Source organism: Massilia sp. Dwa41.01b (genome assembly GCF_014171775.1).
Classification (GTDB): domain Bacteria; phylum Pseudomonadota; class Gammaproteobacteria; order Burkholderiales; family Burkholderiaceae_D; genus Telluria.
In genome coordinates, this window is the sequence record NZ_CP050454.1 from 3301459 (window position 1) to 3356459 (window position 55001).

Consider the following 55001-nt stretch of genomic DNA (forward strand, 5'->3'; position numbering starts at 1 on the left):
GACTTGCACGTGCACTGTTTTGGCACCTGCACTCCGCATCAGCAAATTCCTACAAAGTCCTACAACGGGGGATAAGTCAGCAGATCCGGTTGTCGGGCGCCGCAACCGCATGGCCTTGCGCGGCGCTTGTCTGCGCGCCACTCACTTCCACGCATTGCGGGCCCGGTCGCGTACCAGCATGCGCACGCTGTCGGGCATCGGCAGTGTCGACTTCGCCGTCTCCGCCGTGATCCAGACGCATTCTTCGAAATGCTTGAGCATGGCCGGCGTCACGAAGCGGGTGCGCGCCGCGTACACGTGGCGGTCGCCCATCTGCGCCTGCTGCTTGATGAAGAAGCGGTTCGGCACCACCAGGTGCAGGTGCTCCTTGGCGCGCGTCATCGCCACATACAGCAGGCGCCGTTCCTCCTCGATCTCTTCCGCACTGCCGGTGCTCATGTCGGACGGAATGCAGCCGTCGACCACGTTAAGCACGTGCACCGACTTCCACTCCTGCCCCTTGGCCGAGTGGATCGTCGACAGGATCACGTAGTCCTCATCGAGCAGTGGCGGACCGGCGCGGTCGCTGGTTGCTTCCGGCGGGTCCAGCGTGATCTCGGCGAGGAAGGTTTCGCGGGTGCCGTAGCCGCCGGCAAGCTGCACCAGCTGCTCGAGGTCGGCCGCGCGCACCGGGCGTCGTCGTGCAGGCGCTCCAGGTGCGGGGTGTACCACTCTTTGGCGAGCTCGAGGTCGGCTGGCCAGCGCAGCCCCGGCGTACGCAGGCGCCGGTACAGGGTCACGAAGGCATCCCAGTCGCCGCGGCATTTCGCCGGCACCTCGAAAGCGGCGACGGCGTCCGCCGCTTCCGGCGCCTCGGCCACCGCGTCGAGCAGGCGCGTGGCGGTAGCCGGGCCGATGCCGGGGATGAGCTGGGCGACCCGGAAACCGGCCATGCGCCCGTTCGGATTCTGGGCAAAGCGCAGCAGGGCCAGCAGGTCCTTGATGTGCGAGGCTTCCAGGAATTTCAGGCCGCCAAACTTCACGAACGGGATATTCCGGCGCATCAGTTCGAGTTCCAGCGCCGCGCTGTGGCTGGCCGCGCGGAACAGCACGGCCTGGTTCGTCAGCTTGATGCCCGCGTCGCGGTGCTCGAGAATGCGCTTGCAGACCCAGCGCGCCTGCTCGGCTTCGTCTGGAATGAGTACCAGTTGCGGCAGGTTGCTGGCCGCCTTGTCGGTCCAGAGCGTCTTCGCATGGCGTTCCAGCGCCGCCGCGATCACGGCGTTCGAGGCGTCCAGGATGGGTTGCGTCGAGCGGTAGTTGCGCTCGAGCGTGATCACCTGCGCGCTCTGGCTGAACTGCCCGGGAAAATCGAGGATGTTGCGCACGGTGGCGCCGCGGAAGGAATAGATCGACTGGGCATCGTCGCCCACCACCATCACGCCCTCCCCGCCCGGCTTCATGCCGGTGATGATGGCCGCCTGCAGGCGGTTGGTGTCCTGGTATTCGTCGACCAGCACATGGTCGAACAGGGCGCCGAGTTCTGGCCCCAGTTCCGGATCGGCCGCCATCTCGGCCCAGAACAGCAGCAGGTCGTCGTAGTCGAGCACGTTCTGTTCCTGCTTGGCGTCGACATAGGCGCCGAACAGGCGTTTCAGTTCCGGTTCCCACTCGCTGCACCAGGGGAAGGTACTCTGCAGCACGACGTCGAGCGGTTCGCGCGCATTGACCACCCGCGAATAGATCGACAGGCAGGTGCCTTTCAGGGGAAAGCGCTTCTGGGTCCCGGTCAGGCCGATCTCGTGGCGCACCAGGCCCATCAGGTCTTCGGAATCGCCGCGGTCGTGGATCGTGAACGATTCGTCCAGGCCGATGCGGCCGGCATACTCGCGCAGCAGGCGTGCGCCGATGCTGTGGAAGGTGCCGGCCCAGGGCAGGCTGATGCTGCCGTCGCTCCTCGCCTTCATGACGCGTGCCAGCACATTGCCCGCGCGCCGCGTCATCTCGCCGGCGGCGCGCCGCGAAAGGTCAGCAGCAGGATGCGCTGCGGGTCGGCGCCGCTCATGATCAGGCGCGCGACCCGGTGCGCCAGCGTGTTCGTCTTGCCCGAACCGGCTCCGGCCACCACCAGCAAGGGACGGCTGGCGGCGGCCCCGATGTCATGCTCGACAGCGGCGCGCTGCTCGCGGTTCAGGCTGGCAAAAGGGTCGTCGCCGACAGCGGCGGGTTCGGGAAGGACGGCAGAGGACATGGATGCATGACAGTTGGGAAACCACGCAACTGTACATTTGTCCAGTGGAGGTCGGCAAGTGCATTTTACGACGATGGCCTTGCGCAATGTCGTGCAAACCACGCAGGGTGCATGAGCGCAGTTAAAGCGAAGTCGGACGCTTCTGCGCTAAGTCTTCGGAATTAAAGAACTTTTCCAGATATCCACAAAGTCTGTGAATAACTTTGTGGACAAGGCGGGACTTGACAGCCCGGAAGCGCGGCCGGATGCGGCTTTCAACAATTTGCCCAATCCGCGTGCAGAGCGCAAAACGCGAAAAATCAAGGACTTGCAGGTAGTTGTCCAGAAAGGTGGTGCAAGGCCGTGATGATAAAAAAAAGAAACATTTGTGTATAACCGCAGGACCCTACGTGACATAAAAATGTCTGTTTGATATCAGATTCTAGTTTCTTGGGGAAACTTTGTAGAACCGGACGGCCTTGGCGGGGGGCCGCGGCCCGCGGCACGCTGGTGCCCGGGCTCCGGCATCACGCGCGTGTCACGCCGGTACCGGCGCCGGCCATGCACGGATACGCGGCTGCCGGCATCGTGGAGCAACCCGGCCGAGCCGGCCCAGCGTGGCGCCGCGCGCCTGCGCCGCGCACTAGAATGGTCCCGTTGTCGACCCTACCTGCGAGGCACCCATGTCCACGACTCCCGAACCAGACCTGAACCCCGGCGACGAAGCCGCTCCCGGCACGCCCGGCGCCGGCGAAGACGTCTGCGAAGCCTGCGCCGGCAGCGGCAAGCTCGGCGACGGCAAATCCTGCCCCATGTGCGGCGGCAGCGGGCGCGTGATGCGCGGTATCGGCGGCGGTTGACCGCCATGGTTTGCACGGCGGGCAGGCGGGTCGCCTGATGCCGCACCCCCTCGCCCACCCGCGCCCGGCCTCGCTGTCCGCGCTGTTCCTCGCCTTCACGCTGCTGGCCCTGCAAGGGTTCGGCGGGGTGCTGGCGGTCGTCCAGCGCGAGCTCGTCGAGCGGCGCGGCTGGCTCAGCCGGGAAGAATTCGTCGAGGATTGGGCCGTGGCGCAGATCATGCCGTGGCCGAACGTCGTCAACCTGTCGATGATGATCGGCGCCCGCTACTTCGGGCTGCGCGGCGCCCTCGTCGCATTGGCCGGCATGCTGGCGCTGCCGCTGCTGGTCGTGCTCCTGCTTGCCACCTTGCATGCACGTTTTGCCGGCAATCCCCAAGTAGCCGGCGCCCTGCGCGGCATGGCCGCCGTCTCGGCCGGCCTGATCGCGGCTGCCGGCCTCAAGCTGTCGCTGGCGCTGAAGCGCAATCCCCTGCCGCTGCCCTGGTGCGTGCTGCTCTGCGCGCTCGGCTTCATGCTGGTGGCACTGCTGAAACTCCCGCTCGTGCTGGTCCTGCTTGGCCTGGGCGGACCTGGCTGCGTACTGGCCTGGCGTCGCCTGGCCTGACGAACTGCCCATGGACACGACGCTGCACATCACCCTGAGCTGGCACGACTGGCTGAACCTGTTCTTCCACTACCTGCTGCTGTCGATGATGTCGCTTGGCGGCGCCATCTCGACGACCGCCGACATGCACCGTTTCCTGGTCGAGCAGCAAGGCTGGCTGACCCAGGCCCAGTTCAACGATGCGATCGCCATTGCCCAGGCGGCGCCGGGACCCAACGTGCTCTTCGTCGCCCTGATGGGCTGGCAGGTGGGAATGAACGCAGGCAGCCTTGCCGCCGCGTGGCTGGGCGTGGCCACAACCATGACGGGCATCCTGCTGCCTTCCACCATCTTCACCTACCAGGTGGCGCAGTGGGGCCACCGCAACCGCGAGCTGCGCGCCGTGCGCGCCTTCAAGGGGGGCATGGCCCCGGTCGTCATCGCGCTGCTGCTGTCGACCGCATGGATTCTCGCCACCGCCGGCGGCGCGGACAGCAACTGGCGGCTCTGGCTGCTTGCCCTGGGCAGCTGCCTGGTCATCTGGCGCACGCGCCTGCACCTGCTGTGGATACTTGCCGCGGGCGCACTGCTGGGCGCGCTCGGGATCGTCTAGCCTGCGCTGCGCGGTGCATGCCGAACTGGCATACTCCCGCAATCGACCACGACGGATCTTCCCATGCCACAGCTTCTCAGCGAACATGCCTGCTTCGGCGGATTGCAGCGCTTCTACCAGCACGATTCCAGCGCCATCGGCCTGCCGATGCGTTTTTCAATCTACCTGCCACCCGGCGCCGAGGGCCGCCCGCTGCCCGTGCTGTTCTATCTTGCCGGCCTGACCTGCACCGAAGAGACCTTCGCCATCAAGGCCGGCGCCCAGCGCGTGGCCGCCGAGGAGGGCCTCATCCTGGTCGCGCCGGACACCAGCCCGCGCGGCGCGCAGGTCCCGGGCGAGGCCGACAGCTGGGACTTCGGCGTGGGGGCCGGCTTCTATATCGACGCCAGCCAGGCGCCGTGGTCGCGCCACTACCGCATGGACAGCTACATTCTCGAACTGCGCGAACTGGTGCTGCGCGAATTCGGTGCCGACCCGGCCCGTTGCGGCATCTTTGGCCATTCGATGGGCGGACATGGGGCGCTGACGATGGCGCTGAAGCATCCCGAGCTGTTCCGCTCGGTGTCGGCCTTTGCGCCGATCGCCGCGCCGAGCCGCTGCCCCCGGGGCGAGAAGGCCTTCACGGGCTACCTTGGGAGGACCGCGCCGCCTGGCGGGCGCACGATGCGACCGAACTGGTGGCAAGCGGCCCGGTGCGCTTCCCCGGCGGCATCCTCGTTGACCGGGCATGGCCGACAAGTTCCTGCCAGAGCAGCTCCATCCGGACGCCTTCGAAGCGGCCTGCCGCGCCGCCGGCCAGCCGCTGACCCTGCGCCGCCACCCCGGCTACGACCACGGCTACTACTTCATCGCCAGTTTCGTCGAAGACCACCTGCGCTTCCACCGCCGCCAGCTCGGCTGAGCACACGGCGGCTGCGCCGGGCGCCAACCAGTCCCGGCGCAGCCGGCTGCCAGGTCACAGCTTGACCACGCTCGTGGCAAGCGGTTCCCGGTTGCCGCACCCTTCCTGCCCCTGCGCAAAGCTGCCTCCGCACGAGGGCAGCCCCCTTCCGCCCGCCTTGAAATCGCCGCCGCCCTGCCCTATAAATGAAGGGCGGCAGCCCGCCGCACACCATCCCAAACGTTCATTGCGAGGAAAGGAGGCCGATCATGAATCTCGTCAGGAGAGCGGGTACGCCACTGCCCGCATATCGTCCCGGTTCGTTCAAGGACGGCTTCGCCCGCCTCGTCGACAACATGTTCCAGGACTTCTTCGCGCCCCTGGCGCAAGGCGGCAATGCCATGGATGGCAGCACCGGCATGCCGCGCCTGGACATGACCGAAAGCGAACAGGCCTACGACATCCAGGCCGAGATGCCGGGTGTGGACAAGGAAGACCTGAAGGTCGCGATCGACGGCACGCGCGTCACCATCGAGGGAGAATGCCGCAAAGCAAACGAGCGGCGCGAGGGCGAAAACGTGGTGTATTCTGAACGCTCGGCACGCAAGTACGTGCGCAGCTTCACGCTGCCGACCGAGATCGACGATACCGCCGCGCAGGCCAGGCTGGAGAACGGCGTCCTGCACCTGACCCTGCCTAAAAAACAGGGCAAGGGGGCACGGCGGCTGGAGATCCACTAAGGTCAGGCGCGTGACGCCAGGCGCTGGCGGGCGCGACGCCATGCGCCGATGGGCGCGCCGCTGGGGGCTGACGGGCGCGCCGATGGAGGCGCCATCGGCGCCACGGTCAATGCCGGCCACGGCCGGACGGAGCATGCGATGGCGGACCTTCCACGCTTCAGGAACCGCGCGCAGGCCGGCAAGCAGCTCGCCGGCGCGCTCGCGGCCGAGGTGCGCGGCTGCGACGCCATCGTCCTGGCCCTGCCCCGTGGCGGCGTGCCAGTCGGCTTCGCCGTCGCCATGACGCTCGGCCTCGCGCTCGACATCCTGATCGTGCGCAAGCTGGGGCTGCCCGCCCAGCCCGAGTTTGCCATCGGCGCCGTCGGCAGCGGCGGCGTGCGGGTGCTCCAGCCGGGCGTGCCCGGATTGATGGGCGTCACGCAGGACGAGGTCGAGGCGATCGCCGCGCGCGAATTGGCCGAGATCGGGCGGCGCGCCCGTCTCTACCGCGGCGAGCGACCCGAACCCGACCTGGCCGGGCGCACGGTGCTGCTGGTCGACGATGGCATCGCCACCGGCTCGACCATGCTGGCGGCGGTCGAGGTGGCGCGGCGCCGTCGCGCCGCACGCGTGCTCGTGGCGGCGCCTGTCGCGCCGCCCGCCACGCTGGCCAGTTTGCGGGCACACGCCGATGGGGTGGCCTGCCTGCTGGCACCGCCGCGCTTCTTCGCGGTCGGGCAATGGTACGAACGGTTCGACCAGACGAGCGACGAGGAAGTGCAGGATCTGCTGGCGATGGCCTGGCGCAGCCGGGCCACGGGCCAGATTGAAACGCAACCTAACCGAGAGGAACGAACATGAGCATGAACACGCGACATCCGACCACCACCGAAACCAATATCGAAGCGTCCGACCTGGTCAAGCTGCTCGGTGGCGCCGCCGCCGGCGCCCTCCTGATGTACATGCTCGACCCGGACCGCGGCGGTGCCCGCCGTGCCAGCTCGACGGCAGCGATCCGCAACGCGGGTTCGCGCACCGGCAGTGTGCTGGGCAATGCCGTCCATGGCATTGGCGAGCGCATCGGCCTGGCCGCGCGCGAAGCGGGCGACACCGCGAGCGACCTGTTGGGCAGCGCCGGCAGCACCGCGCGCGACTACATGGACGAAGCCGGTACGCGCACCAGCCGCATGCTGGAATCGGCCAAGCCGAACGGCTCGGCACGCCGCACCCTTGACGACACGATGGATTCCGCCTCGCGCATGGCCGGCTCGGCCGCCGACAGTGCCGACGCCGCCGCTTCCCGCCTGGGCCGCCTGGCCAGCCAGGCCGCCGGCAGCGTGATGGGCGCCCTCAACGTGCACGGCCGCGACGACCTCTCTTCCCTGCTGCGCAACCCGGCGGTGGTCGGCGGCGGCCTGCTCGGCCTGTTCGGGCTGATGCGCCGTTCGCCGGTAGCCGCGGCGCTGGGCCTGGCCGGCTTGGCGCTGGCCGCGCGCAGCGGCGGCGGCCAGGGCCTGTCGAACCTGCTGGGCCTGGGGGCGGCCGCGGCCAGAGCATCGAGCTCGAAAAATCGATCCGCATCGACGCCTCGCCTGACGAGGTGTACGAACTGTGGAGCAACTACGAAAACTTCCCGCGCTTCATGTCGCACGTCGTCGAAGTGCGCGACATCGGCCGCCGCCGCTCGCACTGGGTGGTGCAGGGCCCGGCTGGCACCCAGTTCGAATTCGACTCCGTGCTGACCGAGCAGTCGAAGAACCGCCGCCTGGCCTGGCGCAGCGAACCGGGTGCCCAGATCCCGAACGCCGGCTCGGTCGAGTTCGAACCCTACCGCGGCGGCACCCGCGTCACCGTGCGCCTGTCGTACACGCCGCCGGCCGGCGTGCTCGGCCACGGTCTGGCATCGCTCTGGGCTCGGACCCGAAACGCCAGATGGACGACGACCTGGCGCGCATGAAGCACTTCATCGAGCGCGGCGTGATTCCGCACGATGCTGCCATGCGCGACAAGTCGAGCAGCCGCTTCCTGCACTGAGGCGAGGCGATCCGATGACGAGCGCGATCGACATCAGCGCGGCGGCCCTGGCGGCCGCTGCCCGGCCGCTGACGGGCGGGCCGGGCGACTACGACGCCCTGCTGCAGCTGGTGGGCGATGCCCGCTTCGTCCTCATCGGCGAAGCGACCCACGGCACCCACGAGTTCTACGAGGAACGGGCGCGCATCACCCAGCGCCTGATCCGCGAAAAGGGCTTTACGGCCGTGGCGGTCGAGGCCGACTGGCCGGACGCCTACCGCGTCAACCGCTACGTGCGCGGCCAGGGCCAGGACGGCAGCGCCAACGAGGCCTTGTCCGGCTTCGAGCGCTTCCCGTCCTGGATGTGGCGCAACACCGATGTCGAACGCTTCGTCGACTGGCTGCGCACGCATAACGAGGGTAGCGGAGCCGACGCGCAGGTCGGCTTCTATGGACTCGACCTGTACAGCCTGTTCACCTCGGTGCGGGAAGTGCTGAACTACCTGGAAGAAGTCGACCCGCAAGCGGCGGCCGAAGCACGCCAGCGCTATGCCTGCTTCGACCACTACGGCGAGGACAGCCAGCAGTACGGCTACGCGGCCGGCATCGGGCTGTCCGAGTCCTGCCAGAAAGGTGTGCTGACCCAGCTTGCCCACCTGCAGGCCAGCGCCCTCGACTACATGCAGGCCGACGGCGGATCGAGCGAAGACGCCTTCTTCTACGCCCAGCAGAACGCGCGCCTGGTGAAAAACGCCGAGGAATACTATCGCACCATGTTCCGCGGCCGGGTCTCATCCTGGAACCTGCGCGACAGCCACATGGCGGAAACGCTGGACGCGCTGGCCAAGCACCTGTCGCGCGACGGCACCCCGGCGAAAATCGTCATCTGGGAGCACAACTCCCATATCGGCGATGCCCGCGCCACCTACATGGGCGGCCTCGGGGAATGGAACCTGGGCGAACTGGCGCGCAAGGCCTACCCTGGCGAAACCTGCCTGATCGGGTTCTCGACCTATGACGGCCACGTGACGGCGGCTTCGGAATGGGATGGACCGGCCGAACACAAGCGGGTACGTCCGGCCATGCCCGGCAGCTACGAGGAATTGCTGCACCACGTGGGCCTGCCCCGCTACTACCTGAACCTGCGCGACGACAGCAGCGTGCGCCGCATCATGCTCGAGCGGCGCCTGGAGCGGGCCATCGGCGTGCTCTACCTGCCGCGCAGCGAACGCCAGAGCCATTACTTCGATGCCAAAATGGCCGAGCAGTTCGACGCCATCATCCACATCGACCGCACCGAAGCCCTGGTCCCGCTCGACGCCACGAGCGGCTGGCACTCGGGCGAGCCGCCGGAGACTTACCCGGAAGGCATCTAGCCGATCAGCCGGATTGCCGTCCTGGCCCGTGCAGCTTACGGCGCCGCGGCGGCGTCGAAGACGGCCGGGTCGATTGTCAGGCCGACCTTGACCGATACCGGCTCGGTCACCATCACGCTCTGCAGCTTCTGGACAATGGGGACGCGCGAGTACAGCACCAGCGGCTCGTTCTGCACATCGGTCAGCGTACCCGGCTTCAGGTCCGCAACGCACAAGTCGGTGATCAGCGCTTGCGTGTTCGGCAGCATCGGCATGCATTTGACGGCATGGCCCTTGACCATGCGTGGCTCGGTAAACAAATGCTCCCGCGACTTTTCGGGCGGCAGGTTCCACTCCTGTGGCGGCTCGCTGTAGCGCTTGCCCTGCGCATCTACGCCGGCGTCATACATCTTGCCGTCGCGGATCAACTGGGTATTCGAGGTTTTTTCCAGGTAGGTGCGGCAACTGAATGCCGGTTCGTCGACCTCGGCGTGATAAGTAAAGTGTTCTTCCTTGACGAGGTAAGCCTTGCCGTCGCTGGTGTAGGTCTTGCGCTCGGTGATGTAATCGGCCGGTGGCTGCAGCATCGGCGCCGGCGGCCCCATGCCCTTGGCCTTGCGCACACCAGCGCACATTTCGTAGATTCCCCGATACATCTTGTGGTACTCCGCCACCGATTCCGGGCGCTCCACCGTCACGATCTCGTAGGAGCGGGCACCTGATGAACCTGGCTGTCCAAGCGCGGCGTCCTGCCCATCCGTCCTGGAGCAGGCGCAGAGGCCTGCGCACACGGCGCCTGCGAACAGGACGCCGGAAAATGTCATTCGCATGTCAACCTTGTCGGAAATGCAGTCCTGTTGCGTTCCAGGCGCGCGTGTCCCGCCGCTCCGGGCAGCGTCCTCACCTGGCATGCCGCAGGCACGCTTGGCGGCAGGCGCGACGCGCCCGCTCAAGCCTGGCGCTCGCCGCAGTCGGTACAGAACTTGGTACCGGGCTGCAGCATCGTCGAGCAGGCGCGGCAGGCCACCTGCTGCGCGGTCTTGTGGCCGCACTCCGGGCAGAATTTCGCGCCGTGGGTCTCGGCCCGGCATTGCGAGCAGACCAGCTGCATGTCCGCCGTCACGTCGTGGCGCCCGCCGCGCACCTGGCCTTCGGCAGTCGCCTTTTCCGATGCCGCATGGACCTCGCCCTGGGCGCGCGCCTGGGTGATCTTCACCTGCACGTTCGGTGCGCAGTTGAAGCACAGGCCGTTGGCCGTGTCGAAGCACTGGCTGCAGACATAGTCATGGCAGTTGCCGCAGCGGTTGAAATGGGCCTTGCCGGCAGCCACGGCTTCGGTGAAGGCTTCGTCGCGCGACGAGTGCCAGCCGGCTTCGGCCATGCTGCCGAGCACGCTGCCGGCATTGCCCAGCAAACCGCCGAACATGCTGGCGCCCTTTTGCAGCCAGCCCGAAGCCTGGGCGCTGCGGTAGGGCTTGAAGTGGGTACGCCAGCGATCGCTGCAGCGTTCGCAGTAAAACTCGAACTGGAAACCGGCGTCGACGCCTGTCGAGTTGCTCAGGTCGCGGTAGTTGTTGGCAAACTGCATTTCGGACATAGACGGGCATGGTTGGTTAACACGGAGCAGCGATTATAACTAGTTAGCAAATAAACAGCTTGTGGACCGGTACCTCAGCCGCTCCGGCGTCGCGCCCGCACCACGTTTGCGCTGCATTCGGCGCGTGGCGCATGGGCCGCCGCGGGCCGGCTGGACCAGGGGAGCCGCATCGATGCCGACTTCCAGGCTGTTTCAGGAATTCCTGCAACAATTCCCTAACAATAAAACTTGCCCGGCGCCACCGCTCCGGCGGGCTGTTTTGGTAGGATGCTCGGGTTTATCCTCAGGCAATTCTCGAGCAATTCTCAGGCAAGGAGCAGTAATGAGTCGCACTACGCTGAACATCAATGGCAAGCCGCGCCAGGTCGATGTCGAACCGGATACCCCCCTGCTGTGGGCCCTGCGCGACACACTCGGCCTCGTCGGCAGCAGCAGTACGGCTGCGGCGCCGGCCAGTGCGGCGCCTGCACCGTGCACGTCGACGGCGCACCGGCCCGTTCGTGCCTGCTCCCCGTGTCCAGCCTGGGCAAGGCGAAGATCACGACCATCGAGGGCCTCGACAAGGAGCACCGCCATCCGCTCCAGCTCGCCTGGCAGGAACTGGACGTGCCGCAATGCGGCTACTGCCAGGCCGGCCAGATCATGAGCGCCTGCGCCCTCCTGAAACAGCATCCGAAACCGACCGACGCCCAGATCGACGAGGCCATGGCCGGCAACCTGTGCCGCTGCGCCACCTATACCCGCATTCGCGCCGGCATCCACCGTGCCGCCGAGATCGCTGGCAACGGGAAAGGCAAGAAATGAGCGCTCCCACCTCCCCTTCGCGCCGCGGCTTCCTGCGTGCGGGGGCGCGGCCGGTGCCCTCGTGATCGGCATGCACCCTCCGGCCTGCTGGCCGCACCGACCGCCGGCTCGCCCGCAGCCGGCGCCGATGCTTCCTTCGCACCGAACGTCTTCATCCGCATCGACCGCAAGGGCATCGTCACCCCGGTGTCGAAACAGCCCGAAATCGGCCAGGGCATCAAGACCTCGCTGCCGATGGTGATCGCCGAGGAACTCGAGATCGACTGGCGCGACGTGCGCATCGTCCAGGGCGACCTCGACCCGGCCTACGGCAGCCAGGGCGCCGGCGGCTCGACCTCGACCCCGACCAACTACAACGACTTCCACCGCCTCGGCGCCACCGCGCGAACGATGCTGGTGCAGGCCGCGGCCCAGACCTGGGGCGTGCCCGCGAGCGAATGCAGCGCCGCGCATGGTGCCGTCCTGCACGGCCCGAGCAAGCGCAAGCTCGGCTACGGCGCCCTGGTGCCTGCGGCCAGGGAGCTCGCCTTGCCCGACGCCGCCGCCGTCCAGCTGAAGGATCCGTCCACCTACACCCTGCTGGGAACGCGCATCGGCGGTGTCGACAATGCGGCCATCGTCAGCGGCAAGCCGCTGTTCGGCATCGACGTGCAACTGCCCGGCATGCTGTACGCGGTCTACGCGAAGTGCCCGGTATTCGGCGGCAAGCCGGTGAGCGCCAATCTCGACGCCGTGAAAGCCCTGCCGGGCGTGAAGGACGCCTTCATCGTCGAAGGCACGGCCAACCTGAACGGCCTGCGCCCGGGCGTGGCGATCGTCGCCACCTCGACCCTGGCCGCGTTCAAGGCGCGCCGCGCGCTCGCCGTGCAGTGGGACGAAGGCGCGGGCAGCACCCACAGCTGGGCCGGCTTCACGGCCCAGGCGCAGGCGGCCGCCGGCAAGCCCGGCGCCACGGTCCTGCGCCAGGATGGCGACGTGCAGGCCGCCCTGCAGGGCGCAGCCAGGACGGTCGCGGCCAGCTACAGCTATCCCTTCATCTCGCACGCGAGCATGGAGCCGCAGAACTGCACGGCATGGTTCAAGCCGGGTTCGGCTGGCGAAGCGGGCCAGCTGGAACTGTGGGCGCCGACCCAGAACCCGGGCGCCGGCCAGGCCCTGGTCAGCACGACCTTCGGCATCCCGAAGGACAACATCGTGCTGCACATCATTCGCAGCGGCGGCGGCTTCGGCCGGCGCCTGAGTTCCGACTTCATCGTCGAGGCGGCCGCGATCGCGCAGAAGGTGGGCGCGCCAGTGAAACTCACCTGGACCCGCGAAGACGACCTGCAGCACGACCATTTCCGCGCCGGGGCTTCCACCACCTGCGCGGCGGCCTCGATGCGCAAGGCAAGCTGGTGGCCTGGCACAACCACTTCGTCACCTTCGCCAACCGCGTCGAGCGCGAGGGCAAGAGCATCCTGCAACCGGGCAGCGGCGGCTCGCTGTCGGGCGACGAGTTTCCGGGCCGCTGGCTGGCCAACTGCCTGCTGGAACAGACCGCGCTCGAATGCCGCATCCCGATGGGACCGTGGCGCGCACCGGGCAGCAATGTGTTTTCCTGGGTGTTCCACAGCTTCATCGACGAGCTGGCCCATGCAGGCGGGCGCGATCCGATCGCCTTCCGCCTGGAGCTGCTGGGCGACAAGGATGTGATTCCGGGCACCGGAGAACGTGGACAGCCGTACAGCGTCAGCCGCATGCGCAATGTGCTGAAGGAAGTGGCCGAGCGCTCGGGCTGGGGCAAGCGCAGCTTCAAACGCGGCCAGGGTGCCGGCGTTGCCTTCCACTTCAGCCACCGTGGCTACGTGGCGGAAGTGGCCGAGGTCACGGTGTCGCGCGATGGCAAGCTGACCGTCGACCGTGTCGTGGTGGTGACCGACATCGGCGCCCAGATCGTCAACCTGAGCGGCGCGGAAAACCAGGTGCAGGGTTCGGTGATCGATGGCCTGTCGACCTTGCTATACCCGGAACTGGACATCGAAGGCGGCCGCGTAGTGCAGAGCAACTTCCACGAATACGGCCTGCTGCGCATGCCGGACACGCCGACGCAGATCGACATCCACTTCCTGAAGACCGACTACCCGGTCACGGGACTCGGCGAACCGGTGTTGCCGCCGCTGGCGCCGGCTGTCTGCAACGCGATCTTCGCCGCCACGGGAAAACGCGTGCGCCAGCTGCCGCTCGCCAAAACCGACCTGAGCTGGAGCTGAACGCGCACCCGCGCCTGGCCCGGCCAGGGTAGGCTCAGGTGCTGGCGTGGCCGGGATCGGTCGCGCCCGGCGGATCGCGCGCGACGTCGATGTCGTGGGCGCCGTGGCGTGCGAGGATGGCCGCGGCGCGCTCCGACTGCGCGGCGTCGGCCGCGCCCACCGTCATCACGCAATGCGCGGTGCCGTGGGCGTGGGGCGCGAAGACGTCCTTGTAGTCGGTACCGCCCTTGACGGAGGGCGTGTCGCCCACCAGGAAGTTGCCCTGGCCGGGACCCGCCTCGTCGGAGGTCACGGCGATCTCGATACCGGCGCGGTCGAAACCCTCGGCCAGTAATTCCTTGCGGGCGCTGTCCGCGCCCTCGAACGTGCTGAACACGCGTACGATCTGGTTCATGTCTGCTCCAATGTCACGGTTGATCCCACCGTACCAGAATCGACTGCGGCGCGGCGCCCGCACGCCTGCCCGGTCCGCGCCGGGGCGCTGCTGTGCGCCCGGTGCCGGCCGCTCCCGCTATGCTGGCGGGCACCCCGCCTGCGCCCTTGCCCGTGCCCGCAGCGCCCCCAGCCTGTGGCGCGGCCATGCCCGCCGCATGGAACCTGGCGTGCGCCGCTGCGCGCCCGCGGCAAACTATGTGTATATGCACTTTTGTGACTGGCGAAGGAACCAAAATTTAGTACAATCGGGAAACGTTGAGGAGCGGGGAGACCACGACGGGAAACCCATGCCGGCAGCTTGCCGCCAACGGGTGGACGCTTTACCCACTACACACAAGAAGATGACGAGATCACACCGGACTGCCCCATTCCGGCCCCTGGCAACCACCGACGCGCGCCGAACCGCCCGCTGCGGCTTGCTTGCGGCGCAGCGATGAAACCATCAAGCGGCTTCTTCCGCCTTACCAGCCTGCGCAGCAGGCTGATGCTGCTGGTCGCCCTGGCGATCCTGCCGCTTGCCCTGATGACGATCCTGGGTGGCGTGCGCGAACGCGAACAGGCCATCCGCGCCTCCGAAGACAACCTGCGCCGCCTGACCAGCCTGGCCGCCGCCAACGAGGCGCAATCGGTCGAGCGCGCGCGCCAGATCCTGGTCGACCTGGCCAGCGTGCCCGATTTGCTGGGCCCTGCTCCGCGCTGCAATGCCCTGCTGGCCGACGTCCTCGACCGCAACGAAGGCTATGTCAACTTCGGCCTGATCCAGCTTAACGGCGAGGTCAGCTGCAGCGCCGTGCCGATGCTCCATCCGGTCAACCTGGGCGACCGCGCCCACTTCAAGCGCGCCATCCTCGAGCGCCGCTTCATCGCCGGCGACTACGTGTTCGGCCGCGTGATCCGGCGCCACACGATCAACCTCACCTATCCCGTGATCGACCGCGCCGGCAAGGTCGTGGCGGTGGTGTTCGCGGCCATGGACCTGGCGGGCCTGGACACCTTCGTCGCCGACATCAACCTGCCGCCCGGCTCGGTGCTGGTGACCTCCGACGCCAACGGCACCATCATTTCGCGCCGCCCCGACCCGGAGCGCTGGTTCGGCACCAAGGCCTCGACCACCATGCGCGACGCGATGCGCAGCGCCGGCCGGCGCGCCGTCGTGATCCGCGACGACGACGGCATCGAGCGCCTGCATACCTTTGCCCGCGTGGGGGGCCCGCGCTGTCGGACTACACCGTCACCATCGGCGTGCCGGTCGACAGCGTGACGATCGGCGCGCGCCGCGCCCAGTTCATGTCCCTGATCGGCCTGGCCGCCACCACCATGCTGGCCCTGCTGGCGGCCTGGCTGGCCGGCGACGTGCTGATCGTGCAGCGGGTGAGGAAGCTCATGGACACGGCGCGCCGCATCGCCGCCGGCGAACTCGATGCGCGCTCGGGCATCCCCTACGAACGCGAAGAGATCGGCCGCCTGGCCGAGGCGCTCGACGAGATGGCGGCCACGCTGCAGAAGAAGGAAGCGGCGCGCGGCCTGGCCGAGCGCGAGCTGCGCGCGGCCGACCAGCGCAAGGATGAATTCGGCGATGCTCGCACACGAGCTGCGCAACCCGCTGGCGCCGATCAGCACCGGCGCCCACCTGTTGAAGCTCCTGCACTCGGATAACGCCCAGATCACCCAGACCTGCGCCATCATCGCGCGCCAGGTCGAACACATGACGGGCCTGGTCGACGACCTGCTCGATGTCTCGCGCGTGACCCGCGGCCTGGTCTCGCTGTCGACCGGGGTGCTCGACCTGCGCCGCGTCATCGACGACGCCGCCGAACAGATCCGGCCGCTGATCTCGACGCGCCGCCACACCGTGCTGCTCGACCTGCCGCCGGAGCCGGCCACGGTCAAGGGCGACCACAAGCGCCTGGTGCAGGTGATCGCCAACCTGCTCAACAACGCCAACAAGTACACGCCCGAGGGCGGCCGCATCGAGCTGCGCCTGTTCAGCGAAGGGGGAGAGCATGTGGTGACCGTCACCGACGACGGCATCGGCATGGAGCCGCAGCTGGTGGCGCGCGTGTTCGACCTGTTCACCCAGGCCGAGCGCACCCCCGACCGCTCGCAGGGCGGACTGGGCCTGGGCCTGGCGCTGGCCAAGAGCCTGGTCGAACTGCACGGCGGTAAGGTAGAGGCGACCAGTCCGGCCTGGGCAAGGGCAGCACCTTCACCGTGCGCCTGCCGCGCCACACCCAGAACTGCCTTTGATCGTGGCGCAAACCTCGGGCCACGGCGCCGCCGTCAAACCGCTGAAGGTGCTGCTGGTGGACGACAACCTCGACGCCGCCCATACGCTGCAGCTGTTCCTGCGCGCGGCCGGCCACGAAGTCGAAATCGCCTATTGCGGCGCCGACGCCGTCGACCTGGCCCGGGTGTTCGCCCCCGACGTCTGCCTGCTCGACATCGGCCTGCCCGACTTCGATGGCAACGAGCTGGCACGGCGCCTGCGTCGCCTGCCGCAGGCCACCGGTGCGACCCTGATCGCGATGACCGGCTACGGCCGCCAGCAGGACCGCGACGCCGCCCAGGCGGCAGGCTTCGACCACTACATGGTCAAGCCGGTCAATACCGTGCAGCTGTCGGACCTGCTGGCCGAGGCGGCCGAGGCCCAGCACCCGCGGTAAGGCCCTCCGCGCCCGTCCGCCATCCCCTGGCACATTCCCGTATCATCGCTGCTCGACGATGAGGGAATGAAAATGGATTCGATGGACGTGGTGCTGGCCATGCTGCTGGCCGTGATCGGAAGCGGGTATCTCGTGCGCCTGCTGCCCTTCGGCCTGCCCCTGCCCCTGGTCCAGATCGCGCTCGGCGCCATCATCGCCGGCGTCTTCAAGCACGGCGTCACGCTCGACCCCGAACTCTTCTTCGTGCTCTTCCTGCCACCCCTGCTCTTTCTCGACGGCTGGCGCATCCCCAAGGTGGGCCTGTTCCGCGACAAGGGCACCATCCTTGAACTGGCCCTGGGCCTGGTGGTCTTTACCGTGGTCGGCGCGGGCTTCCTGATCCACTGGCTGGTACCAGGCATGCCGCTCGCCGTTGCCTTCGCCCTGGCCGCCATCGTCGCCCCGACCGATCCGGTGGCCCTGTCCGCGATCACGGCGCGCGTTCCCGTGCCGCGCCGCCTGATGCACATCCTCGAGGGCGAATCCCTGCTCAACGATGCCAGCGGCCTAGTGTGCTTCCGCTTTGCCGTCGCCGCCGCCATGACCGGCAGCTTCTCGCTGGCGACGGCTTCGCTGACCTTCCTGTGGGTGGCGCTGGCCGGGGTGGCGTGCGGGGTCGGCGTCACGCTCGCCATCTCCTTCGCGCAGCGCGTGGCCGCCGGTCGCGTCGGCGAAGAGCCCGGCTCGCCGATCCTGGTGAACCTGCTGATACCCTTCGGCGCCTACCTGGCCGCCGAGCACCTCGAGGCCTCGGGCATCCTGGCGGCGGTGGCGGCCGGCGTCACGATGAGCTATGTCGAACTGTCGGGCCGCGCGCTGGCCACCACCCGCGTGCGCCGCGCCGTGGTCTGGGACACGGTGCAGTTCGCGCTCAACGGCGTGATGTTCGTGCTGCTGGGCGAACAGCTGCCCGAGATCGTCGGGCGCACGCTGGCCGACAGCCGGCTCGACACCGGCGCCACGCCGCTGCAACTGGCGGGGACCGCGCTGGCGATCGCGCTGGCGCTGACGCTCCTGCGCCTGGTCTGGGTGTGGGTATCGCTGCGCCTGACGCTGCGCCATGCGCGCCGCCAGGGGCAGGAAGTCTACAAGCCGGGCTTCCGCCTGGTGCTGGCCACCTCGCTGGCGGGGGTGCGCGGCGCGATCACGATGGCCGGCGTCCTGACCTTGCCCCTGACCCTGCCGGGCGGTGCGCCCTTCCCGGGGCGCGACCTGGCCATCTTCTACGCCAGTTCCGTCATCATCCTGTCGCTGCTGGCGGCCAGCGTGGCGCTGCCGCGCCTGCTGCGTGGCCTGGAGGTGCCGGAAGAAAGCGGCGAGGAAGCCGCGGAAGACCATGCGCGCCACGCGGCCGCCGTCGCCGCGATCGCGGCCGTCGACAAGGCGGCGCACGCCCGTATCGAAGACGAGCTCGACATCGATGCCGACGTCCATGCCAGCGCGGTCGACCATGTCCGCGGCATCTACGAGCATCGACTCGGCGGCGAGGGTGCCTACGACCCTTCGCGTTCGCGCGTGGCCGAGCAGACCGAGCGCGATTACCGGCTGGCGGCGCTGCAGGCCGAGCGCCGCGCGATCCTGGCACTGGTGCATGCGCGCAGCCTGTCGGACGAGACGGCGCGCAAGCTGCTGCGCGAAATCGACCTGGTCGAGGCACGCTACCGGTAGCGAGGGCGGCCGTGGCCGCCCTCGGCTGCAACGTTTGCCCACCGCTTCGGCCCTGTGACGCCGGTCGCCCGGGCGCTCTCGAGCGTTAGCTCGCGAACGGTGTGCGCATGCAGAAGGCGTAACATCGGCGCGGCATGTTCCACTTCCGATCGGCACCCATGACTCTCGATACCCAGCCATCAAGCGATGCGGCGCCGCTCAGCGATCCGCCCGTTGCCGCCAGGGCGGCCGGCCTGCGCTACGTCCACGACGACAAGCCGGGCATCCGCCGCGAGCGCAATGGCGAGGGCTTCCGCTACGTTTCGCCCAAGGACGAGCCCATCGAAGACGAGGCCACGCTGGCGCGCATCAAGTCGCTGGCGATTCCCCCCGCCTGGACGGAAGTGTGGATCTGCCCCCAGGCCAATGGCCACCTCCAGGCTACGGGGCGCGACGCGCGCGGGCGCAAGCAGTACCGCTACCATCCGAAATGGCGCAGCGTGCGCGACGAAGCGAAATACGAACGCATGATCAACTTCGGCAAGGCGCTGCCGGCGATTCGCTCCGAGGTCGACCGCGCCCTGAAACTCCCCGGCCTGCCGCGCGAGAAGATGCTGGCCACCATCGTCTACCTGCTCGAGGCGACGATGATGCGCGTCGGGAACGAGGAATATGCCCGCACCAACAAGTCCTTTGGCCTCACCACGCTGCGCAACCGCCACGTGAAGGTCGACGGCAGCGATGTCGAGTTCCGGTTCCGGGGAAAAAGCGGGGTGTACCACAAGATCCAGGTGCACGACCGCCGCGTGGCCCGCATCATCCGCAGCACGCGCGACCTGCCTGGCCAGGAACTGTTCCAGTACGTGGGCGAAGACGGCGAGACCCACAGCATCGATTCCAGCGACGTCAACGACTACCTGCGTTCGATCACCGGCGAAGACTACACGGCCAAGGACTTCCGCACCTGGTCCGGCACGGTGCTGGCGGCACTGGCCCTGCAGGAATTCGAGAAGTTCGATTCCGAGACCCAGGCCAGGAAGAACATCGTGCGCGCCATCGAATCGGTGGCCGAAAAACTCGGCAACACGCCTTCGGTCTGCCGCAAGTGCTATGTGCACCCGGGCGTGCTCGATGCTTACCTCGACGGCGCCGTGCTCGAGGCCCTGCGCGAACGCACCGAGGAAGAGCTGAGCGAAGACCTGCACGCGCTGCAGCCGGAAGAAGCGGCCGTGCTGGCCATGCTGCAGCAGCGCCTGGCCCACGATGCCGAGCGCGCCGCGGCCAGCAAGGGCAAGGGCCAGCGCAAGGCCGCTTGAGCCACCCCTGCAACAGGAGAACACATGAACGACACCGCCGCAGCTTCCCTTCCCTTGCGCGAAAACGCCTGCACGATCGAGCGCGTGGCCCGATTTGAGCACCAAGTGACCGGCGTTACCGTCAGCGAAGACGGCCGCATCTTCGTCAACTTCCCGCGCTGGACCGAGGACGCGCCGGTGTCGGTGGCCGAGCTGCTGGCCGGCGGCGAAGTCAAACCCTATCCTGACGAGGAATGGAACGCCTGGCGCAATGCGCGCAAGGACGAACTCTCGCCCGGAGAGCATTGGGTATGCGTGCAGAGCGTGGTCGCCGACGGCCGCGGCAGCCTGTGGGTGCTCGACCCGGCGGCGCCGGCGCAGAGCCACGTGGTATCCGGCGGCCCGAAGCTGGTGCAGGTCGACCTGACCAGCGACAAGCCGGTGCGCACGATCGCGTTCGACGAAGACACGGCGCCGCAAGGCTCCTACCTGAACGACGTGCGCTTTTCCCCGGATGGGGCCTGGGCCTACATCACCGATTCTGGCGTGAAAGGCGCGCTCGTCGTCGTGGAACTGGCAAGCGGGCGCGCCGTGCGGGTCCTCGACGGCGACCCGTCGACGCAGATGAAGAAGGGACTGGACGTCAAGGCCGACGGCGCCGTGCTGCGCCGGCCGGACGGGCGCGGCGTGGAGTTTTCCGCCGATGGCATCGAACTGTCCGGCGACGGCGCCTGGCTGTACTGGCAGGCGATCAAGGGCGACATCCTGTACCGCATCGCGACAAGCGTGCTGCAGGGCGCCGGGATGCGCGGCGAGGATGTCGGCGCCAGCGTCGAGGACTATGGCCACAACGGCGTCAACGACGGCCTGTTGATCGCGCGCGGAACCGAGCGCATGCTGCTGACGGCGGTCGAACACGACGCCATCCGGATGCGCGACCTGGCCCGGGGTCCGCAGGCCCCCCTGGTCACGCTGGTGCAGGACGCGCGCCTGCGCTGGCCCGACACCTTCAGCCAGGGACCGGACGGCAGCGTGTATGTGACCACCTCGCATATCCAGGATTCGGCCTTCTTCAAGCCGGACGCGCCGGGCGCCCTGCCGACCGAACTGTGGAAGCTGCGTCCGGCGGAGTAAACCCGGGGAGCCGGCGCCTTTTTGCCGGGCAGGCATGCATATCCAATGATGCTTGCCTTTCCGTCAAGGTCTCGTTATCGTGCAGCTTCCTCCCTGCTGGAGCCGCCCATGCGTCGACCTTTCCCGCTGTCCTCTTCAGCTTGCGCGCTGGGGGCGCCATGAGCCCCGCCATCGAACTGTCCGGCGTCGACAAGCGGCTGGGCGCGCGCGATGTGCTGGGTGGGGTCTCGCTGCAGGTACCGGGCGGCAGCGTCTTCGCCTTCCTCGGCAATAACGGCGCCGGCAAATCGACGACGATCCGCATCCTCACCGGCCTGCTCGATGCCGACCGCGGCGAGGTGCGTGTCCTCGGCCGCGCACTCCCGGACGCGCGCATGGAGGTGCTGCGCGAGGTCGGCTGCCTGGTCGATTCCCCCCGCGCTCTACCCCAACCTGAGCGCCACGGAGCTGCTCGAGATCGGCCGTCGCATCAAGGGTTTGCCGCGCTCGGAAAGCGCACGCGTGCTCGAGCTGGTGGAACTGACGCCGCATGCCCGCGAGCGCATCGCCGGTTTCTCGCTGGGCATGCGCCAGCGCCTCGCCCTGGCGCATGCGATGCTGGGCGGGCCCCGCCTCCTGATCCTGGACGAGCCGGGCAACGGGCTCGACCCGCAAGGCATGCGCGACATCCGTGCCCTGCTGGCCGCCCTGCCGGCGCGTACCGGCTGCACCGTGTTCCTGTCCAGCCACCAGCTCGACGAAGTGGAAAAGATCGCCACCCACGTCGCGGTGCTGCATGGGGGCCGGGTCCTGTGCCGGGGAAGCGGTGCCGCGCCTGCTGGCCAGCCAGCCGGGCAGCCTGGCGCTGGAGGTGGACGACGCCAGGCGTGCCCAGGCCGTGCTGGCAGGCCTGGGCCGGCCGGCTCGCATGCTCGATGGCCGCCGGCTGGAGGTGGCGGCCATCGATGCACAAGGGGGCGCGCCGCTGCATGCGGCCCTGGTGGGTGCCGGCGTGGCGCTCTACCAGTCGGTTCACCGGCGGCCCACGCTGGAACAATGGTTCCTCGAACTCACCACGACGGATGCGAACAAGGAGCGCCATGCTGCTCGCGACACTGTTCCGGCTTGAGGCGATGAAGGCGCGCCGTTCGCTGGCGCTCTTGATGATGCTGGCCTGTCCGCTGATGGTGGTGCTGCTCAACACGGGCATGCTGCTGCGCCAGGTGGGTGCCGATGGTGTGCCGCCGCGCGCCTGGGAAGGCTTCTGGCTGGGCAACCAGGCCCTGTGGTGCTACTTCATGCTGCCGCTCTACCTGGCGCTGTGCACGGCGCTCGTCAACGGTGTCGAGCACCGCCAGCACGGCTGGCGCCTGATGCTGACCCTGCCCGTGGGCGCGCGCCAGCTCTACCTGGCCAAGCTCTTGCTGGCCCTGGTCATGGCCGCCATCGCCCACCTCTGCCTGCTGCTCTTCACCTGGGCGGTGACGATGCTGCCGCTGGGCGCACCCGCACCGCACGGCGCGTTCGGGGCGATGACGATTGCGATGCTGGGGGCGCTGGCGGCCAGCCTGCCCGTCCTGGTGCTGCAGCATACGCTCAGCTGGACCAGCCAGAACATCGTCACGCCGCTCGCGCTGGGCGTGTGCGCGACAATGGGCGTGATCCAGCTCGGCAGCTCCGAGCACTGGCGCCTGTTTCCCGGACCTACCCCTGATGGCAGCCAACGGCAGCGACCCGGCCATGCGCGATGCCGCCCTGCTGCTCGGGCTGGCGGTCGGCGCCGGGTTGCTGGCGCTGGGCTGCTGGTGGGCCGGACGCCGGCGCCAGCCGGCGTGATCGTGGCAGTTAAGCTGACGTCTTCCAGGTTGAACCGCAAAGACCTTGTAGGGTGGGCGGCTCTACCCCGGCAGAGTGTCCACCCGCTGCTTGAATGCCGCCCACGCGTTCAACCACGCCCTGAAACCTCGCGAGGAATCGCCTGCTGGTTGAACGCGTGGGCGGCGCAGACCTTGCCGGTTCGCTGGCTGACAGGGTGGAGCCGCCCACCCTACGGGCCTGTGCATGGTTCGGGAAGAAAATGCGATGTCACATGTGCGTCGGGACGAACAGGAGCGCCTGACAACAGCTTCAGAACAAGGCGCGTCGTCGAAGACAGTACGAGCGTACGGCGAGACGATGCAACCCTGGACTGGAGGTGTTGTCGGGCGCTCCACAGCATGGCTTGAATGACCGGCATGACGCCCTGACCGGGCGCCCCAGCCCTTACTGCACGCGGTAGGTCGCGACTTTCCAGCTGCCGTCCGGCTGGCGCATCGGCACCACCGTCTCGACGACCCCGGCGCGGGTGGCGAAATCGGTCGTGTAGCGGATGATGACGAATTCGCCCGGCGGCGAGCCGGGCGCATCGCGCGTGTAGGCTGCCGCCACGGTCTTGCGCGACTTGACTGCGCCCAGCGGCGCACGCACGGTCCTGCCGACGTCGAGCCAGCCGCTGCGTCCGACTGCCTTTGCAGCAGCGGTGCGCCCTGCTCCCAGGCGGCGCCGGCCTGGCCGGCATCCATCAGCGCCAGCCAGCGTCCGCTGGCCTCGACCGCGGCCTCGATCGCCGCCTTCTGTGCAGGATCGACAGCGGCCGCCTTGGGTGCGATGGTGCCGGCCTTGGGCCGCGGGGCCTGGGTGGAGGCGGTGGCGGTGCCGGCCGGGGTGGCCGCTGGTGCCGCTGGTGCCGCTGGTGCCGCTGGCGGGGTCTGCTGCGCATGGGCCGGCGCGATCGCGGCGGCGCCGGCGGCGGCTATCGCTGGTAGGGTTTTCATGGTGGTACTCCTTCTTCTGTGGGGGGCGGTGGCCGGTCAGTCGGCCGGTCCGGTGGGTTCGGCGTGGTTGAATACCTGGCGCAAATAGGCCAGGAAGGTTTCGTCGTTGCTCATCGACTTGCCGGCGGTGTCGGACAGCTTGGCCACCGGCTGGCCGTTGCAGCGCACCAGCTTCATGACGATGTTCAGCGCCTTGTAGGGCGTGTCGTTGGTGAGCTGGGTGCCGATGCCGAAACCGAGCATCACGCGGTCGGCGAAATGGCGGTACAGGGCCAGCGCCTTGGGCACCGTCAGCGCGTCGGAGAACACGAGGCGCTTGGTGCGCGCATCGATGCGCAGCCTGGCGTAATGCGCCAGCGCCTTCTCGCCCCATTCCGTCGGGTCGCCGGAATCGTGGCGCAAGCCGTCGAAGAGCTTGGCGAAATACAGGTCGAAATCGTTCAGAAAGGCGTCCATGCCGACCACGTCGGTCAAGGCGGTGCCGAGGTCGCCGCGGTACTCCTGCACCCAATCCTCGAGCGCCGCCTTTTGAAAATCGCGCAGGCGCACCCCGAAGGACTGGAAGGCCTGCATGTATTCGTGCGCCATGGTGCCGATCGGTACCAGGTTGTACTTCTTCGCCAGGTAGACGTTGGAGGTGCCCTTGAAGTACTGCGGCAGCTCGCACGCCAGCGTCGACACGACTTCGTCCTGCCACGCGCCCGAGAAGCGCCGGCGCACGCCGAAATCGAAGAATTCGAAGGGATTGGCGCGCGGCGGTTCCTGCTCGAATGCGCGCAGCTGCTCGACCTTCAGCGCCAGCCGTTTGCGCGCTTCTTCGATCGCCGCAGCCTGGTCGAAGCGGCGGAAATACAGCTCGTTGACGATGTAGAGCACGTAGATCTCGAAGCCCATCACGTGCACCACCGGGCCACAGGCGCGGATGCGCAGGTGCGGTCCGTCGGTTTCCACCGTGATGAACTTGCGCTGGAAGCGAAACACCGTGAGGAAGTCCGCGAAGTCGCTCTTGATGAAGCGCAGCTTGCGCAGGTACTCGACTTCGTCCTCGGTGAACATCATCGAGCACAGGTGGTCGAGCTCGCGCTCGACTTCCTCTTTCAGCTCGGCGAGCGGATAGGCGGGCTCGTTGCGGCACTTGAACTCGTACTCGCCATGGGCGTTCGGATGGCGGTGCAGCAGGGCCTGCCACATGGTGAACTTGTAGAGGTCGGTCTCGAGCAGGCTGCGAACGATCGGTTTCATGGCGCGGGTTCCTCCTTCAAGCCGCTTTTTTGCGCTTCTTTGGCGCCAGCATGGTGCCGGTGCAGCCCGGCGTGCCGCAACGGCAGGCGAACAGTTTTTTCAGCGCCGGCGTATGGCGTTCGTCGTAGATCAGCGCGTAGTTGTAGTTCAGCTCCTGGCCCGCCTCGATCGGATGCAGCGCATGGATGTAGACGCGGCCGTCTTCCTCGTAGGCCTCGCAGTTGGGCGAACAGGCATGGTTGATCCAGCGCGCCTCGTTGCCGCGTCGGCCGCCATCGATGACGCGGCCATCGTGCAGGCTGAAGTAGAAAGTATGGTTGATCGGCCCCCCGGCCCTGGCCGCGCGCTCGGTCGCCTCGTCCCAGCTGATGCGTTCGCCCCGGTATTCGATGATGCGCTCGCCTGGCTCGATGTGGCGCCGGGCGAAGACGCCGTTGCCGTGGATCGGGGACTTCTTGACTTCGTAGGCCGGGTCGGCCTTGGCTGCGGATGTGGTGGGCATGTAGGGATTGGGAGGGCGAGGGTAGGATGCGAAATTGAAATCGTTACTATTATGGTACGTTTTTGTGTTGCCTGCCGCACTACAGCACACTTTCGGTGGCAGCCCCTTCCACTTGGCGCGTACACGACCATGCAGGACTCCAATCCTCTTGATCCGAAGGCGCTGACGCATCCGCCACAGTCCGGGGCGTGCAGAACGCCTGCCTGCGGCCGCTGGCGCCCATTCGGCGGTGTCGGACTGATATGATGCATGCTCATGCGTACGACGCCCGGACGGCGCCGCATACCTTATCCATCGGGCCTGGCGGCACTCCCGATGCCTTCCCGCCGCCAACGCGAGAACGAACATGGACACCATCGCTTTGACCTCCGGCGCCAGCCTCGCCATCCTGCCCGTCGCCATTGAGCATGCGGATGGACTGGCGGCGCTGGTGTGCGAGAACGCTGGGCACCTGGGCGAATATTTGCCCGCGGTGGCCGAGCTCGGCTCGCCTGACGCCGCGCGCAGCCATCTCCAGGCTGCCATCGCACGCGCGGCGGCAGGCGCCAGCTTCGAATGGCATCTGTTCCTGAATGATCAGCTGTGCGGCGCCATCCGCCTGAAGAACATCGACAGCGACAACCGCAAGGCGGAGATTGGCTATTTCCTGGGCAGTGCCTTCGGCGGCCAGGGTATCGCCACCCTCGCCGTGCGCGCAGTACTCGGCTATTCATTTGCCTCCCTGGACCTCAACCGCCTCGAATTGCGTTGTGCCGCGGCGAACACGCCCAGCATCCGCGTGGCCGAGCGCTTGGGCTTCACGCTGGAGGGCGTGCTGCGCCAGGATGAGTGGCTGGACGGGGGCTTTGTCGACGTGCATGTCTTTGGGCTGCTGCGTGCCGAGTTCGCGGCTTGATGTGCAACACCGGCATGTTTTTCAGGGGCTTTTGGCCAAGTGAATGTATTCGTGCGCAACTCCATCTGGCGAATCCGGTCACCGGTCTCCACAGTCATTCGCAGTCGGCGAGGAATAATGATCATGGATCCATTCTCGGATTTACCTTACCTGGTTCACACCGGACGTGAACTCGAATTGATGGTCGCGGGCCGCAAACCGCTTGTGGTATTCTGCGACGCTTATCCTGCAGAAGCTTGTGAAGAGATCATTCCAGAGCAGGCATTCGCACCTTACCTGGCGACAGGAAAGCTCGACAAGCGCGAGTTCGTCGAACTCCTCGATCGCCCGGCGCCGGCCAGTTATCGCCAGCTCAAGGGATATCGCTGCGTACTGTATTCGACCCCGGAGGAGAACTGGCGAATCGATGCGTACATCGAGATGAAAGCGCAGGCCAGCCTCCAGGTTGGCGACCGGCCGGCCACGTAGCCGACGCATGGCAATCCGACACAAGGGAGAATGTGATCATTTCCGAAGTCATCGATTTTGTTGGTCATGCTATCGAAGGAATGACCGTATGGCGTTATCTGTTTTCGCCCGCCTACCGCGCCACCGTGCACGAGCGATGGCGTGACGAATCCCGTTTTGACATCGGAATGGAAGTCCTCAACTTCGCTCTGAGTTTCATCTTTGTTAGCCTTCAGTTGCCGACGTCCTCTTCGCGGAACTCGAGACCCGTGCCCGGGGCCGTGTCGCGCGTGGATTCCTCCTTGCGCAGCTCGACGCGGCGGATCTTGCCCGAAATGGTCTTCGGCAGTTCGCGGAACTCGATGCGGCGGATGCGCTTGTAGGGCGCGAGGCGCTCGCGGGCAAAGGCGAAGATTTCGCGCGCCAGTTCGCGGCTCGGTTCGACACCCGGGCGCAGCGTGATGAAAGCCTTCGGGACCGACAGGCGCAGCGGGTCCGGGCTGGGTACGATCGCCGCTTCCATTACCATCTCGTGCTCGACCAGCACGCTCTCGAGCTCGAACGGACTGATGCGGTAGTCGGACGACTTGAAAACATCGTCGTTGCGGCCGACGTAGAAGTAATAGCCGTCCTCGTCGACGGTGGCGGTGTCGCCGGTGTGGTAGAAGCCGGCGCGCATCACGTCCGCCGTTTTTTCCTCGTCGCCCTCGTAGGCCAGCATCAGGCCGAGCGGACGGGGTTCGAGCTTCACCGAGATCTCGCCTTCGCTGGCCGGCTGGTCGTCGCCATCGAGCAGCGTGACCGTATAGCCCGGCAGCGGACGGCCCATCGAGCCGGGTTTCAGGAGCTGGCCCGGCGGATTGCCGATCTGGGCCGTGGTTTCGGACTGGCCGAAACCGTCGCGGATGCGGATGCCCCAGGCGCGTTCGACCTGTTCGATCACTTCGGGGTTGAGCGGCTCGCCAGCGCCCACCAGTTCGCGCAGCGGCGGCTTCCATTGCGACAGGTCTTCCTTGATCAGCATGCGCCAGACCGTCGGCGGCGCGCACAGCGAGGTCACGCCGCAGCGCTGCACGGTTTCCAGCGCCGCCTTGGCGGAAAAGCGCTCGTAGTTGTAGACGAAAATGGTGGCGCCCGCGTTCCAGGGCGCGAAGAAGCAGCTCCAGGCATGCTTGGCCCAGCCGGGCGAGCTGATGTTCCAGTGGACATCGCCCTTTTGCAGGCCGATCCAGTACATGGTCGACAGGTGGCCGACCGGATAGCTCTGCTGGCTGTGCAGCACCAGCTTCGGCTTGGCCGTGGTGCCGGAGGTGAAGTACAGCAGCAGCGGGTCGGTGGCGCGCGACTCGCCTTTCGGGGTGAAAACGCTCAGCACGCTGCGTGCTTTCTCGAAATCGTGCCAGCCCTCGAGCGCGCCGCCGACGGCGATGCGCGTGAAATTGCCCGTCACACCTTCGAACTTGTGCGCCTCCGACACCTGCGCGATCACGTGGCGCACACGTCCGCGGTCCATGCGGTCCTGCAGGTCGGCGGTCGAGACCAGCATGGTGGTGGGCACCAGCACGGCGCCGAGCTTGATCCCGGCCAGCATGATTTCCCACAGCTCGACCCGGTTCGGCAGCATCAGGAGCACGCGGTCGCCGCGCTCGACCCCGCACTGCTGCAGGTACTGGGCTACCTGGTTCGAGCGCGCCGCCATGTCGGCGAACGAGATCTTCTGCTCGCGCCCGTCTTCCTCGACCACCCACAGCGCGGGCGCGTGGTTGTCCTTCGCTTCGACGTCGAAGAAGTCGAGTCCCCAGTTGAAGGCATCGAGCTTCGGTGCCTGGTAGTCGCGGTAGGCGATGTCGTAATCAAGACGGTGCTGCTGCAGGAAGTCGCGCGCCTGCGCGAAACGCTGATACGGGGTCATGGTGTCTCCTGTGCGCTGATGACGGTGGCCAGGCGCGGCGCGCCGATGGCGTGACCGCAGCCCGATCCCTGTGTGTTGTCTGTTTGCGCACATTGTGCCACGGCTTGGCCGTGGCGACGGGCGATTCGCGTGGCGTCTATTGCGGTCCGCCGCTGGCGAGGCTGCAGGTAAAGGCATACGGTGTCGTCGTCGGGATCGCCTTGCCGTTGCGCACATCGATCAGGCCCTTCGTGATCAGGTATTGCCCGTCCGCCCCCGCCCTGCCCAGCACGACGCCAGGCATCCTCGTTTTCACATCCTTGCCCAAGCGGATGCCGGCAGCGGCGAGCGCGTCGGTGAATTCCTCCAGGCGGGCGTTGCAGATTTCGCCCTGGATCACCATCGCGCCGAAGCCGCCCATCATGCTGACGTTCTTCAAGCATGCCTTGCCCAGGGTGACCGGTCCGGACAACCGCAGGCCTTCGTCGCGCGGCAGCTTCCGGGCGGCCCCGTTCAGCCAGTCGGTTGCCGCGCCGCGCCGGCGCCGGCGGCAGCCGTGTCGCAGGAGAGGAGGCGCAGCTTTTCCTCGTCGAGCGAGGCGTGGGCCGCGCTTGCAAACGACAGGCCGCACAAGAGAAGTGGAGCAAAAAGTGCTTCATGGTGTCCTGTAAAACGATGTGATGACCCGATCCCGCACCGGACGCGGGGCGGTCCGCAAGCGCGTCAGGTTGGCCGCCGCAGCGGCACCGCGAACTCTCCCTCGGGCTGCATCATGTCGATCACGCGGCAGTCGCCGCACATGCGCAGGCGGTCGAGGTTGCCGGCAAAGGCGCTATGGCTGGACAGGCGCGAGAGCATGTTCTCGACCATGTGCAGTGTACCGAAGGGTTTGCTGCAGCGGATGCAGTGGAAGGGCTGGGATTCGTTCAGGGTGCGGGTTTCCTTGCGCGCCGCACCAAACACCATGCGCGGCACCAGGGTGATGGCGTTTTCCGGGCAGGTATTCGCGCACAGGCCGCATTGCACGCAGTTCTGCTCGACGAAGCGCAGGCGCGGCAGGTCAGGCGTATCCATCACGGCCGAGGACGGGCAGACGCCGACGCAGGCCATGCACAGGCTGCACGACTGGGTATTCACGGCGATCGCACCGAAAGGCGCGCCGGCGGGCAGCGCCACCGCCTCGACCGCCTGCGGCGCGTGGCGGTACAAATGGTCGAGCGCGTAGTCGAGCGTGTTGCGCTTGTCCCGGGCCAGGTTGAAGGTGGCCATCTCGGCCGGGGCCTGCCCGCGTGGCGCGTGCTGCAAGGCCAGGCCCAGTTCCTCCGGCGTGGCCACTTGCAGGAACTGGAAATGCGGGCCGGCATAGCCAAGGCCTTCCAGCACTGTCTGGGCGACTTCCATCTGGCGCGCAATCGCGCCTGCGTATTGCGGCGCCTCGGCGCCCGTCATCAGGACCGTGACGCCGGCCGCGCCATAGCTGAGTGCCGCCAGCCAGACGTCGATGCCGGTCGAGGCCGTGTGGTGCAGCGCCATCGGAATCACGCGGCCCGGCACGCCATGGGCCGGGTCGCTTTGGACCGCCTCGATCAGCGGCGCGCCGCCTTCGCTGTGCAGCAGCAATACCGGATCCTGGCCGCCCGCATCGACATAGGCGCGCAGCGCCGCCTTGATGCGGCTGCCAGTGTGCGCGGCCGAGGGGAAGTTGTAGCCGAGGGCGCCGGTCGGGCAGACCGTGGTGCAGGCGCCGCAGCCGGCGCACAGATAGGGGTTGACCTTGATGCGGTCGCCGTTGCCGGATATCGCCTTGGCCGAGCAGATCTCGACGCAGGCGTTGCAGCCGACGCGCTCGTTGCGGCTGTGGGCGCACAGCCGCTCCTTGTAGCTGAAATACTTCGGCTTTTCGAAGTCGCCGATCATGTCCAGCAGTTCGCTCGCCGCCGCGCGCCGCGCCGCTTCATCCGGACCCGGGGCGTAATAGCCGTGCGGATGCTGGTGCGACGAAATGAGCGGGCTCGGACAGAGGTCGAGCACGAGGTCGAAGCTGGCCTGCTGGGCCGCCTGGCCGGGGCCTGCCAGCGTGCCTCGAAGGCGCCGAGCCAACCGGCTACGGCAATCGCACGGGCATGCAGCACCGGATAGGCCCGCGCCGCGAGTTCACCCTCGCCATCGAGCAGCACGGCTGTCACCGGCAGGCTGGCCGCCAGCAGGTCGGCCCGGGCAAGGCTTGAACGGCAGTACCGACGACAAGCAGGCGCCCGCTCGACCGGTAAGTGACGGAGGCGGACGCTTCGGCCGGAGCGATGGCGTCGGCGGCGAGGATGGCGGCCGTCTTGGCGAGGGCATTGCGGCGCTCCTGCAGCGGATCGCCGGCCTGCCCATCCGTGAATCGAATGTTCATGCTTGACCTTGGAGATGTTGCGGGTGCGGCCCGGCCGGAATGGCGGCGGCACCGGGCACGGCCGGCGTACCGGTGCTGTGCTCCACCGGAGTGTACGCGTCCACGGCAATTTCCGTCGCCGGGTTGAGCTGCAACGCAGAAACATATTCCACGTGGGTGTGGGCATCCGTCAGGGCGCTCCGGTCGGCGTCGGATGCGGCAACCGGTATGGGAATCGTGGCGCCCGGCGTGGAGGCGGCGTCGCTGTCCGATAGCGCATCGGGAGCGCCGGCGGGTGGCGCGTCAGCGGCGGATACGGCCGGCGTATCCGCCGGGCCAGGAGGCATTGCCATCGGCGCCCCGATGCCCTCCTCCGGTTCGCGCGGATCCGGCATGCGCAGGGCACTGCGCGCATGGTCGAGCGACGCGAGCATGGCTGCCGAGACGGGAGACGGGATGTTGTAGTCGTCCATGTACATGTCGAGCCCGTCCATCACCTTGAAGTGCGGGTCGGCAAACAGCTTTTTGAGCGCCAGGCGCTGCACCGACTTGTCGACGCCCTGGCTGACGAACGCCGAGAAATCGGATTCGGGCGTGAGACGCGCCGCATCTTCCAGCGTGGGGGCGGGAGCGTCGGGCACCGGGGCGCCAGCAACGGCAACAGCTGGCGACGCGGCGTGCGGGATCGGTGGCCGCGTTGCGGCGGGAGCGCGAGCCGACGCCGGCAGGGACGCAGCCGTCCCTGCCGTATCGAGCGTCCGTCCCGGCTCGCCATCATCGCCGCCGGTCGCTTTCAGCCGCGACCAGCGCTTGAAAAATCCTTCCGCGGGCATGGGCGCTCCTATCCGTGCTGGCGGCCGCGGCGCGGCTTGGGCTGGTAGTGCTCGCGCAGGTAGCCGGCCAGCCAGGCATAGATTTCGGCCGGCATGGTGACGCCGTCGGCCGATTCGCCGGAATCGAACATGCGCGTGCCCTCGACATAGCTGACGGACGCGCGCACCGGCATGGCTCGCCCCTCCTCCATCCGCCACAGGACGAACACTTTCGATTCGGGCGCCATGCAGTTCTCGTAATAGCCCTCGTGTTCGTCCGTGTAGAGCTCGAGTTCGAGCCCGGAGACGAGGTAATAGTCGCGCTCCGAACTTTCGCCGAGCACCTGCAGCGGCGCCAGGTTGCCGCGGTCGGGCACGACGCCGACCGCAGCCCAGGCTTCGTCGGCCCAGCGGTGGGCGACGGCGCGGCGCTGCATGATCACCGCGATCGGCATGCTGGCCATCTTCATCGGCTTTTCGCGTTGTCCGCGTTCCCTTTGTCGACCGCCGGCGAGGCGCCCTTCGGCACCGCCTTCGTCGGGCCCTTCTTGACGTCGTCGCTCGGCGCCGCCGTGCCCATCTTTTCGCTCTTGATCGGCACGTTGGCCGCGTTCAGCGCCTCGGGGCTGCGCGGCGCGGCGCCACGGCCGGGCGCCGCTGCCGAGGTTCCAGGCGCGGCACCGGCCGGAGCCGCCGCGCGCACGCCGGCCGAAGGCGGCGTTACGCCAGGGGGCAGCAGGCCGCTCGCCGCCGCAACGCCGGCCGGCGTGCCGGGTGTCGCCACGACCGGCGCCGCGCTGCCGGGTTGCGTCACGGCGTTGGCTGGGACGGCTTGTCCCGGCGCGCCGGACAGCGCGCCCGGAACGCCGGGCGTTGCCACCGCCGGGGCCACGATGGCCACCGGCGCGTTCACCTTCCAGCCCTGGCCAGCTGCGCGGCTGCGCCAGCGCGCACTGACCGCATCCATCGATGCAGCCAGCGCTTCCTTTTCCTTGGCGGCCTGGCATCGGCCTCGGCTTTCTTGGCGGCCGCGGCCTGCTGCTGGGCCGGCGTCAGGGGCGGCTTGGGCAGCGCCGCCGACGCCGGCAGCGTGGCGCCCGGCCCCGGGCCAGGCAGGCCGCCAGCGCACTCAGCGCCAGGTGCGTGCGTTTCATCATTTGTTCCCCATCTTGTCGGAGGCCGCCGGTCCCTGCGGCGCCGCGTTGCTGGCCGATCCGGCGTTCTGGTCCTGGACCGACGGTCCGGCGGGTTTGCCCATGTCGCCCGGCTGGGTCTGGGTACCGGGCATGGCGCCGGACGGCGGCGTTACGCCAGAGTTCGGACCCTGGCCGGTCTCGCGGGTGGTGCCACCGAGTTCAGCGCCTGAAGTCGTGCCGCCCGAGCCTCCGGCGATACCGGGCGTGCCGCCGGCATAGGTCGCGTCGGTGACGGGCTTGGCGCTGCGGGCGATGATCTCGCCGCTGGTGCCGCCACCGGCCGTCACCTGGCCGGGAAACCTGGTCTGGATGACGCCATCGCTGGCCGGCGCCGTGTTGCGGTTGCAACCTGCCCCCAGCAGGAGCGAGGCCAGCGCGCCGGCGATCAGGAAAGGTATTCGTTTCATCGCATCCTCGAAAACAGCGTCAGTGTGCGGGCCCTGGCCGGGGCGCAGGTGGGGGCGTGCGGGGTGCGTCCGCCGGCGCCGCCGCCGCGGTGCAGCACCCGACTTCACCTCGTCGTACCAGAGCGAATGGTGCGCCTTGGCCCAGTTTTCGTCGACAGTGCCGTGCCGCATCGCCTCGTAGGCGCCCGGCGTGCCCCAGGTGCCGATATAGCTGTGGCCCATGGCCGCCACGATGTAGAAGGCGGCGCCGGCAAGGTGGAAGTAGTTCGCCATCTGCAGGATGTAGCGGGTCTGGCCGAAGTTGACGAAGTTCAGCACCAGGCCGGTGATCGACATCACCAGGCCGAGCAGGGTCACGCCCAGCCAGAACCAGGTCTTTTCGCCCGCGTTGAAGTACCCGGCCGGCACGTGCTTGTGCGATACCAGTCCCCCGCCCTGCTTGACCCATTGCCAGTCGTTTCGATTGAAGAAATTACGGCGCAGGAAGGTGATGAACATCAGGATGGAGCACAGGACGAACAAAGGCCCGATGAAGTTGTGCACGTATTTCGAGATATAGGCGACACCCGAGAAAAAGCCATGCCCCATCCAGGGCAGCAGCACCTTCTTGCCGAAGGTAATGATCAGCCCGGAAACGGCCAGCAGGATGAAGCTGATGGCGGTTGCCCAGTGTATCTGGCGGTCCCATTTGCTGAAGCGCTGTAGCTTGCGGCCCGAGGCCGGCACTTCTCGCGCCGGCCCGATCGTGTTGTAGAACAGGACGATCAACAGCGGCACGACGATCAGCAGGGTGCCGGCAATCGAGGCAATCGGGCCGTTGCGCAGCGTGCGCCAGGTATTGCCGCCACGCTGGACGATGACGTTGCCCTCGCTTGCGCCGTACTGGCCGAGGAAATGGCGATCGATGTGGACGCGCCCGGACTGCGACGAGGCCAGGCCAGGCTCGCGTGCGCGCGCGTCGCCCTCGACCTGCAGCATCGTCTGCTCTTCCGCATAGGCCGGCTCGGCGCGTTGATTGGGCACCGCGCCGAAAGCCGCCGGCAGCAGCAAGGCCATCAGCAACGCCAGCATGGCGCGCAGGGCAAACAGGTTCGCTCGCATAGGGGATGGCATGGGCGACTCCTCAGGGGTTGGCGCGGTTGTATTCGTTCTGCTTCTGGTTGCGGTTCTGGATCGTTGCCGACCAGGACAGGCGGTCGTTATGGAAGCGCGCCTGGTAATGGCGGTTGTCTTCCTTGCCGGCGTACTCGCCGCGGATCCATTCCGGATGCTGGTCCACTTCCAGGCAGCCGGCGAGCAGCAGCCCGAGGGCGATGGCGACCATGAGTTTCTTCATTGCGGGAACCTCCCGCCGCCGTTCTGGAAGTCGCCGGAATCCTGATTCTCGCGCGGCAGGTCGCCCTTGGCCTTGATCTCGCCGCCGCGTTTCGGGCGTCCATAGGCGATCTTCCAGCCCCACAGTTCCGGGCCGTAGCCGCGCGTTTCCACGCGCTGGCGGTAGATGTCGGCGATCAGGTCGGCCTCGCCGCCGAGCAGCGCCTTGGTGCCGCACATTTCGGCGCAGGCCGGCAGCTTGCCCTCGGCGATGCGGTTGCGGCCGTACTTCTCGAATTCGGCTTCCGAGGTATCCGGCTCGGGACCGCCGGCGCAGAAGGTGCACTTGTCCATCTTGCCGCGGTGGTTGAACAGGCCGCTGCCGGCAAACTGGGGGGCGCCGAAAGGACAGGCGTAATAGCAGTAGCCGCAGCCGATGCACTGGTCCTTGCTGTGCAGGACGATGCCGTCCTCGGTGTGGTAAATGCAGTTGGTCGGGCACACTGCCAGGCAGGGTGCGTCGGTGCAATGCATGCAGGCCACCGACACCGAGCGTTCGCCCGGCACGCCGTCGTTGATCGTCACCACGCGGCGACGGTTCACGCCCCAGGGCGTTTCGTGTTCGTTCTTGCAGGCGGTAACGCAGCCGTTGCAGTCGATGCAACGCTCGGTATCGCAAATGAATTTCATCCTCGCGGCCATGTCCCGCCTCCTCTGCTCTGCTGCGTTTCTATCGCGCGATACCGATTGCCCGATACCGTTTGCTGTTTGCCTGCCTTGTTACGCGCGTCCTCATGCGCGTACCACCCGGCACATCGATACCTTGGTTTCCTGCATCATCGTCACGGCATCGTAGCCGTAGGTCCAGCCCGTGTTGATGGCTTCGCCTCGTACGGTCGGCGCGCCATCCTCGGGGTAATGCTTTTCCAGGTCTTCGCCCATCCACCAGCCGCCGAAGTGGAACGGCGCCCAGACGAGGCCGATCGGTACCCGTTCGGTCACCATCGCCATCATCTTCAGGCGCGCACCGGTCGGCGTCTCGACCCAGACGTATTCGCCGATCCGGGCGCCGATCTGCACGGCGTCCTTCGGGTTGATCTCGATAAACATGTTCTGTTGCAGCTCGGCCAGCCACGGATTCGAGCGCGTTTCCTCGCCGCCGCCTTCGTATTCGACCAGGCGACCGGACGTCATGATCAGCGGGAAGTCCTTGGAGAAGTCGATTGCCTGCACCGATTTATAGAGCGTTGGCAGACGCAGGAAATTGGCCTTGTCGTCGTAGGTCGGGTACCTGGCGACCAGGTCGCGCCTTGGCGAGAGCAAGGGTTCACGGTGGGTCGGCACCGGGTCGGGGAAGTTCCACACGTTGGCGCGGGCACGCGCGTTGCCATAAGGCGCACAGCCGTGGGAAATGACCACACGAATGATGCCGCCCGACGGGTCGGTCTTCCAGTTCTTGCCTTCGGCCATCGCCTGCTCGGCCGGCGTGAGTTCGGCCCACCAGCCCAGCTTTTTCAGGAAGACATGGTCGAACTCGGGGTAGCCGGTGTCGAGCTGGCTGTCCTTGTTGGTCGAGCCGTCGGCCGCGAGCAGGCTCTCGCCATTGTGCTCGACGCCCCAGTTGGCGCGGAACGGCAGGCCGCCCTCGGCCACGCTCTTGCTGGTGTCGTAGAGGATGGGCGTACCCGGATGCTTCATTTCCGGCGTGCCCCAGCACGGCCACGGCAAGCCGTAGTAGTCGCCCTTGCAGGGACCGTGGTCGGCGCGCAGCGTGGTCGGGTTGAAGGTGTGCTTGTTCTCCATGTGGAGCTTGAGGCGCTCGGGAGAGCAACCCGTGTAGCCGATGGTCCAGCACGAGCGGTTGATCTCGCGCAGGATGTCTTCGACCACTGGCTCGTTGTGCACCACCTTGATGTTCCTGCACAGTTCGTTATGGAAGCCGAGCTTCTTCGCGAACAGGTACATGATCTCGTGGTCGGTCTTGCATTCGAACAGCGGTGCAATGACCCGCTCGCGCCACTGGATGGAGCGGTTCGACGACGTGCACGACCCTTGCGTTTCGAACTGCGAGGCGGCCGGCAGCAGGTAGACGCCGTCGGTGCGGCCGTGCATCGAGGCCGTCATGCTCGGGTACGGGTCGATCACGACCAGCATGTCGAGCTTCTGCATGGCCGCCTTCATGTCGGGCAGGCGGGTCTGGCTGTTCGGCGCGTGGCCCCAGTAGAACACGGCGCGCAGATTGCTGGGCTGGTCGATGTACTGGTTCTGCTCGTTCACCGCGTCGAACCAGCGCGACACCGTGATGCCGGGCTTTTCCATCAGTTCCTTGGAACCGAAGCGCGACAGGATCCAGTTGTAGTCCACGCCCCAGGCGTTGGCGAAATGCTTCCAGGCCCCTTCGGCCAGGCCGTAGTAGCCGGGCAGCGAGTCGCCGTTCGGACCGACGTCGGTGGCGCCCTGCACGTTGTCGTGGCCGCGGTAGATGTTGGCGCCGCCGCCGGGTACGCCGATATTGCCCAGCGCCAGCTGCAGGATGGACAGCGCGCGGACGTTGGCGGTACCGACGTGGTGCTGGGTGATGCCCATGCACCAGACCACGGATGAGGGACGGTTCTTCGCCAGCGTTTCGGCAATCGTGCGCACCGAGGCCTCCGGCACCCCGGTGACGTCCGATACCTTGTCCGGCGTCCACTTCGCCACTTCCTTGCGCACATCTTCCATGCCATAGGTGCGCGCGGCGATGAAGGCCTTGTCTTCCCAGCCGTTGTTGAAGATGTGCCAGAGGATGCCCCAGACCAGCGGGATGTCGGTACCCGGACGCACGCGCACATAATGGTGGGCAAAGCGCGCGGTGCGGGTGAAGCGCGGGTCGACCACGATCATCTTCGCGCCCAGTTCCTTGGCGTGCAGGAAGTGCAGCATCGAGATCGGGTGCGCCTCGGCCGGGTTGGAGCCGATGAACATCACGGCCTTGCTGTAGTGCAGGTCGTTGAAGGAGTTCGTCATCGCGCCATAGCCGAAGGTCTGGGCCACGCCCGCGACCGTCGTCGAGTGGCAGATGCGTGCCTGGTGATCGCAGTTGTTCGAGCCCCAGAAGGAGACGAATTTGCGCAGCAGGTAGGCTTGCTCGTTGTTGTGCTTGGAAGAGCCGATCACCATCAGCGCGTCGGGCCCGGCCTGCTGGCGCAGTTGCAGCAGCTTGTCGCCGATCTCGTTGATGGCCTGGTCCCAGGAAATGCGCTCGTACTTGCCGTTCACCAGCTTCATCGGATAGCGCAGGCGGTGCTCGCCGAAGCCATGCTCGCGCACCGAGGCGCCTTTCGCGCAGTGCGCACCCATGTTGATGGGCGAATCGAAGGCCGCTTCCTGGCGCACCCAGACGCCGTTGGCGACCACCGCATCGACCGAGCAGCCGACCGAGCAGTGGCTGCAGACGGTACGCTTGATTTCGGTCTTGACGGGCGCGTCGGCGACCGGCGTGGAGGCCGTGGCCGGTTCGATGACGTTCAGCGGCAGCGAACGTGCCAGCGCGCCGGCGCCGGCGGCAACGCCCGCGCCGACCAGAACTTGCGCCGCTTCGCTCCCGCATGTCGCCATTCTGGCTCGCACTCTTGACTAAGGACATGGCTGGTCTCCGGGTACGCTCACCAGTAGGCGGCGGTTTGGTAGTAACGGCGGATGTGTTCGGTTTCGTGGTAGCCGCGTTTCACCGCCGGTTTGGCGGCCTCCGCAACGGAAGTTCGGGCGCGGCTTCTGCCCCGCCGGCCACCACTGCCGGGGCGCCGAGCGGGGCGGCCTTCAGGAAGCTGCGGCGGGCCGGATCGGGTGCACCGGCCGGGGCGTTCCCGGCCTCGGCCGGATGGTGCTTGGGTTGCATCGCGTCCTCCTCCTTGGAATCAGTCATCGAAGCCGTCGTCGACCGCGAAGGCTTCCCTTTCGATCGTCAGCAATGCGTCGACGAAGCGCGCCACCAGCCGGTAGAAATTCGCGCCTTCGGCATTCTGGATATCGTTCAGGCAGCGCCCGTACCAGCGCGCGATGCGGGCTTCGAAAAAGGCTTTCTGCTGGGCGAGCGGCTGGCGCCGGATGCCGGCCCCGCCCGCGATCAGCACGCGCATGGTTTCGCACAGTGCGCCCAGGTGATCCTCGAACTCGCCCACGCCGCGCATGCGCTGACGCCGAAGCGCGCCAGGTCGCCGCGCAGCTCGGCCAGCGGCGTGTCGTTCATGAAGCCGGACAGGTAGAGCGAACCGTAGGGGTTGAGCGCGGGCGTGCCATTGCTGATGAAGAGCAGGTCGAACTCGGCGGCCACGGCACCGGCGTCCATCACGCTCGAGGCCAGCACCAGCTTTTCCCGGGCATCCTCGAGCCGGTGGTCGCCGCCGCTGGCGAGGATCGGGTCGGCGCTGCCCAGCTGGGCCAGCAATTCGGCGCCGGGAGGCGCGAGCAGCAGGCGCGGCCAGCGCGTACAGGTCGGAGCGCGCCTGGTCTTCGGCCGCCAGCGGCAAGGAGACAGTAAGGGCAGCGGCGACGTTGACGGCGGTAGCAGCAGTGGCAGCGGTAGCGGCGGCCTCCGGTATCGCAGAGGATGAGGAAAGAGGTGATGCAACCTGCATGGACACTGGTGCGCTCCGTTATTAAATCTGTATCGAAAGTGTATTCCCTCACCCAGCCGAGGCGCGCACGCTTGAACTTTTCAGCGCATGCCGGCTGCATGCATGATCGCCCGGATCAGGCTGGCCGCGAGGAAGAGCGCCGCCACCCCGCCGGCCCAGAGCAGCACCATCCAGCCCAGGCGCCGCAGCCACAGCGGCGTTCGATTGCCACCGCGCGCTGTCATCAGTGGTAGCCCGCGTCGGCCTTCACCTTGCCGCGAAATACCCAGTACGACCAGACCGTGTACATCAGGATGACGGGCAGGATGAAGAGCGTGCCGACCAGGGCGAACCCCTGGCTGGCCGGTGGCGAGGCCGCTTCCCAGATGGTGATGGCGGGCGGCACGATGTGCGGCCAGATGCTGATCGCCATGCCGGTATAGCCGAGGAAGACCAGCGCCAGCGCCGCCACGAAAGGCCAGCGGTGCGGGTCGCGCCCCAGCGAGCGCAGCAGGATGGCGATGAAGAGCAGCACCAGCACCGGCACCGGTGCCAGGAACAGGATGTTGGGGAAGGTGAACCAGCGGTCGGCCACCGCCGGGTCGCGCAGCGGGGTCCAGATGCTGACCACCACGATGGCGCCCAGCAGCATCAGGGCGAAGGGGCGCGCCACCTTCACCATACGTTTGTGCAGCGCGCCCTCGGTCTTCATGATCAGCCAGGTGCTGCCCAGCAGCGTGTAGGCGATCATCACGCCAAAGCCGGCCAGCAGCGGGAAGGGCGCGATCCAGTCGAGCACGCCGCCGGCATAGCTGCGTCCGGACACTTTGACGCCGTCGAGGAAAGCGCCGAGCGACACGCCCTGGAAAAAGGCGGCCGTCACCGAGCCGCCGATGAAGGCCTTGTCCCAGAAGTGGCGCCCGGCTTCCTTTGCCTTGAAGCGGAATTCGAAGGCCACCCCGCGAAACACCAGGCCGACCAGCATGAAGATCAGGGGCAGGTAGAGCCCGGACAGGATGATCGAATACGCCACCGGAAAGGCCGCCAGCAGCCCTTCCCCGCCCAGCACCAGCCAGGTCTCGTTGCCGTCCCAGACCGGCGCGACCGTGTTCATCATGGTGTCGCGGTCGCGCTTGTCCTTGGCAAACGGAAACAGCATGCCGATGCCGAGGTCGAAGCCGTCGAGCAGCACGTACATGAAGACGGCGAAATAGATGATGATGGCCCAGATGACCGAGGTGTCGATGCCCATGTCATCCTCCTTTCGCGTCGTCGCCGGCGTCGTCGTGGTTGGCGACGTCCGCCGCCGAGAGCGGACGCATCGGCGTGCGTACCTCCCCCGGACCACCATCAAGCGCGCGGTGCAGCTCGAATTTCTGCGGCCCCTTGCGCATCATGCGCAGCACGTAGGCGGTGCCGGCCCCGAAGACGACGAGGTAGGCCGCCACGAACAGGCCGAGCGTGAGCGCCAGCGCCGGCGCCCCGTGCTTCGATACGGCGTCGCTCGTCCTCAGCACGCCGTAGACGACCCAGGGCTGGCGCCCCACCTCGGTGGTGATCCAGCCGGCCAGGATGGCGACCAGGCCGGCCGGCCCCATGATCAGCGCGGCGCGGAGAAAAACGCGCGAGGTGAAAAGGCGCCCGCCGCGGCGCATGAAGAGGCTCCACAACCCGAGCCCGATCATCAGCAGGCCCAGGCCCACCATCGTGCGGAAGCTCCAGAACACGATCAGGGAATTCGGCCGGTCTTCCTTGCGAAATTCCTTCAGGCCTGGAAACTGGCCCGCCCAGCTGTGGGTGAGGATGACGCTGCCCAGGTGCGGCACTTCGACCGAGAAATGGGTCTTTTCCTCTTCCATGTCGGGAATGCCGAAGAGTTTGAGCGGCACGGCCTCGCCCGGGGTGTTTTCCCAATGTCCTTCCATCGCCGCCAGCTTGGCCGGCTGGTGCTTTGCCGTGTTCAGTCCGTGGAAATCGCCGATGACGGCCTGGATGGGCGCGACAATCAACACCATCCACATCGCCATCGACAGCATCTTGCGCACCGCCGGGTTGTCCCTTTTGTGCAGCAGTTGCCAGGCGCCGACGGCGCCGACGATCAGCGCGGTGGTGAGGTAGGCTGCCACCACCATGTGCAGCAGCCGGTAGGGGAAAGAGGGATTGAAGACGATCGCCAGCCAGTCGGTCGGGACCATCCGCCCGCCTTCGATGGCATAGCCACGGGGAGTCTGCATCCAGCTGTTGGCGGCCAGGATCCAGGTGGCCGAGATCAGCGTGCCGGCCGCCACCATGCAGGTGGCCACCAGGTGCAGGGCCGGACCGACCCGGTTCCAGCCGAACAGCATCACGCCCAGGAATCCGGCCTCCAGGAAGAAGGCGGTCAGCACTTCGTAGGCCAGCACCGGCCCCATGATGGAACCGGCGAACTCGGACATGTAACTCCAGTTGGTGCCGATCTGGTAGGCCATCACGATGCCCGAGACCACGCCCATGCCGAACATGACGGCGAAGATCTTCAGCCAGAAGTGGTACAGGTCGACGAAGACCTGGCGCTTGGTGCGCAGCCAGGACAGTTCCAGCACGGCCAGGTAGCTTGCCAGGCCGATGGTGACTGCCGGGAACAGAATGTGGAAGGACATCGTGAAGGCGAACTGGATGCGTGCCAGCACCAACGCCGATAGGCCGAACATGGGCGCTCCTGTTGTCTGCGGTGTCCAGAATCTAGCATGGGCAGCGTTGCGCACGATTGAGCGCCCCGCCCTCCGCCGGGGCGGCGCACACGCATGAGTGCACGGACGACGGACGGGACTATAATTCCCGTATTGACCGCGACCCCGTTGACCGATGACCCAGGAACCTTCTTCCGCTCCACTGTTGCCCATCAGCCTAGGCGCGCTGAAGGCGAGCTGCAGCGCCTGCAGCATGCACCAGTTGTGCCTGCCCATGGGCCTGGACAACATGGACATCGACCGCCTCGACAAGATCATCGGCGCGCGCCGGCGTCTGTCGCGCGACGAGCGCCTGTACGCGATGGGCGACCCGTTCCGTAACCTGTACGCGGTGCGCTTCGGCCACTTCAAGACCTACCAGATCAACGCGGCCGGCGAGCAGCAGATCACGGGCTTCCAGATGGCGGGCGAGCTGCTCGGCATGGATGCCATCAGCGGCGAGCGCCACCACTGCGACGCGGTCGCGCTCGAGGACAGCGAAGTGTGCGAGATTCCGTTCTCGCGGCTGGAGGAACTGTTCGGCCAGGTGCCAGCGCTGCTGCGTCACTTCCACCGCATCATGAGCCAGGAAATCACACGCGAACAGAACGTCATGCTGCTGCTCGGAAACATGCGGGCCGAACAGCGCTTCGCCGTGTTCCTGGTGAATCTGTCGGCACGCTACGCCGCGCGCGGCTATTCGCCCACCAGCTTTGCATTGCGCATGTCGCGCGAGGACATCGGCAACTACCTTGGGCTCACCATCGAAAGCGTCAGCCGGCTGCTGTCGCGCTTCAGGAAGCAGGGCTGGATCGCCGTCGACAAGCGCGAAGTCATCCTGCTCGAGCCGGCCAGGCTGCGCGCCATTGCCGCGGGCACGGAGCAGTGCAGCCCGATGGCCTGAGGCCATCGGGCGCAGGGTGCGCGGCCTCGCCGCCCACGCGTTCAACGCACGTTGGTCGGTCGCATCGCTGGGCTGCAAGGACCTGTTGAACGCTTGATCGTGCGGGCGGTGTGCTGACGTGCGTAGCCGGGTGCCGCGTGCGTACCGCGTGGGCACAGGATGCCCACCCTACGATTGCAGGCGCTGCGACGGCGTTGTCGAAGCCGGCCGGTCGACCGTAGGGTGGGCACTCCGTGCCCACGCGGCAAGCTGCGCCGAACATCGCCACGGGCGGCGGCTGCTTCCCGGTTCCCCAAGCGGAGGGAGGCGGCTCCGCAAAGTCAGAACCTGACCACCACCGAAGCCGCGCTGCGTTCTGCCTCCCCGTGGTACACCGCCTCGATGTTGTTGCCATCCGGGTCGAGCACGAATGCCGCGTAATAGCCCGGGTGATACGGCCGCTCGCCCGGCGCGCCATTGTCCTGCCCTCCCGCACGCAAGGCGGCGGCATGAAAAGCATCGACGGTCGCCCGGCTGGCTGCCTGGAAGGCCAGGTGATGGCGGCCGGTCAGCCTTCCCTGCGCCGCCCGGCTGCTGGCCGTCGAGACGAACAGCTCGTCGGCCCAGAAGTAATCCTCGCCGGCGCCGCCGATGGGCAACTGCAGAACCTCGAAGATGGCTGAATAGAAGGTGCGGGATGCCGCCAGATCGCGGACCACGAGCTGGATGTGGTCGATCAGTCGGCCGCGGTGCAGTTCCTGGGTTTCCATGAGGCGCTCCTGGGGAAGTGGTCACGGTAGTGCTGCGGCGATTATGCCGCAAGCGGGGCGCCGGGTGCATCTGTTGTCGTGCCGGCGCAATGGACGGCACATCCATGTAGGGTGGGCACCCGTGCCCACGCGGGACGTAGGTGTGCACCAACCGGTAGCGGGACGCTCGCACCGCGTGGGCTCGGGGCGCCCACCCTCGGTTCGGCCGCGCCGCAGATGATCACGCGGGCGTTGGACGCGTGGACGGGGGCTCCGTCCACCCTCGGTTTGGCGCTTTACTCCCGGCAACGTACGGACATGCGCGCTGCGCTCACGCCTTCGCTTTTTCCTTCGCGATCCACCCGTCCACCAGCTGGCCGAGCACGTCCAGCGGCACCGAACCAGCGCCGAGCACCATGTCGTGGAAGGCCGGCAGCGAAAACTTGCTGCCCAGTTCCGCCTTCGCCTTTTCGCGCAGTTCGACGATGCGCAGCATGCCGATCATGTAGGCCGTGGCCTGACCAGGCCAGGCGACGTAGCGGTCGACTTCCTCGACGTTGATGCCGTAGTCGACGGCCTGCTGGCGCGTCCACCCCTTGGTGTGCAGGCCGGTGTCGACCACCAGCCGGCGCGCGCGGAACAGCTCGGAGCCGAGCGCGCCCAGCAGGTCCGGCACGTCGTCCTTGTACCAGCCCTGCTCCACCGCCAGCCGCTCGGTGTACAGCGCCCAGCCTTCGCTGTGGGCGCTGCCGCCGCTAAAGATGCGGGCGCTGCGGTATTTCGGGATCCCCTGCAATTCCTGCTGGATCGCCAGCTGGAAGTGGTGGCCCGGAACGGCCTCGTGGTAGGAAAGGCTGCGCATACGGATCGTATTGAACATCGGCCCGCGCAGCGGCACCCAGAACACGCCGGGGCGGCTGCCGTCCGGCGCTGGCAGCGTGTAGTGAGCCGCGGCCGACGGTTCCGTCAGCGGCGGCTCGCGCCGCACCTCGACCGGTGCGCGCGGCTTCAGGTTGAACAGCGTGCTGCTGCGCGCTTCGGCATCCTTCACCATCTCGGCATATTGCGCCAGGATGGCCGGACGCGGGTCACCTTCGACTTTGGGCTGGAAGCGCGCGTCCAGGGCCTTCAGGCGCGTCTCGATGTCGCCATCGGCAAGCCCAAGGGCGCGCAGGTGCTTGTCCATTTCGGCTTCCAGGCGCGCCACTTCGCGCAGGCCGATGGCGTGGATTTCCTCGGCGGAGAGGCCCGTACTGGTGTAGCTGGCGAGTGCCTGCTTGTAGGCCGCGGCGCCGTTCGGCAGGCGCGAGATGCCGGCCCGGTCGTCCGTCTTCGGATTGAGCTCGGCCATGTAGTCCTGCACGCGGACGTAGGCGGGGCGGATCTTCTGCTCGACGATGCGTGTCGCGCGGGCGATCGCCGCGGCGCGCGCCTCGGGCGTCAGGTCCTTCAGGGCGGCGGTGCGCGCTTCCAGCGAGGTCACCAGCACGTTCTGGCGCGCGTCCGGCGTGAGGAAGGTGGATACCGGAACTGGGCGCGCTCGAGGATGAAGCGCGGCGGGATGAAGCCGCGGCTTGTCGCGGCACGGGCCCGCGCCAGCGCCTCGTCCATGCGCGTGCCTGCCTGCTCGAGGCGCGCCAGGTAGCTGTCGACGTCGGATGCGCGCCGCAGCGGGTGGGTCTGGGTCATGAAGTTGACCAGGCTGACCTGGGCGCCGCTGAACTGCTGGAACACGAAGCCATGGTCCTCGAAGGGCGCGTTGGCGACCGTGTTTTCCAGCGACCAGCGCATCACCGCCGCCGAGACCTTCTGGGTGTCGTCGAGCGGCCCGGCCATCCACTTATCCAGGCGCGCGAGGCCCTGCCTGGCCAGCGCGATCACCTTCTTGCGCTGGGCCGGCGTCTGCGGCGTCAGCTGGCGGTCGAGCGCGTCCTGCTCGGCGCCGCTGAAGTACTGGGTGCTCGTCGCCAGCTGGGGATTGGCGCGCACCCAGTCGTTGGCGAAGCTGTCGGCCCACTTGTCGAAGGCGGCGTTCGGTTTGCTTGCCGTTGCACCGGCGGCGGCTGAAGTGCCCGCCGCAGCAAGCGCCGCCTGGGGCAGAACGGCAGCGAGGGCGAACGAAATCAACAGGGAAGCGATGGCGGTGCGCGGGCTGCGCGGCGAGTGAGCGGGCATGGATGTCTCTTGTCCTTGATCGTTATGGCAAATTGCCTTGACGAAAATCTAGCATGGAAGAGACGGCATGCCCAGTCTTTACAGCTGCTATGCGCCATATCCGGTGCTGCTCAGTGCTGTGCCCCCTGGGCCGCATCGGCGGCGATGTGCAGGACCGGCTGCCGGGCCGGGTTCCAGCCGCGCGCCAGGCGCCAGCCCCGTCCCTCGCCCTCGGCCACGACCTGCCAGTGGGTCGGCGCCAGCCCGGGCAGGCGCACGAGGAAGCGTCCGTCGGGGCCGGGCACCACCTGCAGCGCGATATCCTTCCGGGGCTGGGTCGGATGTGCCAGCTGCAGCCGGAACGGCGCCAGCATCGGCCTGCCGAAACTGGCCAGGCGCCCTTCGAGCGTGCCGGCAGCGGCATCGAAGCGGGCGTCGAATGCCAGCTGCAACGCGGTCGCCACGCGGTCGCGCCGCAGGTCCTGGTTGATCGCCTTGCCCTGCTTGTAGTAATCGTCGACCACCATCGCCTCCGGCTGGCGCAAGGCCAGCGAAACGGTGACGGCGGTGGCCAGCATCACCGCCACCGGACCGAGCATGATGAACCAGGGCCAGCGGTGCCGATACCGTGGCGCCACCGGTGCGTGGGGAAAAGCGGAAGGGTTGATCGACATGATGATTCCTAGCGCGGCACGACAAAGGCCGCTTCCTCGCGCACCGCGACTGCGGGGTTGTCGAGCGCGCTGATGTTGAAGACGATGCGATGCGCGCCGCGCTCGGCGGGAGCGGCCGCGCGCACCCGTACCGCCACCCCGCGCGTGCTGGCCGCGTCGAGCGACACGACGTCGGCACCGGCGATTTCGGCGCCCTCCAGGCCGCCAACCGTCAGGCGAACGGCGCGCGCCGTCTCGCTGGTATTCATCAGCTGCAGGCGGTAGACGTTCTCGATGCGGCCGTCATCGAGCTCGCGTCCCATCGAGCCGCGGTCGCGGATGACGTCCACCTTCAGCGGCGTGCGCAGCGCCAGCGAAGCCGTCATTCCCGCCACCAGCAGCGCCAGCACGGCGCCGTAGGCCAGGACCCGCGGCCGCGCCAGGCGGCGCTTCACCTGCGCCTTGCCCCAGCCCTTGGCCAGGGCGTTCTCGGTCGCATGGCGGATCAGGCCGCGCGGCGTGCCGATACGGTCCATCACGCTGTCGCAGGCGTCGATGCAGGCGGCGCAGCCGATGCACTCGTACTGCAGGCCCTGGCGGATGTCGATCCCGGTCGGGCAGGCCTGCACGCAGAGGGTGCAGTCGATGCAGTCGCCGGCGGGCTTTCCGTCCACCATCCCGGCTACGCGCGGTCCCGGCCGGCGCGGTTCGCCACGCTGGCGGTCGTAGGTGACGATCAGCGTGTCCTTGTCGAACATCGCGCTCTGGAAGCGCGCATAAGGGCACATGTACTTGCACACCTGTTCGCGCAGCCAGCCGGCATTGCCGTAGGTCGCCAGGCCATAGAACAGCACCCAGAAGGCTTCCCAGGGTCCGACCGTCCAGGAGGCGAATTCGCCCAGCAGCACGCGCACCGGCGTGAAATAGCCGACGAAGGTAAATCCCGTCCACAGCGCCACCCCCAGCCAGGCGCCGTGCTTGGCGCCCTTCTTCGCGATTTTCCCGAACGTCCAGGGCTGGCGGTCGAGCCGGATGCGGGCGCTGCGCGCGCCTTCGATGCGCCGTTCGATCCACAGGAACACCTCGGTGTAGACGGTCTGCGGGCAGGCGAAGCCGCACCAGACGCGCCCCGCCACCGCGGTCACCAGGAACAGGCCATAGGCGCAGATGATCAACAGGCCGGCAAGGTAGATGAAATCCTGCGGCCACAGCACCAGGCCGAACAGGTAGAACTTGCGCGTGCCGAGGTCGAACAGCACCGCCTGGCGGCCGTTCCACTGCAGCCAGGGCAGCCCGTAGAACAGCAGCTGGGTGAGCCAGACGCAGGCCCAGCGCAGGGTGGCATAGCGGCCCTTCACTTCGCGCGGATAGATCTCCTCGCGCGCGGCATACATCTTGATGACCGCTTCCTGTGGCGTGTTCATTGCTGGGCCTCGGGCTGCGCGGTGGTGTCAAGCGCGGTGCCGCCGCCGGTCGCCTGCGCGCTGCCCGAGCCGGTATTCGACAGGCTCCACACATAGGCCGCCAGCACGTGCACCTTGCCCTCGCCCAGTACCTCGCCGAAGGCCGGCATGGTGTTGGTGCGGCCCTTGCGGATGGTTTCCATCACCGTCTCGGCGGTGCCGCCATATAGCCAGACCTTGTCCGCCAGGTTGGGCGCGCCCAGCGCCTGGTTGCCCTTGCCCTCCACGCCGTGGCAGGCCACGCAGGCGGCGAACCCGGGCTTGCCGAACACCACCTTGACGGGGTCGGCGGTCAGGCCCGACAGGTTGCGTACGTAGTGGGCAACGGCTTCGACGTCCTTGTCCGAGCCGACGGCGGCACCCATCGGCGGCATCTGGCCCACGCGCCCGCCCATGATGGTTTTCTTGATGACCTCGGGCGTGCCGCCATGCAGCCAGTCGTTGTCGGTCAGGTTCGGGTAACCCTTGTTGCCGCGCGCATCGGACCCGTGGCACTGGGCGCAGTAGTTCAGGAACATGCGTTCGCCGATGGCGCGTGCCTGCGGGTCCGCGGCCACCGTCTTGATGTCCTGGCCCGCAAAGCGCGCGAACAGGGGGCCGTAGTCGTGGTCGGCCTGCTTCAGTTCGGCCTTGTATTCGCCCGTGGAAGCCCAGCCGAGCTTTCCTGCATAGCTGCCCAGGCCGGGATACAGCACCAGGTAGCCGATCGCGAACAGGATCGTCAGGTAGAACAGCCCCATCCACCAGCGCGGCATCGGGGTGTTCAGTTCGGTCAGGTCCTCGTCCCAGACGTGGCCGGTGGTCGTCAAGGGCTGGCCGTCTGGATCAAGCTTGACGCGAAAGCGCGATTGCGACCACAGCAGGATCGCGCAGCCGGCGATCGAGGCGATCGTGATCAGCGCGATATACCAGTTCCAGAAGCCGCTCGTGAAGTCAGCCATGCTCGCTCTCCTCGTCGGCGAAAGGCAGCGCGGCGGCGCCGTCGAAGTCGCCGGCGCGCTTGAGGAGGAAAGTCCACAGCAGGATGCCCATGAAGGTGGCAAACGAGACCACCGTCATCACGCTGCTGGCACTGTCAAAAAGTCGTTCGATAGCCATGTCGGTTCCTTCAATTCCTTGTCTTGATCTGGGTGCCCAGGCCCTGCAGGTAGGCGATCAGCGCGTCCTGCTCGGTCTTGTCCGCCAGTTCGGCGGGGGCGTTGCGGATCTCCTCCTCGGCGTAGGGCACGCCCAGGGTTTGCATCGCGCGCATTTTCGGGACGATCTCGCGCGGCACCAGGGCCGTCTTCGCCAGCCACGGGTAGCTGGGCATGTTCGATTCGGGCACCAGGTCGCGCGGGTTGTCGAGGTGGGTGCGGTGCCATTCGTCGCTGTAGCGCCCGCCCACGCGCGCCAGGTCGGGACCGGTGCGCTTGCTGCCCCACTGGAAGGGGTGGTCGTAGACGAATTCGCCGGCCACCGAATAGTGGCCATAGCGCTCGGTCTCGGCGCGGAAGGGGCGGATCATCTGCGAGTGGCAGTTGTAGCAGCCTTCGCGGATGTAGATGTCGCGGCCGGCCAGGCGCAGCGGTGAATACGGTTTCAAGCCCGCCACCGGCTCGGTGGTCGATTTCTGGAAGAACAGCGGCACGATCTCGACCAGGCCGCCAAAGGAGATCACCAGGATCACCAGGCCGATCAGGAGCCAGGGATTCTTTTCGATCCATTCGTGGGAAAAGTTTTTCATGTGGGTAGCTCCGGGTTCAGGCGTGTTGCGGCACAGGGCCCGTGGCCGTGCCGCGCCGTGCGTTCGGTTGCGGGATGCGCGCGTCGACGTTGACCGTGCCGGCCAGCGTCTTCCAGCTGTTGAAGGCCATCATCAGCATGCCCGACAGGTAGAGGAAGCCGCCGGTGAAGCGGATCGCGTAGTAGGGATAGGTGGCTTTCACGCTTTCGGCAAAGGTGTAGGTCAGGGTGCCGTCCGGATTCACGGCGCGCCACATCAGGCCCTGCATCACGCCGGCGATCCACATCGAGGCGATGTAGAGGACGATGCCGATGGTCGCCACCCAGAAATGCGCTTCGACCAGTTGCAGGCTCCACATCCGATTTTTCCCGGCCAGGCGCGGGATCAGGTAGTAGATCGAGCCCATCGTGATGAAACCGACCCAGCCGAGGGCGCCGGCGTGCACGTGGGCGATGGTCCAGTCGGTGTAGTGCGAGAGCGAATTGATGGTCTTGATCGACATCATCGGGCCCTCGAAGGTGGCCATGCCGTAGAAGGACAGCGAGACGATCAGGAATTTCAGGATCGGGTCCGAGCGCAGCTTGTGCCAGGCGCCCGACAGGGTCATCACGCCATTGATCATGCCGCCCCAGGAAGGCGCCAGCAGGATCAGCGAGAACACCATGCCGAGCGACTGGGTCCAGTCGGGCAGCGCCGTGTAGTGCAGGTGGTGGGGACCGGCCCACATGTAGGTGAAGATCAGCGCCCAGAAGTGCACGATCGACAGCCGGTACGAATACACCGGACGCTCGGCCTGTTTCGGGATGAAGTAGTACACCATGCCGAGGTAGCCGGCGGTGAGGATGAAGCCGACCGCGTTATGGCCGTACCACCACTGGATCATCGCGTCCTGCACACCGGCGTAGACCGGATAGGACTTGAAGGCGGAGACCGGAATCACGGCGCCGTTGACGACGTGCAGCACCGCGACGGCGATGATGTAGCCGCCGAAAAACCAGTTGGCCACGTAGATGTGCTGGACGCGGCGCTTGACGATCGTGCCGAAGAAGACCACGGCGTACGCGACCCAGACGACGGTGATGAGGATGGCAATCGGCCACTCCAGCTCGGCGTACTCCTTGCCTCGCGTGAAGCCCATCGGCAGCGTGATGGCGGCCGCCACCAGCACCGCCTGCCAGCCCCAGAAGGTGAAGCTGGCCAGGCGATCGGAGAACAGCCGCACCTGGCAGGTACGCTGCACCACGTAGTAGGACGTGGCGAACAGGCCGCAGATGCCGAAGGCGAAGATGACGGCGTTGGTGTGCAGCGGCCGCAACCGGCCGTAGCTGAGCCACGCGGTGTCGAAGTTGAGCGCGGGCCAGGCCAGCTGGGCTGCGATGAAGACGCCGGCGGCCATGCCGATGACGCCCCACACGACCGTGGCGATGGCAAACTGGCGCACGATCTTGTAGTTGTAGTTTAGACTGCTGTCCAAGATGCTCTCCTGATGGGATTTGCTGAGTTGACAGCAGGAGAGTAGTTTTCCGGACCTTAAAAATCCTTGATGTGAATCAAAATTTTCAGTGTCCTCGGGGCTACGAAGGAGATCGTCGGCTGCGTGTTGTACTGACTTCACTCAGGGTATGGAGTTGAAGCGTCTGAGGAACATCAAGGCTTGTGATCAGCAGCCACCACACTCAACGGACTGACAGGAAGAACTTATGCCGCCTATCTCGCAATCGCTCCACGAAGAAGTCGCCAAACGCCTGCAGCAAAGCCGCGAATCCACGCTCGCCGCGGTACGGTCCCGCACCGATACGGACGGTAGCGCACCACCCCAGATCGGCCCCGGCGCCCACATGGTGACAGGCGACGATTCCCCCGAAGCCGAAATGACGGCCCACGACGAACAGCATTTCGCCGACCACGAAACCGCCCTGCTGCACGAGATCGACGCCGCCATCGGCCGCCTCGAGTCCGGCGGCTATGGGGTCTGCACCTCCTGCGGCTGCGACATTCCCGAAGAACGCCTGCTCGCCACGCCCACGGTACAGACCTGCATCGCTTGCCAGGAGCGGATCGAGAAGGAAAACCACACGGGACGCGGACCGACGATGTAAGACCCGGCTGGCGCGGTCACGACGCCGGCCCGCCGCGGTCAGGCGCTCACTCTGGCGCGTCGTCGTCGCGCAGGATGCGCAGCGCCGGGCCTTCGAGGTCCTCGAACTGGCCGCTGTCGGCGGCGCCGAAGAACACCCAGATCGCCAGGGCGACCAGCATCAGGCTCAGGGGAATCAAGAGGTACAGGGCTTCCATGTCACTTCCTTAACCTGAGGGCGTTGAGCACGACGATGGCGGAACTGGCGGCCATGCCGATGCCGGACAGCCAGGGGGTTGAGCAGGCCGGTGGCCGCAAGCGGTATCGCCACCAGGTTGTAGACGCTGGCCCAGGCCAGGTTCTGGCGCACGACGCGCAGGGTGCGCCTGGCCGTGTCGGCCGCATCGCCGAGCGGCAGCAGGCCCTCGCCGAGCAGCACGCAATCGGCATTGAGTTGCGCCAGCGCGGCCCCGCCACCCATTGCGAACGAGACGTCGGCACCGCGCAGCACGGCGGCGTCGTTGATCCCGTCGCCCACCATCGCCACGATGGCGGGATTCCTGCAGGCGCCGCACATGGGCCAGCTTCTGTTCGGGCAGCTGGCCGCCAACCGCGTCCCGTATTCCCAGCCGTGCGGCGATGGCCCCCACGGTGCCCGGCTCGTCGCCACTGAGCAGGACAACCATCTTGCCGGCCGCCTCGAAGCGTCGCACCACCTCGGCCGCCTCGGGGCGCAGCGCGTCGACGATGTCGAAGCGCGCCAGCCAGCAGCTCTCCGAGCCCAGCCAGACCACGCCGCCGTGTGCCTCCCCGCCGGAAGGGGCTGCGCTGCCCGCCAGCGCGCCGACAAAGGCCGCGCTGCCGATGCGGTAGCGCCGCTGCGCGACTTTTCCTTCGATGCCCCGCCCGACTGTGTAGTGCAAGTCCTGCGCCTGCAATGCGCCCGTCGCGGGAACATTGGCACGGATGGCCAGCGCCAGCGGATGGGCGTTGCCCGCTTCCAGCGCCGCGGCCAGGCGCAGCACGGCCGGCTCGTCCAGCGTTCCAAGCAGACGGGTCCTGTCCAGCCACGGGCGGCCCAGCGTCAGGGTACCCGTCTTGTCGAACACGACATGGGTGGCGCGCTCGGGGTTTCCAGCGCATGCCCGCCGACTGCCAGTACGCCGCGCCGCAGCAGGCCATCATGGGCCGCGGCCAGGGCCGTGGGCATGGCCAGCGACAGCGCGCAGGGACAGGTGACGACCAGCACCGCGATCGCCGCCGGCCAGGCACGCGCCGGATCGATCAGCTGCCAGGTGGCGAACACGAGCACCGTCAGCACCAGCAGGGCCGCGACCGACCAGGCGGCCGCGCGGTCGGCCCACAGCGCCAGCGCAGGTTTGCCCTGCCCGGCCTTCTCGGCCAGGCGCACCAGCAGGGCCAGCGTGCTCTCGCGCCGCCGCCTCCACGCGCATGACCAGTGCCTGGGCCACGTTGACGGCGCCGCCGGCCAGCTTGTCGCCCGGGGCCATGCACCGTGTGCGGCTTTCGCCCGTGAGCAGCGAGAAGTCGACCTCGGTCTCGCCCTCGACGATGACGCCGTCGGCCGGCACCTGCTCGCCCGCCGCCACCAGCACGATGTCGCCGGGTACCAGGCTGCTTGCTGCCACGACCTCGATCGCGCGCTCGATCGGATAGCGCGCCATGCGCCGGCTCGAGGCCGGCAGGCCGGCCTGCAATGCTTCGAGCGCCGAAGCCGCGCGGCGGCGCGCGCTCAGCTCGAGGTAGCGGCTGGCGAGCAGCAGGAAGACGAACATCGTCACCGAATCGAAATACAGCGCACCCTCCCCGCGCACGAGGGCAAGCGTGCTGCCGCCGAACGCCGCGGCGATGCCCGGGCGACCGGCACGTCCATGCCGGGCAGGCCGCGGCGCAGGTCGCGCCAGGCGCCGGCGAAAACGGCTGGGCCGAATACAGCACGGCCGGGAGCGTCAGCAGCAGCGAGGCCCAGCCCATCAACGCCGTCATGTCGGCGTCCATGGTGCCGTCCGTGGCCATGTAGACGGGGACGGCGTACATCATCACCTGCATCATCGCCAGGCCGGCGATGAACAGCTGGCGAAACAGCTTGCGGCGGGCCCGTTCGAGCTGCTCGCCGTGGCGCTGCGCGTCGTAGGGATAGGCGCGGTAGCCGATCGCGTGCAAGGTGCGCAGCAGGTCGCTGACCTTGCACAGCGCCGGGTTCCAGCGCACCCCCAGGCGCTCGCTGCTGACGTTGAGCAGCACTTCCAGCACGCCCGGCAGCGCCTGCACGCGGCGCTCGATCAGCCAGACGCAGGCGGCGCAGCGGATGCCCTCGACCGTGAAACTGCCCTCGCCCGGGTTGCCGGCGGCGTCGACCAGCGCCAGCTCGGGCGCATCGGTCACCGTCGCGCCGTAGCTGCTGCGGCTGTCGTAATAATCGGCGCAACCGGCATCGACGATGGCCTGCGCGGCCGCTGCGCAGCCGGGACAGCACATCGCGCGTTCGCTGCCTGCGATGCGGGCCGTCCACTGGCGCTCCCCCGCCAGCGGAAGGCCGCAGTGGAAGCAGTCGCGGCTTGAGACGGTGCCATCCCTCATGGTGCCATTCCCGGCGCGACGCAGATCACCTGCAGCCAGCTGGCCGGCAAGCCGCCGGCGGCGCGTGCCAGCCCAAGGAGGCCGAAGGCGAGCACGCCCGCACCGCAGGCGATGCGCACAGGTAGAAGGCGCAGCCAGGCGCGCAGGCGCACACCGGCCAGGCCCAGCGCCAGCATCATCGGCAGCGTCCCCAGCCCGAAGGCCAGCATCGTCAGCGCGCCGGCGCCGGCCGAGCCGCTCAGCATTGCCGTGACCAGCGCGCTGTAGACCATTGCGCAGGGCAGCCAGCCCCACAGGGCACCGGCGGCGAACATGCGCGCCGGCGTGTCGGGCGGGCCGATGCGCGCCAGCCCGGGGCGCAGGTGGCGCCATAGCAGCTGCCCTACCCGCTCGATGCGGGCGACGCCGCTCCATGCCCCCAT

57 protein-coding genes and 8 pseudogenes (1 of these 65 running past the window's edge) are annotated in these 55001 nt (G+C 67.4%); 26 read left to right on the forward strand and 39 right to left on the reverse strand.

The annotated features are described in order from the left end of the window. Window positions 1-141 precede the first annotated feature (141 nt). Window positions 142-2230, reverse strand: a pseudogene (locus G4G28_RS15100) (ATP-dependent helicase). Window positions 2231-2892: 662 nt separating this feature from the next. Between G4G28_RS15100 and G4G28_RS15105 the strand changes: the two are divergent. From G4G28_RS15105 to G4G28_RS15140, 8 genes are all read left to right on the forward strand, one after another. After that, complete coding sequence (locus tag G4G28_RS15105) at window positions 2893-3069, forward strand: hypothetical protein (protein WP_182988895.1); 177 nt, start codon at window positions 2893-2895, stop codon at window positions 3067-3069. Between the two features lie 37 nt (window positions 3070-3106). Beyond that, window positions 3107-3673, forward strand: coding sequence for a chromate transporter (locus G4G28_RS15110; RefSeq protein WP_183107540.1), 567 nt, complete (start codon window positions 3107-3109; stop codon window positions 3671-3673). A 10-nt stretch (window positions 3674-3683) separates the two neighbouring features. Further along, on the forward strand, window positions 3684-4265 hold the full coding sequence (locus tag G4G28_RS15115; protein ID WP_182988896.1) for a chromate transporter: 582 nt from the start codon (window positions 3684-3686) through the stop codon (window positions 4263-4265). Window positions 4266-4328: 63 nt separating this feature from the next. Next, a complete protein-coding gene (gene fghA / locus G4G28_RS15120) occupies window positions 4329-5231 on the forward strand; it encodes an S-formylglutathione hydrolase (protein WP_374039738.1) in 903 nt (300 codons plus the stop codon). A 183-nt stretch (window positions 5232-5414) separates the two neighbouring features. Continuing rightward, complete coding sequence (locus G4G28_RS15125; RefSeq protein ID WP_182988898.1) at window positions 5415-5885, forward strand: Hsp20/alpha crystallin family protein; 471 nt, start codon at window positions 5415-5417, stop codon at window positions 5883-5885. Between the two features lie 138 nt (window positions 5886-6023). After that, complete coding sequence (locus G4G28_RS15130) at window positions 6024-6725, forward strand: phosphoribosyltransferase (protein WP_182991837.1); 702 nt, start codon at window positions 6024-6026, stop codon at window positions 6723-6725. 739 nt (window positions 6726-7464) lie between these two features. After that, on the forward strand, window positions 7465-7821 hold the full coding sequence (locus tag G4G28_RS15135; protein WP_229507662.1) for an SRPBCC family protein: 357 nt from the start codon (window positions 7465-7467) through the stop codon (window positions 7819-7821). A gap of 91 nt (window positions 7822-7912) precedes the next feature. Continuing rightward, window positions 7913-9253 (forward strand): erythromycin esterase family protein, encoded by a 1341-nt coding sequence (locus tag G4G28_RS15140; RefSeq protein ID WP_182988900.1) that lies wholly within the window; start codon window positions 7913-7915, stop codon window positions 9251-9253. Between the two features lie 35 nt (window positions 9254-9288). Here G4G28_RS15140 and G4G28_RS15145 read toward each other — a convergent pair whose 3' ends face one another. Beyond that, window positions 9289-10056 (reverse strand): hypothetical protein, encoded by a 768-nt coding sequence (locus tag G4G28_RS15145; RefSeq protein WP_182988901.1) that lies wholly within the window; start codon window positions 10054-10056, stop codon window positions 9289-9291. A gap of 125 nt (window positions 10057-10181) precedes the next feature. Beyond that, complete coding sequence (locus tag G4G28_RS15150; RefSeq protein WP_182988902.1) at window positions 10182-10829, reverse strand: zinc ribbon domain-containing protein; 648 nt, start codon at window positions 10827-10829, stop codon at window positions 10182-10184. Between the two features lie 322 nt (window positions 10830-11151). On the opposite strand from G4G28_RS15150, the pseudogene G4G28_RS15155 reads away from it, so the two are divergent. The 3 genes and pseudogenes from G4G28_RS15155 to G4G28_RS24790 all read left to right on the forward strand — a co-directional run bounded on the left by G4G28_RS15155 (window position 11152) and on the right by G4G28_RS24790 (window position 13882). Then, window positions 11152-11633, forward strand: a pseudogene (locus G4G28_RS15155) ((2Fe-2S)-binding protein). A 36-nt stretch (window positions 11634-11669) separates the two neighbouring features. Then, complete coding sequence (locus G4G28_RS15160) at window positions 11670-13325, forward strand: xanthine dehydrogenase family protein molybdopterin-binding subunit (protein WP_202033849.1); 1656 nt, start codon at window positions 11670-11672, stop codon at window positions 13323-13325. Next, window positions 13223-13882 carry a molybdopterin cofactor-binding domain-containing protein gene (locus G4G28_RS24790; RefSeq protein WP_210283263.1) on the forward strand — a complete coding sequence of 220 codons (660 nt, stop codon included), beginning with the start codon at window positions 13223-13225 and terminating at the stop codon, window positions 13880-13882. The genes G4G28_RS15160 and G4G28_RS24790 overlap by 103 nt, the downstream gene beginning before the upstream one ends. A gap of 34 nt (window positions 13883-13916) precedes the next feature. On the opposite strand, the gene G4G28_RS15165 is transcribed toward G4G28_RS24790, so the two are convergent. Continuing rightward, on the reverse strand, window positions 13917-14276 hold the full coding sequence (locus G4G28_RS15165; RefSeq protein ID WP_183107541.1) for a hypothetical protein: 360 nt from the start codon (window positions 14274-14276) through the stop codon (window positions 13917-13919). Window positions 14277-14750: 474 nt separating this feature from the next. On the opposite strand from G4G28_RS15165, the gene G4G28_RS26475 reads away from it, so the two are divergent. The 11 genes and pseudogenes from G4G28_RS26475 (at window position 14751) to G4G28_RS15195 (ending at window position 23299) form a co-directional block, all read left to right on the forward strand. Further along, complete coding sequence (locus tag G4G28_RS26475; protein ID WP_229425098.1) at window positions 14751-15578, forward strand: cache domain-containing protein; 828 nt, start codon at window positions 14751-14753, stop codon at window positions 15576-15578. Then, window positions 15560-15973, forward strand: coding sequence for a HAMP domain-containing protein (locus tag G4G28_RS26480; protein ID WP_229507663.1), 414 nt, complete (start codon window positions 15560-15562; stop codon window positions 15971-15973). Before G4G28_RS26475 ends, G4G28_RS26480 begins: the two co-directional genes overlap by 19 nt. Further along, window positions 15894-16439, forward strand: a pseudogene (locus G4G28_RS26485) (sensor histidine kinase); the annotation flags it as partial. The gene G4G28_RS26480 and the pseudogene G4G28_RS26485, both read left to right, overlap by 80 nt. A gap of 127 nt (window positions 16440-16566) precedes the next feature. Continuing rightward, window positions 16567-16980 (forward strand): response regulator, encoded by a 414-nt coding sequence (locus tag G4G28_RS26490; protein WP_229507664.1) that lies wholly within the window; start codon window positions 16567-16569, stop codon window positions 16978-16980. A 72-nt stretch (window positions 16981-17052) separates the two neighbouring features. Next, window positions 17053-18687 (forward strand): Na+/H+ antiporter, encoded by a 1635-nt coding sequence (locus G4G28_RS15175; RefSeq protein ID WP_183107542.1) that lies wholly within the window; start codon window positions 17053-17055, stop codon window positions 18685-18687. A 158-nt stretch (window positions 18688-18845) separates the two neighbouring features. After that, window positions 18846-19982 carry a DNA topoisomerase IB gene (locus tag G4G28_RS15180; protein ID WP_182988905.1) on the forward strand — a complete coding sequence of 379 codons (1137 nt, stop codon included), beginning with the start codon at window positions 18846-18848 and terminating at the stop codon, window positions 19980-19982. Window positions 19983-20006: 24 nt separating this feature from the next. Continuing rightward, window positions 20007-21095, forward strand: a complete 1089-nt coding sequence (locus tag G4G28_RS15185; RefSeq protein WP_183107543.1) for an L-dopachrome tautomerase-related protein — start codon at window positions 20007-20009, stop codon at window positions 21093-21095. A gap of 158 nt (window positions 21096-21253) precedes the next feature. Next, a pseudogene (locus G4G28_RS29350) lies at window positions 21254-21463 on the forward strand (ATP-binding cassette domain-containing protein); the annotation flags it as partial. Further along, a pseudogene (locus G4G28_RS29355) lies at window positions 21417-21770 on the forward strand (ATP-binding cassette domain-containing protein); the annotation flags it as partial. The pseudogenes G4G28_RS29350 and G4G28_RS29355, both read left to right, overlap by 47 nt. Window positions 21771-21870: 100 nt before the next feature. Further along, window positions 21871-22203, forward strand: a complete 333-nt coding sequence (locus G4G28_RS26495) for a hypothetical protein (protein ID WP_229507665.1) — start codon at window positions 21871-21873, stop codon at window positions 22201-22203. Further along, window positions 22175-23299, forward strand: a complete 1125-nt coding sequence (locus G4G28_RS15195) for an ABC transporter permease (protein WP_183107545.1) — start codon at window positions 22175-22177, stop codon at window positions 23297-23299. Before G4G28_RS26495 ends, G4G28_RS15195 begins: the two co-directional genes overlap by 29 nt. Before the next feature lie 37 nt (window positions 23300-23336). On the opposite strand, the gene G4G28_RS15200 is transcribed toward G4G28_RS15195, so the two are convergent. The 3 genes from G4G28_RS15200 to G4G28_RS15210 form a co-directional block, all read right to left on the reverse strand. Then, complete coding sequence (locus G4G28_RS15200; RefSeq protein WP_183108515.1) at window positions 23337-23540, reverse strand: DUF4019 domain-containing protein; 204 nt, start codon at window positions 23538-23540, stop codon at window positions 23337-23339. Window positions 23541-23923: 383 nt separating this feature from the next. After that, window positions 23924-25129, reverse strand: a complete 1206-nt coding sequence (pncB, locus tag G4G28_RS15205) for a nicotinate phosphoribosyltransferase (RefSeq protein WP_182988909.1) — start codon at window positions 25127-25129, stop codon at window positions 23924-23926. Window positions 25130-25145: 16 nt separating this feature from the next. Beyond that, complete coding sequence (locus G4G28_RS15210; RefSeq protein WP_182988910.1) at window positions 25146-25631, reverse strand: SET domain-containing protein; 486 nt, start codon at window positions 25629-25631, stop codon at window positions 25146-25148. A 346-nt stretch (window positions 25632-25977) separates the two neighbouring features. Between G4G28_RS15210 and G4G28_RS15215 the strand changes: the two genes are divergently transcribed. Both G4G28_RS15215 and G4G28_RS15220 read left to right on the forward strand, forming a co-directional pair. Next, a complete protein-coding gene (locus G4G28_RS15215; RefSeq protein ID WP_182988911.1) occupies window positions 25978-26526 on the forward strand; it encodes a GNAT family N-acetyltransferase in 549 nt (182 codons plus the stop codon). Between the two features lie 123 nt (window positions 26527-26649). Continuing rightward, window positions 26650-26994, forward strand: coding sequence for a hypothetical protein (locus G4G28_RS15220; RefSeq protein ID WP_182988912.1), 345 nt, complete (start codon window positions 26650-26652; stop codon window positions 26992-26994). A gap of 211 nt (window positions 26995-27205) precedes the next feature. Here the strand turns inward: G4G28_RS15220 and G4G28_RS15225 are convergent, their stop codons facing one another. The 17 genes from G4G28_RS15225 to G4G28_RS15295 all read right to left on the reverse strand — a co-directional run bounded on the left by G4G28_RS15225 (window position 27206) and on the right by G4G28_RS15295 (window position 42255). Then, on the reverse strand, window positions 27206-28885 hold the full coding sequence (locus tag G4G28_RS15225) for an AMP-binding protein (RefSeq protein WP_182988913.1): 1680 nt from the start codon (window positions 28883-28885) through the stop codon (window positions 27206-27208). 136 nt (window positions 28886-29021) lie between these two features. Beyond that, on the reverse strand, window positions 29022-29336 hold the full coding sequence (locus G4G28_RS15230; protein ID WP_183107546.1) for a hypothetical protein: 315 nt from the start codon (window positions 29334-29336) through the stop codon (window positions 29022-29024). Between the two features lie 251 nt (window positions 29337-29587). Further along, the gene (locus G4G28_RS15235; RefSeq protein ID WP_229507666.1) at window positions 29588-30964 is read right to left on the reverse strand and encodes a 4Fe-4S dicluster domain-containing protein; all 1377 of its coding nucleotides are present in this window, start codon (window positions 30962-30964) and stop codon (window positions 29588-29590) included. 82 nt (window positions 30965-31046) lie between these two features. Next, window positions 31047-31262, reverse strand: coding sequence for a hypothetical protein (locus G4G28_RS26500; protein WP_229507667.1), 216 nt, complete (start codon window positions 31260-31262; stop codon window positions 31047-31049). Further along, window positions 31259-32074 carry a DUF3306 domain-containing protein gene (locus G4G28_RS15240; protein WP_183107547.1) on the reverse strand — a complete coding sequence of 272 codons (816 nt, stop codon included), beginning with the start codon at window positions 32072-32074 and terminating at the stop codon, window positions 31259-31261. The genes G4G28_RS26500 and G4G28_RS15240 overlap by 4 nt, the downstream gene beginning before the upstream one ends. A gap of 8 nt (window positions 32075-32082) precedes the next feature. Next, window positions 32083-32523: a DUF3305 domain-containing protein gene (locus G4G28_RS15245; RefSeq protein WP_182988915.1), complete on the reverse strand. Its 441-nt coding sequence runs from the start codon at window positions 32521-32523 to the stop codon at window positions 32083-32085. Further along, a complete protein-coding gene (locus tag G4G28_RS15250; protein WP_183107548.1) occupies window positions 32520-33020 on the reverse strand; it encodes a hypothetical protein in 501 nt (166 codons plus the stop codon). The genes G4G28_RS15245 and G4G28_RS15250 overlap by 4 nt, the downstream gene beginning before the upstream one ends. A 186-nt stretch (window positions 33021-33206) precedes the next feature. After that, window positions 33207-34769: a formate dehydrogenase subunit gamma gene (locus G4G28_RS26505; protein ID WP_229507668.1), complete on the reverse strand. Its 1563-nt coding sequence runs from the start codon at window positions 34767-34769 to the stop codon at window positions 33207-33209. Between the two features lie 10 nt (window positions 34770-34779). Beyond that, a complete protein-coding gene (locus tag G4G28_RS15260) occupies window positions 34780-34992 on the reverse strand; it encodes a hypothetical protein (protein WP_182988918.1) in 213 nt (70 codons plus the stop codon). Then, window positions 34989-35660 carry a formate dehydrogenase FDH3 subunit beta gene (fdh3B, locus tag G4G28_RS15265; protein ID WP_182991839.1) on the reverse strand — a complete coding sequence of 224 codons (672 nt, stop codon included), beginning with the start codon at window positions 35658-35660 and terminating at the stop codon, window positions 34989-34991. The genes G4G28_RS15260 and fdh3B overlap by 4 nt, the downstream gene beginning before the upstream one ends. 102 nt (window positions 35661-35762) lie before the next feature. After that, complete coding sequence (locus tag G4G28_RS15270; protein WP_183107549.1) at window positions 35763-38567, reverse strand: molybdopterin-dependent oxidoreductase; 2805 nt, start codon at window positions 38565-38567, stop codon at window positions 35763-35765. A 109-nt stretch (window positions 38568-38676) separates the two neighbouring features. Then, entirely contained in the window at window positions 38677-38847 is a 171-nt protein-coding gene (locus G4G28_RS15275) for a hypothetical protein (RefSeq protein ID WP_183107550.1), read from the reverse strand. A 19-nt stretch (window positions 38848-38866) separates the two neighbouring features. Continuing rightward, window positions 38867-39088: a hypothetical protein gene (locus G4G28_RS27600; protein ID WP_267875246.1), complete on the reverse strand. Its 222-nt coding sequence runs from the start codon at window positions 39086-39088 to the stop codon at window positions 38867-38869. Next, a complete protein-coding gene (locus tag G4G28_RS27605) occupies window positions 39076-39396 on the reverse strand; it encodes a molecular chaperone TorD family protein (protein ID WP_267875247.1) in 321 nt (106 codons plus the stop codon). Before G4G28_RS27605 ends, G4G28_RS27600 begins: the two co-directional genes overlap by 13 nt. Window positions 39397-39666: 270 nt before the next feature. Beyond that, entirely contained in the window at window positions 39667-39810 is a 144-nt protein-coding gene (locus G4G28_RS15285; RefSeq protein WP_182988921.1) for a DUF2474 domain-containing protein, read from the reverse strand. Then, entirely contained in the window at window positions 39810-40817 is a 1008-nt protein-coding gene (cydB, locus tag G4G28_RS15290) for a cytochrome d ubiquinol oxidase subunit II (RefSeq protein WP_182988922.1), read from the reverse strand. Before cydB ends, G4G28_RS15285 begins: the two co-directional genes overlap by 1 nt. 1 nt (window position 40818) lies before the next feature. Beyond that, window positions 40819-42255: a cytochrome ubiquinol oxidase subunit I gene (locus G4G28_RS15295; RefSeq protein WP_182988923.1), complete on the reverse strand. Its 1437-nt coding sequence runs from the start codon at window positions 42253-42255 to the stop codon at window positions 40819-40821. A 154-nt stretch (window positions 42256-42409) separates the two neighbouring features. Here G4G28_RS15295 and fnr point away from each other — a divergent pair, with 154 nt between their 5' ends. Next, on the forward strand, window positions 42410-43177 hold the full coding sequence (gene fnr, locus G4G28_RS15300; RefSeq protein WP_182988924.1) for a fumarate/nitrate reduction transcriptional regulator Fnr: 768 nt from the start codon (window positions 42410-42412) through the stop codon (window positions 43175-43177). 320 nt (window positions 43178-43497) lie between these two features. Here the strand turns inward: fnr and G4G28_RS15305 are convergent, their stop codons facing one another. The 9 genes from G4G28_RS15305 to ccoN form a co-directional block, all read right to left on the reverse strand. Continuing rightward, window positions 43498-43926, reverse strand: a complete 429-nt coding sequence (locus tag G4G28_RS15305) for a VOC family protein (protein WP_182988925.1) — start codon at window positions 43924-43926, stop codon at window positions 43498-43500. Window positions 43927-44236: 310 nt separating this feature from the next. Beyond that, entirely contained in the window at window positions 44237-45394 is a 1158-nt protein-coding gene (locus G4G28_RS27610; RefSeq protein WP_267875248.1) for a DUF885 family protein, read from the reverse strand. Beyond that, window positions 45385-46080, reverse strand: a complete 696-nt coding sequence (locus tag G4G28_RS27615) for a DUF885 family protein (protein WP_267875249.1) — start codon at window positions 46078-46080, stop codon at window positions 45385-45387. Before G4G28_RS27615 ends, G4G28_RS27610 begins: the two co-directional genes overlap by 10 nt. 110 nt (window positions 46081-46190) lie before the next feature. Further along, window positions 46191-46733, reverse strand: a complete 543-nt coding sequence (locus G4G28_RS15315; RefSeq protein ID WP_183107551.1) for a FixH family protein — start codon at window positions 46731-46733, stop codon at window positions 46191-46193. 8 nt (window positions 46734-46741) lie between these two features. Further along, window positions 46742-48136, reverse strand: a complete 1395-nt coding sequence (gene ccoG, locus G4G28_RS15320) for a cytochrome c oxidase accessory protein CcoG (protein WP_183107552.1) — start codon at window positions 48134-48136, stop codon at window positions 46742-46744. Beyond that, a complete protein-coding gene (gene ccoP / locus G4G28_RS15325; RefSeq protein ID WP_182988927.1) occupies window positions 48133-49116 on the reverse strand; it encodes a cytochrome-c oxidase, cbb3-type subunit III in 984 nt (327 codons plus the stop codon). The genes ccoG and ccoP overlap by 4 nt, the downstream gene beginning before the upstream one ends. Further along, entirely contained in the window at window positions 49109-49273 is a 165-nt protein-coding gene (locus G4G28_RS15330) for a CcoQ/FixQ family Cbb3-type cytochrome c oxidase assembly chaperone (RefSeq protein WP_182988928.1), read from the reverse strand. The genes ccoP and G4G28_RS15330 overlap by 8 nt, the downstream gene beginning before the upstream one ends. A gap of 10 nt (window positions 49274-49283) precedes the next feature. Continuing rightward, on the reverse strand, window positions 49284-49901 hold the full coding sequence (ccoO, locus tag G4G28_RS15335; protein ID WP_182988929.1) for a cytochrome-c oxidase, cbb3-type subunit II: 618 nt from the start codon (window positions 49899-49901) through the stop codon (window positions 49284-49286). Window positions 49902-49917: 16 nt separating this feature from the next. Then, window positions 49918-51375 carry a cytochrome-c oxidase, cbb3-type subunit I gene (gene ccoN, locus G4G28_RS15340; RefSeq protein ID WP_182988930.1) on the reverse strand — a complete coding sequence of 486 codons (1458 nt, stop codon included), beginning with the start codon at window positions 51373-51375 and terminating at the stop codon, window positions 49918-49920. Window positions 51376-51601: 226 nt separating this feature from the next. Between ccoN and G4G28_RS15345 the strand changes: the two genes are divergently transcribed. Then, window positions 51602-52000, forward strand: coding sequence for a TraR/DksA family transcriptional regulator (locus G4G28_RS15345; RefSeq protein ID WP_182988931.1), 399 nt, complete (start codon window positions 51602-51604; stop codon window positions 51998-52000). 46 nt (window positions 52001-52046) lie between these two features. On the opposite strand, the gene ccoS is transcribed toward G4G28_RS15345, so the two are convergent. The 6 genes and pseudogenes from ccoS to G4G28_RS15360 all read right to left on the reverse strand — a co-directional run. After that, complete coding sequence (ccoS, locus tag G4G28_RS15350) at window positions 52047-52196, reverse strand: cbb3-type cytochrome oxidase assembly protein CcoS (RefSeq protein ID WP_182988932.1); 150 nt, start codon at window positions 52194-52196, stop codon at window positions 52047-52049. Then, window positions 52175-52555 (reverse strand): hypothetical protein, encoded by a 381-nt coding sequence (locus G4G28_RS28440; RefSeq protein WP_308602585.1) that lies wholly within the window; start codon window positions 52553-52555, stop codon window positions 52175-52177. Before G4G28_RS28440 ends, ccoS begins: the two co-directional genes overlap by 22 nt. A 31-nt stretch (window positions 52556-52586) precedes the next feature. Then, window positions 52587-53087 (reverse strand): annotated as a pseudogene (locus G4G28_RS28445) (HAD family hydrolase); the annotation flags it as partial. Further along, a pseudogene (locus tag G4G28_RS29360) lies at window positions 53063-53774 on the reverse strand (HAD-IC family P-type ATPase). The pseudogenes G4G28_RS29360 and G4G28_RS28445, both read right to left, overlap by 25 nt. A 430-nt stretch (window positions 53775-54204) precedes the next feature. Further along, a pseudogene (locus G4G28_RS28460) lies at window positions 54205-54579 on the reverse strand (heavy metal translocating P-type ATPase metal-binding domain-containing protein); the annotation flags it as partial. Further along, window positions 54576-55001, reverse strand: the 3' portion of a protein-coding gene (locus G4G28_RS15360) for a sulfite exporter TauE/SafE family protein (protein ID WP_183107553.1). It continues 327 nt past the right edge of the window; the window shows 426 of its 753 coding nt (coding positions 328-753); the start codon falls outside the window, past its right edge — the gene reads right to left on this strand; the stop codon is at window positions 54576-54578. The pseudogene G4G28_RS28460 and the gene G4G28_RS15360, both read right to left, overlap by 4 nt.

Bases quoted from the DNA above. Each gene is read 5' to 3' on its own strand.
- G4G28_RS15130 (WP_182991837.1), top strand. From the start codon at position 6,024: ATGGCGGACCTTCCACGCTTCAGGAACCGCGCGCAGGCCGGCAAGCAG.
- G4G28_RS28440 (WP_308602585.1), bottom strand. From the start codon at position 52,555: ATGTGCGGCGCCTGCAGGAATCCCGCCATCGTGGCGATGGTGGGCGAC.
- G4G28_RS15305 (WP_182988925.1), bottom strand. From the start codon at position 43,926: ATGGAAACCCAGGAACTGCACCGCGGCCGACTGATCGACCACATCCAG.
- G4G28_RS15185 (WP_183107543.1), top strand. From the start codon at position 20,007: ATGAACGACACCGCCGCAGCTTCCCTTCCCTTGCGCGAAAACGCCTGC.
- G4G28_RS15165 (WP_183107541.1), bottom strand. From the start codon at position 14,276: ATGAACCAGATCGTACGCGTGTTCAGCACGTTCGAGGGCGCGGACAGC.
- G4G28_RS15140 (WP_182988900.1), top strand. From the start codon at position 7,913: ATGACGAGCGCGATCGACATCAGCGCGGCGGCCCTGGCGGCCGCTGCC.
- G4G28_RS27600 (WP_267875246.1), bottom strand. From the start codon at position 39,088: ATGCGCGTGCTGATCGCGGGCGGGGCCGGCATCCGGCGCCAGCCGCTC.
- G4G28_RS15195 (WP_183107545.1), top strand. From the start codon at position 22,175: ATGCTGCTCGCGACACTGTTCCGGCTTGAGGCGATGAAGGCGCGCCGT.
- G4G28_RS15285 (WP_182988921.1), bottom strand. From the start codon at position 39,810: ATGACAGCGCGCGGTGGCAATCGAACGCCGCTGTGGCTGCGGCGCCTG.
- G4G28_RS15245 (WP_182988915.1), bottom strand. From the start codon at position 32,523: ATGAAGATGGCCAGCATGCCGATCGCGGTGATCATGCAGCGCCGCGCC.
- G4G28_RS15215 (WP_182988911.1), top strand. From the start codon at position 25,978: ATGGACACCATCGCTTTGACCTCCGGCGCCAGCCTCGCCATCCTGCCC.
- G4G28_RS15115 (WP_182988896.1), top strand. From the start codon at position 3,684: ATGGACACGACGCTGCACATCACCCTGAGCTGGCACGACTGGCTGAAC.
- ccoG (WP_183107552.1), bottom strand. From the start codon at position 48,136: ATGAACACGCCACAGGAAGCGGTCATCAAGATGTATGCCGCGCGCGAG.
- G4G28_RS26495 (WP_229507665.1), top strand. From the start codon at position 21,871: ATGGGGGCCGGGTCCTGTGCCGGGGAAGCGGTGCCGCGCCTGCTGGCC.
- fnr (WP_182988924.1), top strand. From the start codon at position 42,410: ATGACCCAGGAACCTTCTTCCGCTCCACTGTTGCCCATCAGCCTAGGC.
- G4G28_RS15275 (WP_183107550.1), bottom strand. From the start codon at position 38,847: ATGCAACCCAAGCACCATCCGGCCGAGGCCGGGAACGCCCCGGCCGGT.
- G4G28_RS15220 (WP_182988912.1), top strand. From the start codon at position 26,650: ATGGATCCATTCTCGGATTTACCTTACCTGGTTCACACCGGACGTGAA.
- G4G28_RS15110 (WP_183107540.1), top strand. From the start codon at position 3,107: ATGCCGCACCCCCTCGCCCACCCGCGCCCGGCCTCGCTGTCCGCGCTG.
- ccoP (WP_182988927.1), bottom strand. From the start codon at position 49,116: ATGGCTGACTTCACGAGCGGCTTCTGGAACTGGTATATCGCGCTGATC.
- G4G28_RS15315 (WP_183107551.1), bottom strand. From the start codon at position 46,733: ATGTCGATCAACCCTTCCGCTTTTCCCCACGCACCGGTGGCGCCACGG.
- pncB (WP_182988909.1), bottom strand. From the start codon at position 25,129: ATGAAACCGATCGTTCGCAGCCTGCTCGAGACCGACCTCTACAAGTTC.
- cydB (WP_182988922.1), bottom strand. From the start codon at position 40,817: ATGGGCATCGACACCTCGGTCATCTGGGCCATCATCATCTATTTCGCC.
- G4G28_RS15240 (WP_183107547.1), bottom strand. From the start codon at position 32,074: ATGCCCGCGGAAGGATTTTTCAAGCGCTGGTCGCGGCTGAAAGCGACC.
- G4G28_RS15105 (WP_182988895.1), top strand. From the start codon at position 2,893: ATGTCCACGACTCCCGAACCAGACCTGAACCCCGGCGACGAAGCCGCT.
- G4G28_RS15250 (WP_183107548.1), bottom strand. From the start codon at position 33,020: ATGGATGCGGTCAGTGCGCGCTGGCGCAGCCGCGCAGCTGGCCAGGGC.
- G4G28_RS15150 (WP_182988902.1), bottom strand. From the start codon at position 10,829: ATGTCCGAAATGCAGTTTGCCAACAACTACCGCGACCTGAGCAACTCG.
- G4G28_RS15145 (WP_182988901.1), bottom strand. From the start codon at position 10,056: ATGACATTTTCCGGCGTCCTGTTCGCAGGCGCCGTGTGCGCAGGCCTC.
- fghA (WP_374039738.1), top strand. From the start codon at position 4,329: ATGCCACAGCTTCTCAGCGAACATGCCTGCTTCGGCGGATTGCAGCGC.
- G4G28_RS26475 (WP_229425098.1), top strand. From the start codon at position 14,751: ATGAAACCATCAAGCGGCTTCTTCCGCCTTACCAGCCTGCGCAGCAGG.
- G4G28_RS15345 (WP_182988931.1), top strand. From the start codon at position 51,602: ATGCCGCCTATCTCGCAATCGCTCCACGAAGAAGTCGCCAAACGCCTG.
- ccoO (WP_182988929.1), bottom strand. From the start codon at position 49,901: ATGAAAAACTTTTCCCACGAATGGATCGAAAAGAATCCCTGGCTCCTG.
- G4G28_RS15125 (WP_182988898.1), top strand. From the start codon at position 5,415: ATGAATCTCGTCAGGAGAGCGGGTACGCCACTGCCCGCATATCGTCCC.
- G4G28_RS15180 (WP_182988905.1), top strand. From the start codon at position 18,846: ATGACTCTCGATACCCAGCCATCAAGCGATGCGGCGCCGCTCAGCGAT.
- G4G28_RS15175 (WP_183107542.1), top strand. From the start codon at position 17,053: ATGGATTCGATGGACGTGGTGCTGGCCATGCTGCTGGCCGTGATCGGA.
- G4G28_RS15260 (WP_182988918.1), bottom strand. From the start codon at position 34,992: ATGAAGAAACTCATGGTCGCCATCGCCCTCGGGCTGCTGCTCGCCGGC.
- fdh3B (WP_182991839.1), bottom strand. From the start codon at position 35,660: ATGAAATTCATTTGCGATACCGAGCGTTGCATCGACTGCAACGGCTGC.
- G4G28_RS15295 (WP_182988923.1), bottom strand. From the start codon at position 42,255: ATGTTCGGCCTATCGGCGTTGGTGCTGGCACGCATCCAGTTCGCCTTC.
- G4G28_RS26505 (WP_229507668.1), bottom strand. From the start codon at position 34,769: ATGCCATCCCCTATGCGAGCGAACCTGTTTGCCCTGCGCGCCATGCTG.
- ccoS (WP_182988932.1), bottom strand. From the start codon at position 52,196: ATGGAAGCCCTGTACCTCTTGATTCCCCTGAGCCTGATGCTGGTCGCC.
- G4G28_RS15270 (WP_183107549.1), bottom strand. From the start codon at position 38,567: ATGGCGACATGCGGGAGCGAAGCGGCGCAAGTTCTGGTCGGCGCGGGC.
- G4G28_RS26500 (WP_229507667.1), bottom strand. From the start codon at position 31,262: ATGAACATTCGATTCACGGATGGGCAGGCCGGCGATCCGCTGCAGGAG.
- G4G28_RS15330 (WP_182988928.1), bottom strand. From the start codon at position 49,273: ATGGCTATCGAACGACTTTTTGACAGTGCCAGCAGCGTGATGACGGTG.
- G4G28_RS15210 (WP_182988910.1), bottom strand. From the start codon at position 25,631: ATGCCCACCACATCCGCAGCCAAGGCCGACCCGGCCTACGAAGTCAAG.
- G4G28_RS27615 (WP_267875249.1), bottom strand. From the start codon at position 46,080: ATGCCCGCTCACTCGCCGCGCAGCCCGCGCACCGCCATCGCTTCCCTG.
- G4G28_RS15225 (WP_182988913.1), bottom strand. From the start codon at position 28,885: ATGACCCCGTATCAGCGTTTCGCGCAGGCGCGCGACTTCCTGCAGCAG.